Annotated in this window: 54 protein-coding genes and 2 tRNA genes (1 of these 56 cut by a window edge); 16 read left to right on the top strand and 40 right to left on the bottom strand. The window is 70.7% G+C overall.

Going from position 1 to position 56,299, the window contains the following annotated elements; all coding sequences use genetic code 11:
• Positions 1–631, bottom strand: the 5' portion of a protein-coding gene (locus AB0H84_RS48490; RefSeq protein ID WP_357620327.1) for an ABC transporter substrate-binding protein. 344 nt of this gene lie to the left of the window's left edge; only the first 631 of its 975 coding nucleotides appear in the window; the start codon lies at positions 629–631; its stop codon lies off the left edge, out of view.
• Between the two features lie 307 nt (positions 632–938).
• Positions 939–1,688, bottom strand: a complete 750-nt coding sequence (locus AB0H84_RS48485) for a metallophosphoesterase (RefSeq protein WP_357620325.1) — start codon at positions 1,686–1,688, stop codon at positions 939–941.
• 75 nt (positions 1,689–1,763) lie between these two features.
• Between AB0H84_RS48485 and AB0H84_RS48480 the strand changes: the two genes are divergently transcribed.
• Positions 1,764–3,170, top strand: a complete 1,407-nt coding sequence (locus tag AB0H84_RS48480) for a PLP-dependent aminotransferase family protein (RefSeq protein ID WP_357620323.1) — start codon at positions 1,764–1,766, stop codon at positions 3,168–3,170.
• Between the two features lie 13 nt (positions 3,171–3,183).
• Positions 3,184–3,384 (top strand): DUF4236 domain-containing protein, encoded by a 201-nt coding sequence (locus AB0H84_RS48475; protein ID WP_357620321.1) that lies wholly within the window; start codon positions 3,184–3,186, stop codon positions 3,382–3,384.
• A 4-nt stretch (positions 3,385–3,388) separates the two neighbouring features.
• Here the strand turns inward: AB0H84_RS48475 and AB0H84_RS48470 are convergent, their stop codons facing one another.
• Positions 3,389–4,333 carry a WYL domain-containing protein gene (locus tag AB0H84_RS48470; RefSeq protein ID WP_357620319.1) on the bottom strand — a complete coding sequence of 315 codons (945 nt, stop codon included), beginning with the start codon at positions 4,331–4,333 and terminating at the stop codon, positions 3,389–3,391.
• Positions 4,334–4,422: 89 nt separating this feature from the next.
• Here AB0H84_RS48470 and AB0H84_RS48465 point away from each other — a divergent pair, with 89 nt between their 5' ends.
• A complete protein-coding gene (locus AB0H84_RS48465; RefSeq protein ID WP_357620317.1) occupies positions 4,423–4,812 on the top strand; it encodes a VOC family protein in 390 nt (129 codons plus the stop codon).
• Between the two features lie 6 nt (positions 4,813–4,818).
• On the opposite strand, the gene AB0H84_RS48460 is transcribed toward AB0H84_RS48465, so the two are convergent.
• Both AB0H84_RS48460 and AB0H84_RS48455 read right to left on the bottom strand, forming a co-directional pair.
• A complete protein-coding gene (locus AB0H84_RS48460; RefSeq protein ID WP_357620315.1) occupies positions 4,819–5,250 on the bottom strand; it encodes a GNAT family N-acetyltransferase in 432 nt (143 codons plus the stop codon).
• A gap of 117 nt (positions 5,251–5,367) precedes the next feature.
• Positions 5,368–5,440 (bottom strand) — tRNA-Ala (locus tag AB0H84_RS48455).
• A gap of 75 nt (positions 5,441–5,515) precedes the next feature.
• Here AB0H84_RS48455 and AB0H84_RS48450 point away from each other — a divergent pair.
• Positions 5,516–6,406 (top strand): RNA polymerase sigma-70 factor, encoded by an 891-nt coding sequence (locus tag AB0H84_RS48450; RefSeq protein WP_357620313.1) that lies wholly within the window; start codon positions 5,516–5,518, stop codon positions 6,404–6,406.
• Between the two features lie 63 nt (positions 6,407–6,469).
• Here the strand turns inward: AB0H84_RS48450 and AB0H84_RS48445 are convergent, their stop codons facing one another.
• The 7 genes from AB0H84_RS48445 to AB0H84_RS48415 all read right to left on the bottom strand — a co-directional run bounded on the left by AB0H84_RS48445 (position 6,470) and on the right by AB0H84_RS48415 (position 11,758).
• Positions 6,470–7,003 carry a Clp protease N-terminal domain-containing protein gene (locus AB0H84_RS48445; RefSeq protein ID WP_357620311.1) on the bottom strand — a complete coding sequence of 178 codons (534 nt, stop codon included), beginning with the start codon at positions 7,001–7,003 and terminating at the stop codon, positions 6,470–6,472.
• 4 nt (positions 7,004–7,007) lie between these two features.
• On the bottom strand, positions 7,008–7,223 hold the full coding sequence (locus AB0H84_RS48440) for a helix-turn-helix domain-containing protein (RefSeq protein ID WP_357620309.1): 216 nt from the start codon (positions 7,221–7,223) through the stop codon (positions 7,008–7,010).
• Between the two features lie 96 nt (positions 7,224–7,319).
• Complete coding sequence (locus AB0H84_RS48435; RefSeq protein WP_357620307.1) at positions 7,320–8,150, bottom strand: metal-dependent hydrolase; 831 nt, start codon at positions 8,148–8,150, stop codon at positions 7,320–7,322.
• Positions 8,147–9,379, bottom strand: coding sequence for an MFS transporter (locus AB0H84_RS48430; protein ID WP_357620305.1), 1,233 nt, complete (start codon positions 9,377–9,379; stop codon positions 8,147–8,149). Before AB0H84_RS48430 ends, AB0H84_RS48435 begins: the two co-directional genes overlap by 4 nt.
• An 807-nt stretch (positions 9,380–10,186) precedes the next feature.
• Positions 10,187–10,825: an SRPBCC family protein gene (locus AB0H84_RS48425; RefSeq protein WP_357620304.1), complete on the bottom strand. Its 639-nt coding sequence runs from the start codon at positions 10,823–10,825 to the stop codon at positions 10,187–10,189.
• Between the two features lie 31 nt (positions 10,826–10,856).
• Positions 10,857–11,237 carry a hypothetical protein gene (locus tag AB0H84_RS48420; protein ID WP_357620302.1) on the bottom strand — a complete coding sequence of 127 codons (381 nt, stop codon included), beginning with the start codon at positions 11,235–11,237 and terminating at the stop codon, positions 10,857–10,859.
• Entirely contained in the window at positions 11,234–11,758 is a 525-nt protein-coding gene (locus AB0H84_RS48415; RefSeq protein ID WP_357620300.1) for a hypothetical protein, read from the bottom strand. Before AB0H84_RS48415 ends, AB0H84_RS48420 begins: the two co-directional genes overlap by 4 nt.
• A gap of 12 nt (positions 11,759–11,770) precedes the next feature.
• Here AB0H84_RS48415 and AB0H84_RS48410 point away from each other — a divergent pair, with 12 nt between their 5' ends.
• Positions 11,771–12,265 (top strand): DUF523 domain-containing protein, encoded by a 495-nt coding sequence (locus tag AB0H84_RS48410; protein ID WP_357620298.1) that lies wholly within the window; start codon positions 11,771–11,773, stop codon positions 12,263–12,265.
• On the opposite strand, the gene AB0H84_RS48405 is transcribed toward AB0H84_RS48410, so the two are convergent.
• The gene (locus tag AB0H84_RS48405) at positions 12,241–12,621 is read right to left on the bottom strand and encodes a hypothetical protein (RefSeq protein WP_357620296.1); all 381 of its coding nucleotides are present in this window, start codon (positions 12,619–12,621) and stop codon (positions 12,241–12,243) included. The two genes, AB0H84_RS48410 and AB0H84_RS48405, sit on opposite strands and share 25 nt — an antisense overlap.
• A gap of 234 nt (positions 12,622–12,855) precedes the next feature.
• On the opposite strand from AB0H84_RS48405, the gene AB0H84_RS48400 reads away from it, so the two are divergent.
• Positions 12,856–14,229 carry a Dyp-type peroxidase gene (locus AB0H84_RS48400; RefSeq protein ID WP_357620294.1) on the top strand — a complete coding sequence of 458 codons (1,374 nt, stop codon included), beginning with the start codon at positions 12,856–12,858 and terminating at the stop codon, positions 14,227–14,229.
• Positions 14,230–14,286: 57 nt separating this feature from the next.
• Here the strand turns inward: AB0H84_RS48400 and AB0H84_RS48395 are convergent, their stop codons facing one another.
• Positions 14,287–14,640 (bottom strand): SPW repeat protein, encoded by a 354-nt coding sequence (locus tag AB0H84_RS48395; protein ID WP_344989508.1) that lies wholly within the window; start codon positions 14,638–14,640, stop codon positions 14,287–14,289.
• 181 nt (positions 14,641–14,821) lie between these two features.
• Between AB0H84_RS48395 and AB0H84_RS48390 the strand changes: the two genes are divergently transcribed.
• The 4 genes from AB0H84_RS48390 (at position 14,822) to AB0H84_RS48375 (ending at position 18,269) form a co-directional block, all read left to right on the top strand.
• Entirely contained in the window at positions 14,822–15,514 is a 693-nt protein-coding gene (locus AB0H84_RS48390; protein ID WP_357620292.1) for a GAP family protein, read from the top strand.
• A gap of 41 nt (positions 15,515–15,555) precedes the next feature.
• On the top strand, positions 15,556–17,355 hold the full coding sequence (nhaA, locus tag AB0H84_RS48385) for a Na+/H+ antiporter NhaA (protein WP_357620290.1): 1,800 nt from the start codon (positions 15,556–15,558) through the stop codon (positions 17,353–17,355).
• A 61-nt stretch (positions 17,356–17,416) separates the two neighbouring features.
• Positions 17,417–17,845 carry a hypothetical protein gene (locus AB0H84_RS48380; protein WP_357620288.1) on the top strand — a complete coding sequence of 143 codons (429 nt, stop codon included), beginning with the start codon at positions 17,417–17,419 and terminating at the stop codon, positions 17,843–17,845.
• A gap of 85 nt (positions 17,846–17,930) precedes the next feature.
• Positions 17,931–18,269: a hypothetical protein gene (locus tag AB0H84_RS48375; protein ID WP_357620286.1), complete on the top strand. Its 339-nt coding sequence runs from the start codon at positions 17,931–17,933 to the stop codon at positions 18,267–18,269.
• Here AB0H84_RS48375 and AB0H84_RS48370 read toward each other — a convergent pair.
• The gene (locus AB0H84_RS48370) at positions 18,256–18,708 is read right to left on the bottom strand and encodes a hypothetical protein (RefSeq protein WP_357620284.1); all 453 of its coding nucleotides are present in this window, start codon (positions 18,706–18,708) and stop codon (positions 18,256–18,258) included. The two genes, AB0H84_RS48375 and AB0H84_RS48370, sit on opposite strands and share 14 nt — an antisense overlap.
• A 46-nt stretch (positions 18,709–18,754) precedes the next feature.
• Between AB0H84_RS48370 and AB0H84_RS48365 the strand changes: the two genes are divergently transcribed.
• Positions 18,755–19,732: a YafY family protein gene (locus tag AB0H84_RS48365; RefSeq protein WP_357620282.1), complete on the top strand. Its 978-nt coding sequence runs from the start codon at positions 18,755–18,757 to the stop codon at positions 19,730–19,732.
• On the opposite strand, the gene AB0H84_RS48360 is transcribed toward AB0H84_RS48365, so the two are convergent.
• Complete coding sequence (locus AB0H84_RS48360; protein WP_357620370.1) at positions 19,717–19,893, bottom strand: hypothetical protein; 177 nt, start codon at positions 19,891–19,893, stop codon at positions 19,717–19,719. The genes AB0H84_RS48365 and AB0H84_RS48360 overlap by 16 nt on opposite strands.
• A gap of 120 nt (positions 19,894–20,013) precedes the next feature.
• On the bottom strand, positions 20,014–20,949 hold the full coding sequence (locus AB0H84_RS48355) for a GNAT family N-acetyltransferase (RefSeq protein WP_357620280.1): 936 nt from the start codon (positions 20,947–20,949) through the stop codon (positions 20,014–20,016).
• Between the two features lie 271 nt (positions 20,950–21,220).
• Between AB0H84_RS48355 and AB0H84_RS48350 the strand changes: the two genes are divergently transcribed.
• From AB0H84_RS48350 to AB0H84_RS48340, 3 genes are all read left to right on the top strand, one after another.
• The gene (locus AB0H84_RS48350; protein WP_357620278.1) at positions 21,221–22,588 is read left to right on the top strand and encodes a PHB depolymerase family esterase; all 1,368 of its coding nucleotides are present in this window, start codon (positions 21,221–21,223) and stop codon (positions 22,586–22,588) included.
• 199 nt (positions 22,589–22,787) lie between these two features.
• Positions 22,788–26,516 (top strand): S8 family serine peptidase, encoded by a 3,729-nt coding sequence (locus tag AB0H84_RS48345; RefSeq protein WP_357620276.1) that lies wholly within the window; start codon positions 22,788–22,790, stop codon positions 26,514–26,516.
• Positions 26,517–26,969: 453 nt separating this feature from the next.
• Complete coding sequence (locus tag AB0H84_RS48340) at positions 26,970–28,025, top strand: glycosyltransferase family 2 protein (protein ID WP_357620274.1); 1,056 nt, start codon at positions 26,970–26,972, stop codon at positions 28,023–28,025.
• Positions 28,026–28,099: 74 nt separating this feature from the next.
• Here the strand turns inward: AB0H84_RS48340 and AB0H84_RS48335 are convergent.
• The 4 genes from AB0H84_RS48335 to nadD form a co-directional block, all read right to left on the bottom strand.
• A tRNA-Ala gene (locus tag AB0H84_RS48335) sits at positions 28,100–28,172 on the bottom strand.
• Positions 28,173–28,336: 164 nt separating this feature from the next.
• A complete protein-coding gene (locus tag AB0H84_RS48330; RefSeq protein WP_357620272.1) occupies positions 28,337–28,966 on the bottom strand; it encodes a histidine phosphatase family protein in 630 nt (209 codons plus the stop codon).
• A gap of 51 nt (positions 28,967–29,017) precedes the next feature.
• A complete protein-coding gene (gene rsfS / locus AB0H84_RS48325) occupies positions 29,018–29,413 on the bottom strand; it encodes a ribosome silencing factor (protein ID WP_357620270.1) in 396 nt (131 codons plus the stop codon).
• Positions 29,414–29,503: 90 nt separating this feature from the next.
• Complete coding sequence (nadD, locus tag AB0H84_RS48320) at positions 29,504–30,121, bottom strand: nicotinate-nucleotide adenylyltransferase (protein ID WP_344989558.1); 618 nt, start codon at positions 30,119–30,121, stop codon at positions 29,504–29,506.
• Between the two features lie 96 nt (positions 30,122–30,217).
• Between nadD and AB0H84_RS48315 the strand changes: the two genes are divergently transcribed.
• Positions 30,218–31,240, top strand: coding sequence for a M48 family metallopeptidase (locus tag AB0H84_RS48315; protein WP_357620268.1), 1,023 nt, complete (start codon positions 30,218–30,220; stop codon positions 31,238–31,240).
• Positions 31,241–31,405: 165 nt separating this feature from the next.
• Here AB0H84_RS48315 and AB0H84_RS48310 read toward each other — a convergent pair whose 3' ends face one another.
• The 19 genes from AB0H84_RS48310 to AB0H84_RS48220 form a co-directional block, all read right to left on the bottom strand.
• On the bottom strand, positions 31,406–33,142 hold the full coding sequence (locus AB0H84_RS48310; RefSeq protein ID WP_357620266.1) for a protein kinase: 1,737 nt from the start codon (positions 33,140–33,142) through the stop codon (positions 31,406–31,408).
• 81 nt (positions 33,143–33,223) lie between these two features.
• Positions 33,224–33,400 (bottom strand): hypothetical protein, encoded by a 177-nt coding sequence (locus AB0H84_RS48305; protein ID WP_357620264.1) that lies wholly within the window; start codon positions 33,398–33,400, stop codon positions 33,224–33,226.
• A 50-nt stretch (positions 33,401–33,450) separates the two neighbouring features.
• Positions 33,451–34,725 carry a glutamate-5-semialdehyde dehydrogenase gene (locus AB0H84_RS48300; protein WP_357620263.1) on the bottom strand — a complete coding sequence of 425 codons (1,275 nt, stop codon included), beginning with the start codon at positions 34,723–34,725 and terminating at the stop codon, positions 33,451–33,453.
• 42 nt (positions 34,726–34,767) lie between these two features.
• Positions 34,768–35,895 carry a glutamate 5-kinase gene (gene proB, locus AB0H84_RS48295; protein WP_357620368.1) on the bottom strand — a complete coding sequence of 376 codons (1,128 nt, stop codon included), beginning with the start codon at positions 35,893–35,895 and terminating at the stop codon, positions 34,768–34,770.
• Between the two features lie 223 nt (positions 35,896–36,118).
• The gene (gene obgE, locus AB0H84_RS48290) at positions 36,119–37,471 is read right to left on the bottom strand and encodes a GTPase ObgE (RefSeq protein ID WP_357620261.1); all 1,353 of its coding nucleotides are present in this window, start codon (positions 37,469–37,471) and stop codon (positions 36,119–36,121) included.
• A gap of 131 nt (positions 37,472–37,602) precedes the next feature.
• Positions 37,603–37,860 (bottom strand): 50S ribosomal protein L27, encoded by a 258-nt coding sequence (gene rpmA, locus AB0H84_RS48285; RefSeq protein WP_012893687.1) that lies wholly within the window; start codon positions 37,858–37,860, stop codon positions 37,603–37,605.
• Between the two features lie 15 nt (positions 37,861–37,875).
• Positions 37,876–38,178 (bottom strand): 50S ribosomal protein L21, encoded by a 303-nt coding sequence (gene rplU, locus AB0H84_RS48280; RefSeq protein ID WP_049575732.1) that lies wholly within the window; start codon positions 38,176–38,178, stop codon positions 37,876–37,878.
• 215 nt (positions 38,179–38,393) lie between these two features.
• Entirely contained in the window at positions 38,394–41,582 is a 3,189-nt protein-coding gene (locus AB0H84_RS48275; RefSeq protein ID WP_357620259.1) for an Rne/Rng family ribonuclease, read from the bottom strand.
• A 144-nt stretch (positions 41,583–41,726) separates the two neighbouring features.
• Positions 41,727–42,479 (bottom strand): TIGR03936 family radical SAM-associated protein, encoded by a 753-nt coding sequence (locus AB0H84_RS48270; protein WP_357620257.1) that lies wholly within the window; start codon positions 42,477–42,479, stop codon positions 41,727–41,729.
• A 153-nt stretch (positions 42,480–42,632) separates the two neighbouring features.
• A complete protein-coding gene (locus tag AB0H84_RS48265) occupies positions 42,633–44,543 on the bottom strand; it encodes a TIGR03960 family B12-binding radical SAM protein (RefSeq protein WP_357620255.1) in 1,911 nt (636 codons plus the stop codon).
• A 68-nt stretch (positions 44,544–44,611) separates the two neighbouring features.
• Positions 44,612–45,778, bottom strand: a complete 1,167-nt coding sequence (rodA, locus tag AB0H84_RS48260) for a rod shape-determining protein RodA (RefSeq protein WP_357620253.1) — start codon at positions 45,776–45,778, stop codon at positions 44,612–44,614.
• A gap of 430 nt (positions 45,779–46,208) precedes the next feature.
• The gene (gene mrdA / locus AB0H84_RS48255; protein ID WP_357620251.1) at positions 46,209–48,254 is read right to left on the bottom strand and encodes a penicillin-binding protein 2; all 2,046 of its coding nucleotides are present in this window, start codon (positions 48,252–48,254) and stop codon (positions 46,209–46,211) included.
• Positions 48,251–48,715 carry a rod shape-determining protein MreD gene (gene mreD / locus AB0H84_RS48250; protein ID WP_357620249.1) on the bottom strand — a complete coding sequence of 155 codons (465 nt, stop codon included), beginning with the start codon at positions 48,713–48,715 and terminating at the stop codon, positions 48,251–48,253. Before mreD ends, mrdA begins: the two co-directional genes overlap by 4 nt.
• A gap of 247 nt (positions 48,716–48,962) precedes the next feature.
• Positions 48,963–49,841, bottom strand: coding sequence for a rod shape-determining protein MreC (gene mreC, locus AB0H84_RS48245; protein WP_357620247.1), 879 nt, complete (start codon positions 49,839–49,841; stop codon positions 48,963–48,965).
• A complete protein-coding gene (locus AB0H84_RS48240) occupies positions 49,841–50,872 on the bottom strand; it encodes a rod shape-determining protein (RefSeq protein ID WP_357620245.1) in 1,032 nt (343 codons plus the stop codon). Before AB0H84_RS48240 ends, mreC begins: the two co-directional genes overlap by 1 nt.
• Before the next feature lie 394 nt (positions 50,873–51,266).
• Entirely contained in the window at positions 51,267–51,677 is a 411-nt protein-coding gene (gene ndk / locus AB0H84_RS48235) for a nucleoside-diphosphate kinase (protein ID WP_357620243.1), read from the bottom strand.
• A gap of 188 nt (positions 51,678–51,865) precedes the next feature.
• Positions 51,866–53,425 (bottom strand): hypothetical protein, encoded by a 1,560-nt coding sequence (locus tag AB0H84_RS48230; protein ID WP_357620241.1) that lies wholly within the window; start codon positions 53,423–53,425, stop codon positions 51,866–51,868.
• A gap of 9 nt (positions 53,426–53,434) precedes the next feature.
• Positions 53,435–53,776 (bottom strand): DUF4233 domain-containing protein, encoded by a 342-nt coding sequence (locus AB0H84_RS48225; RefSeq protein WP_357620239.1) that lies wholly within the window; start codon positions 53,774–53,776, stop codon positions 53,435–53,437.
• Positions 53,773–55,068, bottom strand: coding sequence for a folylpolyglutamate synthase/dihydrofolate synthase family protein (locus AB0H84_RS48220; RefSeq protein ID WP_357620366.1), 1,296 nt, complete (start codon positions 55,066–55,068; stop codon positions 53,773–53,775). The genes AB0H84_RS48225 and AB0H84_RS48220 overlap by 4 nt, the downstream gene beginning before the upstream one ends.
• A 124-nt stretch (positions 55,069–55,192) precedes the next feature.
• Between AB0H84_RS48220 and AB0H84_RS48215 the strand changes: the two genes are divergently transcribed.
• Positions 55,193–56,200, top strand: a complete 1,008-nt coding sequence (locus AB0H84_RS48215; protein ID WP_357620237.1) for a hypothetical protein — start codon at positions 55,193–55,195, stop codon at positions 56,198–56,200.
• Positions 56,201–56,299 lie beyond the last annotated feature (99 nt).

The raw sequence follows: 56,299 nt of genomic DNA, 5'->3' as shown, positions 1-56,299 counted from the left end.
CCTTGCCCTTGGCCCTGGTGAAGTCGCCGGTCTGCGAGGCGATGACCCTGAACTTCGGATCGGCCTTGATGACGTCCTGGAACCCGGCCTTGCGGTCGTTGGCCGGCGCCGAGCCCGTCGTGCCCTGCAGCTCGACGATGTTCACCGGGTCCTTGCTGTCCTTGTACTCGTTGACCAGCCACTGCCCGGCCTTCTTGCCCTCCTCCACGAAGTCGGAGCCGAGGAAGGTCTTGTACAGGGAGGTGTCCTTGGAGTCGACGGCGCGGTCGGTCAGGATGACCGGGATCTTCGCGTCCTTGGCCTCCTTGAGCACCGTGTCCCAGCCCGACTCCACCACCGGCGAGAAGGCGATGACGTCCACCTTCTGCTGGATGTAGGAGCGGATGGCCTTGATCTGGTTCTCCTGCTTCTGCTGGGCGTCGGAGAACTTGAGCGTGATGCCCGCGTTCTTGGCGGAGTCCTGGACCGACTTGGTGTTCGCGGTCCGCCACCCGCTCTCCGCGCCCACCTGGGAGAAGCCCATGGTGATCGAGCCGCCACCGCCACCACTGCCGCCACCACTGCTCCCGCACGAGGTCACCGTCATCGCGGTGAGCCCGGCGAGCACCAGCGCCGAGATCCTCTTAAACACGTTGGGGGGTTCCCTTCTCATGTGAGCGCTAACATGCCAACTGGCACGCCGGCGCTCTCTTTCCTTCCTGTACGCCCCGCACCCCGGCCGGACCGGGCCGCCTGGTGTCGAAGCTGATCACTCCTGGAGTACGCGCACGACGAGGTGACGACGGTTGCCGCGCCTGCCGATCGCTTCGGGACCCCGAGTGAAGGGGTCGCTCTGCCGACTGTGAACGCTAACAACACACCAGTCAAGAGTCCCCGACATTACGGTCGGGTCACACGGGTCCGGGCCGACGGTGCAGGCCCGGACCATCCCCGGTTTCTCATCGGACGACGCGGTAGTGTGTGGTCACCCGGCCCTGGTCGTCGAGGACGTGGAAGGCGACCGACGGCGGAAGATCGAAGTCCACGCAGTTCTCGAACGACGTGCCGCCCTCCCACGGCAGCTTCAGCGTGGAGACGACACCCGGAGCCGCCAGCAGCGGACGCCCGGCGAAGGTCGTGGCGGCGGCCGTGTGGGCGTGGCCGACCAGCACGGCGGGCACGTTGGGGTGCCGCCCGAGCAGCTCGGCCAGCGGCTCGTGCGCGTGCAGCCGGATGCCGTCCACGGGCGGGCTGTGCAGGACGGCCGGCGGGTGGTGGAAAGCCACGAAGACCGGCAGATCGGCGCCGCCGGCCACGTCCTCCAGCCAGGCGATCGTCTCGTCGTCCAGGTGGCCGGCGTCCTCGCCGGGGATGGAGGAGTCGCACATGGCGTAAACGGCCCGGGAGGTGCGGAGCACCTGGTTGATCGGCCCACCGTCCGGCTGCCGCTCGCCGAGCAGGACGCGCCGGAACTGCTCCCGCACGTCGTGGTTGCCCGGGCCGACCAGGACCGGGTGGCGTGAGGTGAGCAGCTTGCGCGCCTCCTCGTACTCCTCGGGGAGCCCGTGGTCGGCGATGTCGCCGGTGACCAGCACGGCGTCGAGGTCGTAGGGGAGCGCGTCGAGGTAACGCATGACGGAGGCGGCACGGCCGACGCTCTGGGGCGTCGCGCCGATGTGGATGTCGCTCAGGTGAGCGGTCACGATCATGATGCGGTCCTTCCGGATATGGCCAGCTCACCCACGGTAGACCGTGATACCGGACCATCCGTAAGATCCGGTTCTGTGCGGAAAAATTGGGCCGGTTTCGGGGTGGACCTGCATCTGGAGATCTCCACCGCCGGCGGGCGGCGGCGCGGACTGGAGGAGGCGCTGCGGCAGGCGGTCAGGGACGGGCGGCTGCCGCGCGGCACGCGGCTGCCCTCGACGCGCGCGCTGGCGGCCGAGCTGGGGCTCTCGCGCGGCACGGTGAGCGCCGCGTACGACCAGCTCGTCGCCGAGGGCTACCTGGCCGCCCGCCCCGGCTCCGCCACCGAGGTCGCCGGCGTGACCCGGACCGCGCCACCTCTTCCGGAGTCTGGCGGGCCCGCGCCGGCGCCGCCGCACGATCTGCGGCCCGGCCGGCCCGACGTGTCGGCCTTCCCCACGCGTGCCTGGTCGCGGGCCACCCGGCACGTGCTCTCCACCGCGCCCGCCGAGGTCTTCGGCGCGTGTGACCCGCGCGGCCGGATCGAGCTGCGGGCGGCCCTGGCCGGCTATCTCGGCAGGACCCGTGGAGTGATCACCACGCCGGACCTGATCGTGGTGACGGCGGGGTTCGTCCAGGCGCTCAACCTGCTCGCCCGCGTGATCGACGGGCCCTTCGCCATGGAGGAGCCGGGGCACGACTTCTACCGCGAGGTGCTGCGCCGGGCCGGGCGCGACACCGTACCGCTGCCCGTGGACGAGCGCGGCGCGCAGGTGGACCTGCTCTCCCCGGCCACCGCGGCGGCGGTGGTCACGCCCGCTCACCAGTACCCGATGGGCGTCCCGCTGCACCCGGCCCGCCGCCGCGCGCTGCGCGAGTGGGGCGGGCTGGTCGTGGAGGACGACTACGACGGGGAGTTCCGCTACGATCGGCAGCCGGTCGGCGCCTTCCAGGGCACCACGCCCGAGCAGGTCGTGTACGTCGGCACCACCTCCGAGTCCCTCTCCCCCGCCCTCCGCCTGGCCTGGATGGCGGTGCCGCCCTCGCTGATCGGCCCGGTGACCGAGGCCAAGCTGTACGCCGACGCCCACACCGAGGTGCTCGGCCAGCTCGTCCTGGCCAGGATGATCGAGACCCACGACTACGAGCGCCACATCCGCGCCGCCCGCCTCCGCTACCGCCGCCGCCGCGAACTCCTGCTCGCCCGGCTCGGCCCAGGGCCGGACCAGCCGCTCCCCGGCGCCATCCTGCCCGGGGTGGCCGCGGGACTGCGCGCCCTCCTCCTGCTCCCCGAGACCGGCCCCACGGAGCCGGAGCTCCTCGCCGCCTGCGAGCGGCGGGGCATCGCCCTGCGCGGCGCCTCCCCCCTCTGGCGGGGCACCGGCCGCGAAGGCCTGCTCATCGGGTACGCCGCCCCGTCGGAACGCGCCTACCCGCACGCCCTCGAAGCCCTGGCTCAGGTGCTCGCCGGAACCCGCCGGACGCGCCGGTCGTTGTCAGGGTGAGAGAAGGAGGGACATGGGCTGGCACTACCGAAAGACCATCAAAGTAGGACCGTTCCGGATCAACCTGTCTCGACATGGCGTGGGCCACAGCTTCGGCAACCGGCGCTTCCACGTCACCACCACTCCAGACGGCCGCCGTCACGTCTCCGTACGGCTGCCCGGCGGCTTCCACGTCGGCAAGTCGTTCGGCGGCCACCGCCACCGGCGGTATTAGGCGGTCAGTCGCGGTAACGCTCGACGAGCTCGGACCCGATCCTGGCCAGCTGCGCCCGGACGTCGTCCGGCTCCACGACCTCCACCCGCGAGCCCCACCCGGCCAGCTGCTCGGCGATCGTCAACGCCATCGGCGCCGCCACGCGCACCCTGACCCGTCCGTCGTCCTCGGCCCCCACGACCTCGCAGTGGCGTCCGAAGTGGGAGCGCAGCACCGGCAGGAGCCGCTCGGCGATGAGCACGGTCGCCGAGAGCAGCGAGCGCCGCCGCTCCATCTCGTCCACGACCTTCCCCCACGCCTGCGACAGCTCGAACCCCTCAGGCCGCTCGAAGGTCAGGTCCGTCACGGCGGCCCCGACGATCCGGTCCACCCGGAACGTGCGCTGCCCCGCCTCCGTGCCGGCCACGAGATACCAGACGTCGTCCTTGTCCACCAGGCCCCAGGGATCGACCAGGCGGTGGGTCTGCTCGCGGGAGCGGCCCTCGTACACGAGCCTGACCTTGCGGCGCCGTACGGTGGCGCTCTGGAGGACCTCCACCAGCTCTGGACGCTCGCGGTCGCCCTCGCCCCAGGGGGCGGGGTCGACCACCACGGCGTCGGCCGCCGCCTCGGCGTCGGCCCTGAACGTCTGGGGCAGCGCCCGCAGCAGCTTGCGCAGGGCGGACTTGACCTCGGGCGCCGCGGACGCGGCCGGCCCCGCCAGCAGGAAGAGCGCCTGGGCCTCGTTCGCGGTGAGCCCGGACAGGTCGGTCCTGGCGCCGCCCAGCAGCGACCAGCCGCCCCCGCGCCCGGCCTGCGGATAGACGGGGATGCCCGCCGCGGACAGCGCTTCGAGGTCGCGCCGCGCGGTGGCCACGGAGACCTCCAGCTCCACGGCCAGCTCGGCCGCGGTCACCCGGCCGCGGGCCTGCATGAGCAGCAGGGCGGCGACAAGTCGATCGGCTCGCATGGTCGGAATTCTCCCCTGAAAAGTGCTCATTCGGTGAGCACTTTGCCCGGAAGAATGGTGCTCATCACAGGGAAGAAAGGACCAGACACATGCTCCGCGGATTCGCCACCCTCAACTTCTACGCAGCCGACCTCGAGGCGGCCAGGGCCTGGTACACCGAGCTGCTCGGGATGGAGCCGTACTACCAGGTCCCCGGCTACATCGAGTGGCGCGTCGGCGACTACCAGCACGAGCTCGGCATCATCGACAGCCGCTACGCCCCGGCGGGCGCGGCCGACCGGCCCGGGGGCGCGATCATGCACTGGCACGTGGACGACGTGCAGGCGGTCTTCGACCGGCTGCTCACCCTGGGCGCCGCGGAGTACGAGCCGATCACGAAGCGCGGGGACGGGTTCGTCACCGCGTCCGTGACCGATCCGTTCGGCAACGTCCTCGGCATCATGTACAACCAGCACTACCTGGACGTGCTCGCGAGGTGACTGCCCCTAGGAGCTCCGCACCCGCAGCCCGAAGGCGGACAGCCCCTGCTCGTGATGCTCGATCAGGCCCATCCGCCGGTAGAAGGCGTGATTGGCGACCCCTTCGGGGGTGGATTCGTGGTCGGTGGTCAGCACGAAGTACCGGCAGTGCGCGTACCGCTCTACCAGGTGCTCCATCAGCCGCCGCCCGATCCCCTGACCGTGATGCCTCTCGTCGACCAGCACTTCCTGCACGTAACAGATGATCTCGTCATCGGACACCGTGCGCGCCAGGCCGAGCAACTGCCCTGCCTCGTCCCTGGCGGTGATGACGAGGTGGGAGTTCGTCAGGCCCCGGCGCACCTTGCCGATGTCCTGCGTCCAGGGCTGCCAGCCCACCGAGTCGTACAGCCGGTAGAGCTCGGCCTCGTCGAACGTGGTCTCCTGAGAGATGATCACCAATTACGGGACTCCTTATTGGGTCGGGGATTCGTGGGCACCGCGCGTCCGCAGGGCCGGGACATGCGAAACGGCGACGCCCTGAGGGGCGCCGCCGTCGAGTGACACTGCTTCGGGTGGAGCTATGGGGATTCGAACCCCAGACCTCCTCCATGCCATGGAGGCGCGCTACCAACTGCGCTATAGCCCCTTGCGATCACCAAGTGTATCGGAGTTCCGGAGCCCCTGTGTCACACCGCGGGCCCTGTGGTAGCTCTAAGGGTTTATGCCGAGCTTTGAGGATCAGCGGCCCCTGCTGATCGGCGTCGCGTACCGGATCCTGGGCAGTGTCGCCGACGCCGAGGACGTCGTGCAGGAGGCGTGGCTGCGCTGGTCGGGCGTGGACGAGGCGACCGTTGACGATCCGAAGGCGTACCTGATCAGGGTGACCTCGCGGCTGGCCATCGACCGGCTGCAGTGGGCGAAGTCGCGGCGGGAGTCGTACGTGGGGCCGTGGCTGCCCGAGCCGATCGCCACCGAGCCTGACGTGGCCGAGCACGCCGAGCTGGCCGAGTCCGTGGAGCTGGCGCTGCTCCTGGTGCTGGAGACGCTGTCGCCGCTCGAACGGGCCGTGTTCGTGCTGCGGGAGGCCTTCGACCTGCCGTTCTCCGAGATCGCGGAGATCATCGGGCGGGCCGAGCCGGCGACCAGGCAGCTCGCGCGGCGGGCGCGGGAGCACGTGCGGGAGAGGCGGCCGCGGTTCGACGTGGACAGGGAGGAGCGGAGGCGGATCACCGAGCGGTTCGTCAACGCCTCCGTCAACGGCGACATCGACGGGCTGATCGAGCTGTTCGCGAGCGAGGTCACCATGGTCAGCGACGGCGGCGGCAAGGCCCGGGCCGCGCTGCGGGCGATCACCGGCGCCGGCAACGTCAGCCGCTGGCTGGTGTCGGTCACCACTCCCGCCGGCATGGCGAGCTTCATGGCATCGATCGGCATGGCGGGGATCGCCGACCTGTCCTTGGGGATGACGACCCTGAACAACGCCCCGGCGATGGTCGTCTCGGCGGGTGGGCGGGTGATCACTGTCGTCTCGCTGCTGGTCTCGGACGGCAAGATCGACACGATCTACCTCATCGCGAACCCGGAGAAGATCGCCCACTTGGAGCCCGCCTGAGGCCCGGGGGCGCGTCCCGGCCCCGTCGTCCCGTACGCGGGCGAAGGGGCCGGGGTACGGGCGTCAGGCGGTTCGCCTGACAGGGGAGCGAGCTTCGCGTACCAGCGCGGGGAGATCCACCCCGGCGTCCCTGAGGATCGCGGCGGCGCCGTTCGCGTGGTCGGCGAGCAGGCCCCACAGCAGGCCCTCCCCCGTGACCGGCCCGGGACGCCACCACATGGCCACCTCGATCACCTTTCTGGCGTGCATGGCCAGCGGGATCTCACCCAGCGGCCCGTACAGGGTCACCCGCAAGGGCCGCACCCGTGACCGCCGCAGGTGCCACAGCCCGGGCGCGTCCAGGCCCGCCCTGGTGCGGCGGTGCACGGCGTCGAGGTCGATCCCGAACGTGGCCAGCAGCGACCGCGCGTCACCCACGTCGACCCGCGCCCGCACGTCGGCCGCGGAGGCGGTGAACGACGACAGCGAGAACGGCCGCACTTCGGCCACCCCCAGCAGCATCAGATCGGCGTCGAGCGCGGACCGCCCCGCGTCGAGCGCGGCTATCCCCGCCTTGACCACGGCCCTACGGGCCCCTTCGGTGAACCTGGCGAACACGCGGCTACCTCCCCGTCCTGCGAGCATGCTTGCGATGAGCCGACTGCCGCCGAACCCCGAGCGCGTCGGCGATCTGCTCCCATGACCAGCCCTGGGCTCGGGCGTTGGACACGTGCGTCGCCTCCAGCTCTTCCAGCAGGGCCCTGAGGGCGGCCACGGCCGCCAGCCCCACTCCTGGGTCATGATCGGCGGCCGCCTCGGCCAGCTCGGTGACTTCCATGGTGTCAGCATGTGCTGACAAGCGGGTGCTTGTCAACATATGCTGACGGACATGATCCAGAGCCGTTCGGTGCCGCCCTGCGCTCGCGGCCGGCCGCTAGGCCGGCAGGCCGCAGGTGGTGCGCATGGTCAGGGTCGCCTCCTCGAGCGTGAGCTCGACCTCGACCCGGCCCAGCTCGGCCGTGCTCTTGACGTGGGTGCCGCCGCAGGCCATGGAAGCCTCGCCGTCCGGCAGCGAGCAGTGCCACGTGCGGCGGTCCGTCAGCGCCGGCCCCGGGATGTCCAGCCAGACCGGCGCGTCGGCGGCCACCCAGGCCGCGAACTGCTCGTTGGCCCGCTGGGCGACCTTCTCGAAGTCGACCCCCTCGGCGGAGAACCCCTTCTTGCGCAGCGACTTGCCCAGGCGATAGACGTCCACGCTCCCGTGCGGGACGATCCGCGACGAGACGATCGCCGCGTGGTCGAAGTCGGGGCTGCCGAGCGCGTCGGGCGCCGTCTCCTTGCGCCAGCGGTCGGCCAGGGCGGAGTTCAGGGCGAGGGCAGCCAGGTGGCAGACGGTGTGACCGGCCGAGACCGCCGCCCGGAAGCCGGCGTCCGCCTCGAGCTCCACCTCAGCCCCCACGGGCAGCGGCTCCTCGGTGACGTGGACGACCAGCCACTCCCAGCCCTCGGTGCCGCGCCGCACCGGGATGGAGTCGCCGACGAGGACCTCGCCGGTGCTCGACTGGGCCCCTGTCACGCAGTCGAGGACCGGCAGGCCCCCGATCGTGCCCCGGTCCGCGGGCTGGTCCGGCCAGGCATGGTTGAGGGGGTGGAACGGCGTCTCGGTGACGACGAGACCGTGCCGGTCCCCCACCGGCACGGCCCCGACGATCTGGGAACGGCCGCTGGTCCGGCCGTCGGGGAAGGTGACGAGGGTTGTCTTCACCCGGCCATCTTCGCAGGTGCCGCGTACTCGTCCTCCAGGTAGCGGTTGCGGCCGGCGTACAGGCCGGTGAGGAGCTGCACGAGGAGCACCACGAGGAGCAGCGTGAACGGCAGCGCCCAACCGCCGGTCACCTCGTGCAGCACGCCGACGAGAAGGGGACCGGCGCCGGCGATGAGGTATCCCGCGCTCTGCCCGAACGCCGACAGCGCGGCCGTGGCCTCGGGCGTACGCGTGCGCAGGGCCAGCATCGTCAGCGCCAGCGGGAACGACCCCATGCCCACGGCGATGAGCACCACCCAGACCAGCGCCAGGTCGGCGGGCCCGAGCCAGAGCCCGAGGAAGCCGGCCGCGTAGAACGCGACCAGCCCGACCACGACCGGACGCTGGTCACGGAAGCGGGAGGCGACCATCGGGACGAGGATCGAGACGGGGATGTTCAGCGCGGTGAACACGCCGAGGATCACTCCCGCCTGCGAGGTGCTGAACCCGCCGTCGGTCAGGATGGTGGCGAGCCAGCCGAACATCACGTACGCGATCATCGACTGGGTGCCGAAGTAGATCGCGACCATCCACGCCAGCCTGCTCCTGAGGAGGCTGCGGATGCCCGCGTCCCGACGGCCGGTGTCCCGCTCCGGCTCGCTGCGCAGGAGCGCAAGCCACGGAATGGCGGCGACGGCGGCCAGGGCCGCCCACACGCCGAGCGCGATGTGCCAGTCGCCTGACGCGCGCTCGATGGGCACGGTCGCGGCGGCGGCCAGCATGGTGCCCGCCGCCAGGGCTGTGGTGTAGACGGTGGTCATGATTCCGGTACGGGCCGGGAAGTGACGCTTGATCAGCGTGGGGATGAGCACGTTGCCGACCGCGCCACCGGAGAGCGCGACGGCGCTGCTCACGAGGAACACCGGGGCCGACCCCACCAGCGACCTGACCAGCATGCCGACGCCCAGGGTGACGAGGGCGAGCAGCAGCAGGCGGTGCTCGCCGACGCGCCTGGCGAGGGTGGGCGTGATCGCGCCCACGCTCGCGAACGCGAGCACGGGGAGGGTGGTGAGCAGTCCGGTGCCGACGCTGGTCATGCCCAGCGCGCCCGCCAGCTGGTCGAGAAGCGGACCTACGCTGGTCACGGCGGTGCGGAGATTGAGGGCGGCGAGGACGATCCCCAGCACGAGGAGCCAGGCGAGGGGTCCGGTGGTGCTGGTGCGGCGGGCTTCCGGGGCGAGCACGCTCATGCGGGGCGAGTCCTCCACTCATCAAGTCATGGGACGAATCGCCATGTTAACAGGACCGAAACCTCCCTTTATTCCTGACCGTCTCGCCTCATGGGATACCGCCGCGCCGGACCGGTCGTGAGGATGGGTTGAGCACCGCGGGGATGGCTGACGTGCACGGCGGTCATCTCGACCGGAGTCCGGCCGCCGGCGCTGTGCACGGTGCCGGGCACACCGGGCGAAGGCGACACGCAGCAGCAGGGGGCGCGTCGCGGAGTCGCGCGGCGCAGGGCCACGCTACGCGGACACGCGCGACGCAGAGACACGCGCCACAGGAGCAGGTCGCGAAGTCATGCGGCGCTGGCGCAAGCGGCGCGGGCAGCGCGGCACACCCGGGCATACCGGACGGCGGGGCGCAGGTGACGCACATGACGCGCAGCGCGAGCGGCGCGGGCCGCCCGCCTGGGAAGGTGGCGCCTCAGAGGGCGCGCGACGGGGCGGCAAGGCGCGACCGGGCCGGCGTCGCCGTGCGGGAAAGACACGGCGTCACCGCGTGGCGCGGCCCGCATCGGAGGGGCACAGGCGCCGTAGCGAGACGTCGGAAGGGCAGGAAGCCGTAACGAGCATGTCCGCGCGGCAGAGACACGGCCCCGTAGCCTGCATGTCCATGCGGCAGAGACACGGCATCGTAGCGAGCATGCCGGCGCGGGAAATACCCGACACCGTCACGTGCGTGGCCGTGTGGGTAAGGCGTGGGGCGGACGGGGGGTCGGGTGGGGTGGCGCGGCCGGGCGGCGGGGTGCCGGCCCGGCCGGCTGTCGGCTCAGGTCACAGGACCGGGTCGGGACCCCCCGGGGGCGCGGGGCGGGGCGGGACCGGGCCGGGAGGCGGGAGGGTGCCGCCGGGCCGGGTGTCCCCGCCGCCCACGGTGCCGGGCGGTACGAGCGGGTCCCCGCCCACCGGTTCGGGTGGCGTCGGCTGGGTCGAGTCGTCGTACGTCGAGCCGTGCTGGTGAGGCCCCGGCACGTCACCGCGCCAGCCGCCGGTCTCACTGCCGCGCGACTCGATGAACGCCTTGAAGCGATCCAGGTCGTTGACCACGCGCAGGCGGACGAGCTGCAGCCAGTCCCCTGCCGTCTCCACGAAGCCCTCCGGGTCGTACTCCATCTGGAGCGTGACCCGGGTCCTCGAGTCGTCGAGCCGATGGAAGGTCACCACGCCCGCGTGGCGCGGCTTGTCGAGGGAGCGCCATGCGACGCGCTCATCGGGATGCTGTTCGGTGATCTCGGCCTCGAACTCGCGCTTGACCCCGGCGATCTCCGCCACCCAGGCCGTACGCGTGTCGCCGATCTGCTTGACCGACTCCACGCCCTCCATGAATTCGGGGAAGCTCTCGAACTGCGTCCACTGGTTGTAGGCCACCCTGACGGGGACCTCTACGTCCACTGAGTGTTCGATCGTGCTCATGGCATGTTGCACTGCCCGAACACCCCCCGAGTTAACGCCTGCGCCGCAGAACCCAGAACAGACCGATCACGGGCAGCACGAGCGGGATGAAGACGTAGCCCTTGCCGTACACCGACCAGACGGTCTCGTCGGGGAAGGCGGCCGGGTCGAGGAGGCTCAGCGTGCCGATGATCAGCACGCCCGCCAGCTCGATGACCAGCCCCACCAGCGCGAAGGTGCGGGCCCCGCGCCAGAGCGCCACGGTCAGAGCGATGTAGACGACGGCCGCCAGGGCCGACAGCGAGTACGCCAGCGGCGCCTCGTCGAACTTGGTCAGGATCTGGACCGCCGCCCGGGACCCGGCGGCCAGCGAGAACAGCCCGTAGACCGCGATCAGGGCACGGCCGGGACCGGTGCTGATGGAGGTGGTCACGCGCCCCCCTGCCAGATCTGCAGCAGCCGGCCCGTCATCACCGCGATCGCGAACCCGGCCACGACCAGGATCGCCGACCCCCACCGGCTCCGCTCGGCCAGCGCCAGGAACACCCCGGCGGGCGGGATCACCACCTGCCCGGCGACGTAGCCGAACAGCGTGACCTTCTCGTCCGGCCCCTCGCCCCCGGCCACCGCCGCGATCACGAAGCCCGCCTGAACGAGGATCGCCACCTCGAGCACGGCGAACCCGACCAGCAGGACCATGCCCATCGGCCGGTTGCGGATCGCGACGATCAGGCTCGCCAGCATGAGCAGCAGCGAGGCGACGATGACGATCGTGGAGACGACGGTGTTCATCGGGGCCAAGGCTATCCCCAGGGGCGGGCGGTCTACCTTCCGGGGAGCGCCCGCTCGATGCCGTCGAGGCCGGCACGTCAGCCGGTCGAGCGCGCGGTCGCGTACGGCGTACGGCGTCGCGATGGCGCCGGCCGCCGTCTCGCTGGCGCCGATCGCGCTCATAGGATCGAAGGCATGGAGAAAGTCCTCGTCAGCGCCTGCCTGATGGGCCGCCGGGTGCGCTACGACGGCCGCGCCAAGACCAGCGCGGACGCCCGGCTGGCGGCCTGGCGTGAGGAGGGCCGGCTGGTGCCCCACTGCCCGGAGGTCGCGGGCGGGCTGCCCGTCCCGCGCCCGGCCGCCGAGATCGAGGGCGGCGCGAGCGGCGCGGCCGTCCTGGCCGGCGCCGCCCGCGTGCTGGCGAGCGACGGGTCCGACGTCACGGCCGAGTTCCTCGCGGGCGCCCGGTCGGCGCTCGCGGCGGCGCGGGCGTCCGGCGTCCGGGTGGCGGTGCTGAAGGAGGGCAGCCCGTCCTGCGGCTCGCTGTCGATCTACGACGGCACGTTCACGGGCCGCCGCGCACCGGGGCAGGGCGTCACGACGGCGCTGCTGGAGCGGAACGGCATCCGCGTCTTCGGCGAGGACCAGATCGACGAGGCCGCCGCCTACCTGCGCACCCTGGAGACGTAGAAGGATCCGGCGAGCCCGGCGGCGAGCGCGACCGCCATCACGCTGTGATACCAGCCGAGCGGCGCGCTCGCCGGCCCCGGCCCGAGCGCCAGCGACAGGATCCCCAGCAGCACCCCGGCCAGCGCGGCCGCGTGACTGTAGATCAGCCCGTCCCAGGCCCAGGCCCGCTTGCCCAGCACGCCGTACGACCCGGCGAGCATGGCCCCGGCGCAGAGCGTCTCCACGATCGCGGCCGGCACGATCACGGGCTCGCCCACCGGCCCGAACGCGATCCCCGCGTGCATCAGCGCGAAAAACAGGAAGATCAGCGCGTAGAGCAGCGACAACCGGCCCAGAGCCGTGCGGAGTGCGTCCATGGCTTCACGTTCGCAGCCGGCGGCGACCGCGTAATCGTCCCTGGGGAGGCGGCGCGGATACCACGTGAGCGGTAGGCCGCCGAATCGGGAAATCCAACCGGCCGTATTCAGGGAAACTTTCTCGCACTCTGGGGAGTCGTACGAATTGGGGCGCGTCGGGGGATTCGTGAAGAACGTTCCTCGTGCGGCGCGCAGGGGGCCCGATTTCATCGAAACGGGGAAAGGGACTCGGCAATGCCTGTCGACCTGAACAACGCACAACCCCTGGCCTGGGACTCGGCCACGCTCGACGCGGACACCAAGGCGATGCTCGACAATCTCCAGCCGAACATCCTGCGCGCGCACGTGCGCGAGCACCTGTCCGTGCTGTTCGTCAGGTTCAACGACGTCAAGGAAGGGAGGGCGTTCCTGCGGCACGTCGCGACCACCAAGATGAAGTCGGCGCGCAAGCACCTGGAGGAGGTGCGCGACTTCACCACCAAGGGCCGTCGCGGCACGCCGTACGTGGGCATCGGCATCAGCAAGGCCGGATACCGCGACCTCGGCCACTCGGTCGAGGACCTGCGCAAGTTCGGGGACAAGGTGTTCCGCGACGGCATGAAGCGGCGCATCGCGGAGGTCAACGACCCGCCGGTGGAGATGTGGGAGCGCACGTACCAGCGGGAGATCCACGCCGTCATCCTGATCGGCGACGCGGAGCCGGAGCGGGTGGCGGCGCTGCGCGAGGAGATCCTCGGAGAGCTGCCGGAGAGCGCGCGACTGCTCGGCGAGGAGACCGGGCAGGGCATGCGCAACCCCGCCGGCGACGGCATCGAGCACTTCGGGTACGTGGACGGCCGCAGCCAGCCGCTGTTCGTGAAGGACGAGGTGGACAAGGAGCCGAAGAAGCACTGGAACCCGGCGTTCCCGCTGAGCAACGTCCTCGTGCCCGACCCCTTCGCGCCGAACCCCGTCCGGCACCACGGCAGCTACCTGGTGTTCAGGAAGCTCGAGCAGAACGTGCGGGCGTTCAAGGAGATCGAGCGGGACCTGGCCGACAACCTCGGCCTGGCCGACGGCGACCGCGACCGGGCGGGCGCCATGATCGTCGGAAGGTTCAAGGACGGCACTCCCCTGACCAGCAAGGCGAAGGCGGGCGGCGGCCCGGTGAGCAACGACTTCACCTTCGACGACGATGGCGAGGGCACCAAGTGCCCGTTCAGCGGGCACATCAGGAAGACCAACCCGCGCTCGTTCGGGCGCGAGGTACTCATGGCCCGGCGCGGGCAGACGTACGGGGAGCGCACCGACCAGCCGTGGGACGACTCGCCGCCGGAGACGCGGCCGAGCGGCGAGGTGGGGCTGCTCTTCATGGCGTTCAACGGGAGCCTGGTGAGCCAGTTCGAGTTCACGCAGCAGTCGTGGGCGAACAATCCCGACTTCCTCAACCCGGCCACCGGCCACGATCCGGTCATCGGGCAGGGCGATCGGGACATCAAGGTGACCTTCCCCAAGGTCTGGGGGAAGCCGGAGATGTCCACCCCGCAGGCTCAGGTGGCTCAGACGGTGACGATGAGGGGCGGCGAGTACTTCTTCGCGCCGTCGCTGGCGTACCTGCGCAATCTGTGACACCGCCCACGTAAAAGGCCGGGCCTCGCGCGGGGGTCCGGCCTTTCCGGTGAGTGCCTAGTGCTGGATGACGTGGCGGTGTGCCGCCCGGCTGACCGGCACCGCGGTCAGGCTGAGCACCACCGTGACGACCCCCACGACCCAGGACGTCCAGGACGCGCCGCGCTCCTGGGTGTAGGTCATGACCCAGGGGGCGACGAACAGGAGCACGCCCCAGAGCGTGTTCAGCCACTCGGTCGCGACCAGGCCCGGCCTGGCGAGCGACGCGAGAGAGGTGAGCGCGATGAGGATACCCAGCACGATCAGGGACGGCGCGGCGCCCGAGGCGCTCGCGACCCAGATCGGGGAGAGCAGCGCGTAGATGCCGGCGATCAGGGTCACCCAGTCCTGCCAGCGCGACCATGCCTTCATGAGAACCTCCGCCAACGGCGTTTGCGAGGCTGGCCTGTTCGGTCAGTCGATCTTCTTGTATAACCCCGAATGACCTGCGGAGATTCCCGTGCTCCCGGCATCCGGGTGCGCAGAAGTGTGTACGCCGGGTTCAGCCCGCCGGAGGAGGCGGGGCTCCGGCCCGCGGCGGCATGATCCTGGCATGACGATCGGACTGCTGCTCACCCTCGCCGCCCTCGCGCTCGTCGACAGCACCAGCTTCGGCACCCTCGGCATCCCCGTCTACCTGCTGCTGGCCCCCACAGCGGGCACGGGACGGCCGCGCCTGTCGATCTACCTGGCCACGCTGGCGGCGTTCTACTTCCTGGTGGGGGTCGCGCTCATGCTGGGGATGTCCACGGTGATGGAGCGCTTCGGCGACGTGCTGCGCAGCGGACCGGCGTACTGGGTGCAGCTCGTGCTCGGCGTCGGGCTGTTCGCGCTGAGCTTCCGGTTCGATCCCAAGCGGCGCGCGAAGCTGGGCAAGCCAGAGCGGCGCTTCGAGCCCCGGGTGGGCGGTCCCCGCGTGATGGTGCTGCTGGGGCTGAGCGCCGGAGCCCTGGAGCTGGCCACGATGATGCCCTACCTCGCCGCGATCGGCATCATGACCACGTCGGAGCTGCCGGCCGGGCAGTGGGTGCCCGTGCTGGCCGCGTACGTGCTCGTCATGTTCCTGCCGCCGCTGGCGCTCATGGCGCTGCGCGGCCTGGCGGGAGCCTGGCTGGAGCCGAAGCTGGAGCGCCTGCGAGCCTGGATGAGCAGGAACGCGGCGTCGCTCGTGGGCTGGGGGCTGGCCATCGTCGGTTTCCTGCTTGCCCGGGATGCGGCGTTTTATCTGTTCTTCCGGAGCCCATAGGATCGGTTCCTCCGCTGGAGGTCTTCGGGGGGAGATCTGAGATGTTGCGGGCCTTCCTGAGGACCGAGGCAGGCAGCACGAGCGTGCTGCTCGTCGCCACGGCGCTCGCCCTGCTCTGGGCCAACTCGCCGTGGGGCGGCACCTATGACGCGTTCTGGCACACGCGGATGGGCATCTCCTTCGGGGACGCCGCGTTCTCGCTGGACCTGCGGCACTGGGTCAACGACGGGCTCATGACCGTCTTCTTCTTCCTCATCGGGCTCGAGGTCTCGTACGAGGTACGGCTGGGGCAGCTCAGGGACCGGCGGCTGGTCGCCGTGCCCGCGGTCGCGGCGTTCGGCGGGATGCTGGTCCCGGCCGGCGTCTACCTCCTGCTCAACGCCGGCGGCCCCGGCGCGGGCGGGTGGGGCGTGCCGATCGCCACCGACACCGCGTTCGTGCTGGGCGTGCTGGCCGTCGTCGGCGCCCGGTGCCCCGATCCGCTCCGGGCGTTCCTGCTGACGCTGGCCATCGTGGACGACGTGCTGGCCATCATGATCATCGCGGTCTTCTACACCGCCGCCATCGACGTCCCCGCGCTCATCGCCGCCGCCCTGCTGCTGGCGGCCATCGTGACCCTGCGGTGGCTGCGGATCTGGCGGGCGCCCGCCTACATCGTGCTGGGGTTCGCGCTCTGGGTGGCCACGCTCGAGAGCGGGATCCACCCGACCCTGGTCGGCATCGCCCTCGGCATCCTGGTCTTCGTCTACGCGCCCACCGATCACAAGCTGCTGCTCGCGGGCGAGGCCGTGCAGGAGTTCACCAGCGAGCCGAGCGCGCAGGCGGCCAGGGAGGCCACGCGGCGGGTCCAGCGTGCCGTCTCGGTGAACGAGCGGCTGCAGCTGCGGCTGCACCCGTGGAGCAGCTATGTGATCGTGCCGGTCTTCGCCCTGGCCAACGCGGGGGTGCCGCTCGACGGCGAGAGCCTGCGGGCCGCCCTCACCTCGCCCGTCTCCATCGGTGTCGCGCTCGGCCTGGTGCTGGGCAAGTTCGCCGGGATCTCACTCGGCACGTGGCTGCCGCTGCGGTTCAAGTGGGGGATCCTGCCGGGGAACCTGGTGTGGGGGCAGTTGCTGGGCGGAGCGGCCGTCTCCGGGATCGGGTTCACGGTGGCGCTGTTCATCGTGGACCTGGCCTTCGCCGACGATCCGGCCATCCACACCCAGGCGAAGATCGGCATCCTGGCGGGCTCGCTGCTCTCCGCCGCGATGGGATGGGTGATCTTCCGGCTGGCGTGGGACCGGGGCGGGGTGTGCGCGCCGCCCGAGGCCGAGCCCACCGAGGAGCTGCCCGACAGGCTCACCGTGCCGGTGGGGCCCAGCGACCATGTGCGGGGACCGGAGAACGCCGCGGTGACGATCGTGGAGTACGGGGACTTCGAGTGCCCGTACTGTGGGCGGCTCCACCCGATTCTGGATGAACTTCTCAACAAAAATCCCGATATACGGCTGGTCTTCCGGCATTTCCCGCTGCCGACGCTGCACCCGCGGGCCACGGCCGCCGCGATCGTCTCCGAGGCGGCTGCCGACCGGGGGCGGTTCTGGGAGATGCACGACATCCTCTTCGACAACCAGCGCTTCCTCACCGACAGCGACCTGGAGCACTACGCCGCCGAACTGGACGTCGACCCCTGGGCCGACGTGCCGGGCCATGCCGCGCGGATCACCCTGCACGAGGAGTCGGGCCGGGACAGCGGCGTGCGCGGCACCCCCACGCTCTTCCTGAACGGCGTGCGCTACCAGGGTCCTCTCACCCTGAACTCGATCAGCCAGGCGGTGGAAGACCTCCGCGAATCCCCGTAACGTCGTCGAGTCCGGTTTCTCATCCTCGATCGGCAGTCCCCTTATGGAGGTTGGGTCCACGATGACCGCATCCACTGTCACCTCTGTCATCAGCGTTGTCGTGATGGGCATCGTGCTGCTCATCGGCGTCGTCCTGACCGCGAGAGCGCGGCGTGACCACGGCTCCGCCGCCATGATCGGCCTGGCGGGCTGCATCGTGCTCCTGCTCGGAGTGCTGTTCAACATCCTCCGCTCCTGGATCCTGATCCCGATGATGGCCGATTCGCTCGGCATGAGCATTGACGCGGTGTTCGGCATCACGACCCCGATCTCCATGATCTTCGACGCGGGCGGCACTGGCCTGCTGATCTGGGCCGTGGTCGCCCGCCGCAAGCCGCAGCAGCCCGTCCAGCCGCCTTACGGGCCGCAGGGCCCCGGCTGGCAGCAGCCCCCCGCACCTCCCGCGAACTGGCAGCAGCCGCAGCCGCCCTACGGCGGAAATCAGGGCTGACGAGTGACGGGACGGGTCCGCTGGGCAAGTGTGACAATGACCCGGTACATCACCGCAACTCCGGCAGCGACTCCCTGGGGTGATCATGACCCGAGAGCAGCCTGACCCCGAGGGGCAGGATCCCCTCGAAACGATCAGGCACCGCTACCCCCGTCCGAACCCGTCTCCCCGCCACGACACTCCTCCGCGTCAAAGCCAGGAGCCGCCGGCCACGGTGCGGCTCCCGTACACGCCCGACATGCTTCCCGACGTGCCGCTCTACGAGGCCAAGCCGCCCAGGTCCGCCTGGTGGTGGGTGATCGTGGCCGGCACGCTCGTCCTGCTGATCGCGGCCGTCGCGGTGGCGGCGGTCCTGTGGGGGCGGGCCAGCGCCGACGCCGCCCCGCGCGCGCTCCAGGCGGGGGTCGAGCTCACACCCGGCTGAAGTCCATCGTCCAGTTCGTCTCCCACGTCTGCCCGTCGTCCGCTGAGAACGCCTGCTCCCATCGGGCCGCGTCCGGGCCGTGCACCGTCCAGATGAACCGGCACCGCACGGGCCGGCCCTCATGGGTCTCCTCACCGTAGAACTCGCCCCGGTCCCCCTCGAACGTGCCCACCATCGGCCTGGTGTCGAGCACGCCCGTCCTGCTGTTGGCCCAGTAGATCGACCACTGCCGCGTCTCCTGATTGAACACGCGCAGGGTCATCCCGATGAAGCCCTTGGTCGGGAAGGTGATCTCGTCGAAGCTGGCTCCCCCGTCGAAGTGCCGGGTGGCCACCGAGTGACCGGGGAACTCCTCCCAGACGTCGCTGCCGGCGAGCACCTTCACGAGCTTGCGGTTGGCGACGTTCCAGCGGCCGGCGAGGAAATCGAAATCGTTCATGCCGCCGAACCTAAGGCGGGGCCACTGACAGGTAGTGTCAGTGAATGTGCGTGCTTCCCGCCTGGTGTCGATCCTGCTGCTCCTGCAGACGCGCGGCCGGATGACCGCGCAGGAGCTGGCCGACCGGCTGGAGGTCTCCGTACGCACCATCTACCGCGACGTCGACTCGCTCCACGCCGCCGGCATCCCCCTCTACGGCGACGCCGGCCCGAAGGGCGGCTACCAGCTGCTCGACGGCTACCGCACCAGACTCACCGGGCTGACGGCCGACGAGGCCGAGTCCCTGTTCCTGGCCGGCCTGCCGGGGCCGGCGGCCGAGCTGGGGCTGGGCGCGGTGGTGACGGCCGCGCAGCTCAAGTTGAAGGCCGCGCTGCCCGTCGAGCTCCGCGACCGCGCGGGCCGCATCCAGGAGCGCTTCCACCTGGACGCGCCCACCTGGTACCGCGACCAGGAGCCGGTGACCTACCTGTCCGCGGTGGCCGACGCCGTCTGGAACGAGCGCCGCATCCAGGTGCGGTACCGGCGCTGGAAGGCGCCCCAGGAGGTGGAGCGGCGGCTCGACCCGTACGGGCTGGTCGTCAAGGCCGGGCGGTGGTACCTCGTCGCGCGGGCGGGCGAGGACGTGCGTACGTACCGCGTCTCGCAGATCCTCGACCTGCACCCGCTCCCGGAGGGCTTCACCCGGCCCGACGACTTCGACCTCGCGGCCTACTGGCAGGCGTACCTGGCCGAGTTCGAGGCCCGGCTGCGGTGGGGGGAGGCGGTGGTGCGGCTGTCGCCGCGCGGCCTGGAGCGCCTGCCCGACCTGATGACCCCCGGCGTGGTGGCGGCGGCCCGCGAGACCGCCGGGCCGCCCGACGAGGAGGGATGGACGCGGGTCGCGGTGCCGATCGAGTCGATCGAGCACGCGCTCGGCGAGCTCCTCAGACTCGGAACGGACGTCGAGGTGCTGGCCCCCGCCGAGCTGCGCGACCGCATGGGGGCCACCGCCGCCGAGCTCGCCGCCCGCTACCGTCCCGCCTGAGCGACCTCCGCGGCGGCCGGCTCGCCGTGCCGTGTGGCCTCAGGGGGCGTCACTCTGTCCGGGTCGGGCGCCGACTCCAGGAGCAGCCGCGTGTACGGATGCCGGGCCGACCGCGTGAGCTCCTCGCTGGGCCCGCTCTCGATCAGCCGCCCGGCGTACATCACCGTGCTGTCCTGCGCGAATGGGACAGGATGACGTCCGGCCGCAGTTCCCGCTCCGATCCGGCCGGCCCGCCGTCAGGTCGAGGTCGCCCGCATGGGCGCCGATGGCGAGCACGTGGGTCATACCGACCGCCTCATCACCTGGAACCTCCTGGTGATCTCGTATCCGGCCGTGGTGTAGAGGCGGCCGGCCGGGCCGGCCTCGCCGGTCCAGAGGAACCACGACGAGTGGAGCCCTTCGGCGCGCATCATGGTCATGGTGAGATGGAGGAGGATCTTGCCGAGGCCGGTGCCGCGCTGCTCCGGGTCGACGCCGAAGGGGCCGAAACGCTCCGGGATGCCGCGGTAGGCCGCGTACAGGGCGAATCCCACTATCTGATCTTTTTTGGCGATGACGATGCGTTTGGGGTCGCGGTGGGCGCGGATCGCCTCGCCCCAGTCGGGGTTGAAGACGTCGGCCGCGAAGCGGATCAGCTCGGGCAGCTCGCCGTCGGCCGGGCTGCGGAAGGCGTATCCCTCCTGCTCCCGCTTGGCGCGCAGGTCGTGCACCTCGTCAGGCGTCACGTAGCCGACGAGCGTCCGGTCCATGGCGACCGGCGAGTAGAGGGTCCGGAAGCCGAGCCCGGTCAGCAGCCGGTGGCCGTCCGGGTAGAGCTCGGCGTCCGCTCCCGGGAGCACGTAGTTCGGGGTGTACGACGAGAAGTCCACCTTCGTCCGCCCGTTCTCCTCCAGGAAGGCCAGCGCCTCGCGGACGAGCCGCCTGCCGAGCCCGCCGCCGCGATGCTCGGGGACGACGAAGAAGAACGGGATCCAGCCGGTCTCCGGCTCCAGGTCCGTCCCAGGGGCCAGGGGCGTCAGCCTGCGGACGGCGTACGCGCAGCCGACCACCCGCCCGTCCAGGGCGGCCACGCGCAAGCCTCCGGGATCGAAGTTCGGATCGAGCAGCACGCAGTCGCGGAACCAGGCGGGGGTGGTGGGGTCGCCTGGCATGCTGCGGTTCCAGGCCTCGACCAGAGAGGCCTCGTCACCGGACGCGAAGGCGCGGACTGTGACCATGAGGGTCCTTTCACCTTTGGCTCTGCTGCCACAGCTTTCCCAGCGACAACGGCCACGGTCAAGATGAAGCGGGAATTATTTTTCGCGCTAGCCGCCCGGCTGAAAAATTCTTTTGAGAGTCGGCGCGCGGAAACTTTCATGGAGCTCGCCCGCTCGCGCGCGCTTATTCGCAGGTCATCCGTACCCGGCCAGAGCCAGCCACCAGCCACGATTGCGTCACTGAAAGTTTCGCTTCAAACTCGCAATGTTTCAGGCGAACGAGAGGAGCCCGATGAACGCCAGAGCTCGGATAGCGGGCGCCCTGATCGCCGCCGTGACACTCGTCGTCGCGGCCCTGATCACGGCGCCCCCGGCGGCCTCGGCCCAGCTGACAGAGGTGACCGGCTTCGGCACAAACCCGACCAACCTCCGCATGCACCTGTACGTACCGGACAACGTCGGGTCCCGCCCGGCCCTTCTGGTGGCCGTGCACTACTGCACGGGATCGGGCCCGGCCTTCTACTCCGGCACGGAGTTCGCCTCGCTGGCCGACCGGTACAAGTTCATCGTGATCTACCCCTCCGCCACCAGGAGCGGCTCCTGCTTCGACGTCTCCTCGCCGCAGGCGCTGCGGCACGACGGCGGCAGCGACCCGGTGGGCATCATCTCCATGGTCAGGTACGTCCAGCAGCGGTACGGCACCGACCCCGACCGCACCTTCGTGACCGGCGCCTCGTCCGGCGCCATGATGACGAACGTCCTGCTGGGTGACTACCCCGACGTCTTCAAGGCCGGGGCCGCGTTCGCGGGCGTGCCGTTCGCCTGCTTCGCCACCACGGACGGGTCGATGTGGAACAGCGCCTGCGCCAACGGCCAGGTCGTCAAGACGCCGCAGCAGTGGGGCGACCTGGTACGCGGCGCGTACCCCGGCTACACCGGTCCCCGGCCGCGCATGCAGGTGTGGCACGGCACGGCGGACACCACGCTGCGCTACCCGAACTTCCAGGAGGAGATCAAGCAGTGGACGAACGTCCACGGCCTGAGCCAGACGCCGAGCAGCACCGACCAGCCCCAGTCCGGCTGGACCAGGACCAGGTACGGCGGCACCGGCACGATGTCCCCGGTCGAGGCCATCAGCCTGCAGGGCGTCGGCCACAGCCTCCCGATGAGCGGGATGGCCGCCGCCGCGATCGCCTTCTTCGGCCTTGACAAGCCCGGCGGCGGGACCCCGACACCCACCCCGACGCCCACTCCCACCCCGACACCCACCCCCACTCCCACCCCGACACCCACGCCCACTCCCACCCCGACACCCACGCCCACGCCCACGCCCACGCCCACGCCCGGCGGAGCATGCGGCGTCACGTACACGATGAACGCATGGAACACCGGCTTCACGGCCGCCGTCACGATCACCAACACGAGCACCACCCCGCTCTCCTCCTGGGCGCTCGCCTTCGCCCTCCCCTCGGGCCAGACGATCACCTCGGCGTGGAACGCCACGATCTCGCCCGCGAGCGGCCAGGTGACGGCCAGGAACGTGAGTTACAACGGCACGATCGCGCCGGGCGCGTCCGCCTCGTTCGGCTTCCAGGCCACCCACAACGGGAACACCTCCAAGCCGTCCGCCTTCACCCTCAACGGCGCCGCCTGCACGTGACGGGCCCTTCTTTCACCGGGCTCGGAATCGCCGAGCCCGGTGATCGTCCGTTTCGCGATGCGGTCGTGATCATGTGATGGATACTGGCCCTCTCGGATAGTTGGGAGCGCTCCCGAAAGCGCTCCGGTTATGACCGAAAGGGCGCGTCTTGTCCAAATTTCACACGCGGTTATCGGCGGCGTTATCGGGCTCAGCGCTCGTGCTCACCGCCGTTGTCGTGCCGCCCCACCAGGCGGCATCCGCGGCCACCGGGCCCGCTGAGACCCAGCCGGCACGTGTCACCCTCACCCTCATCACCGGCGACGTCGTCGAGTACGCGCCGTCGCAGGGGAGCATCCCCTCCATAGCCATCAAGCCGGCGCCCAGGCCCGACGGCGCCGGCGTCACGTTCGCCACGCTGCCCGGCAAGGACGGCGGCTACCTCGTCCTGCCCTCCGACGCGGCCTCCATGGTCGCCGCGGGGACCCTCGACGAGGAGCTGTTCGACGTCGAGACCCTGGCACGGGAGCAGCGCGTCGAGGCGATCCCGCTGCTCGTCACCTACCAGGGCGATCCGGCTCCATCCGCGCTGGCGAGCGCGGCCAGGGCCCTGCCGGCCGGCGAGAACGTGCGGGTGCTCGACAGCGTCAACGGCGCGGCGATCACGGTACGCGCCGAGCGGGCGGACGACTTCTGGGCCGGGCTCCGTACCGGCAACAAGCTGAGCGGCGGCGGGATCGCCAAGATCTGGCTGGACCGCAAGACGAAGGCGTCACTCGACAAGAGCGTGCCCCTCATCGGCGCGCCCGCCGCATGGCAGCGCGGGTTCGACGGCAAGGGGGTCAAGGTCGCCGTTCTCGACACCGGGATCGACGCCGCCCACCCGGACTTCGCCGGACGGATCATCGCCAGCGAGAACTTCTCCGACTCGGCGAGCACCGCCGACAGGATCGGGCACGGCACGCATGTCGCCTCGACGATCGCGGGCGCGGGTCCGACGTACAAGGGGGTGGCGCCGGCCGCGTCCCTGATGGTCGGCAAGGTGCTCGCGGACAACGGCCTCGGCGACTGGTCGTGGGCCATCGCCGGCATGGAGTGGGCCGCCTCGCAGGGCGCCGACGTGGTGAACATGAGCCTGGGCTCCTGCTGCGGCAACGGCACCGACCCGATGAGCCAGGCGCTGAACGAGCTCACGAAGAAGTACGGGACGCTGTTCGTGACGGCGGCGGGCAACGAGTCGGACCCGCTCACCGTGAGCGTGCCCGCGGCGGCCGACGAGGCGCTGGCCGTGGGCGCGGTGGACAAGGAGACGGGCACGACGCTGGCCGGCTTCTCCAGCAAGGGCCCCCGGCTGGACGACGCCGCGGTCAAGCCGAACATCGTCGCTCCCGGCGTGGACATCGTCGCCGCCCGCTCGGCGGACTCCTCGCTGCCCGGCATTCCCGGCAACGACCGGTACACGGCGTTCAGCGGCACTTCGATGGCGACCCCGCACGTGGCGGGAGCGGCGGCCATCCTGGCCCAGCAGCACCCCGGCTGGCAGGCCGGCGAGCTCCGCGACGCGCTGACCTCGACGGCGCGGCGCAACGACGGGCACAACTGGTTCGAGCAGGGCAGCGGCCTGGTGGACGTGGCCCGCGCGACCGCCCAGAGCGTGTTCGCCACCTCTGTGGTCGACTTCCGGCTCCTCGGCAAGCCCGCCACGAGGCAGGTCACCTACCGGAACATCGGTGCGGAACCGGTCACGCTGGACGTCTCGCTCGTCACCCGCGGCTGGAGCGGCAAGCCCGCCCCGGACAAGGCGATCAAGCTGGGCGCGCGGAGCGTGACCGTGCCCGCGAACGGCACCGCCACCGTCGCACTCACCGTCGACCCGTCGGCCGGGCCGATCGGCGCGTACGGCGGCTGGGTGACGGCGGCCTCCGGCTCCTCTGACGTGCGACTGGTGACGCCGTTCAGCTACTACACCGGTCCCGCGACGCACCGGCTCGGGGTGTCGCTGGTCAACTCGTACGGGACCAAGGAGTTCTTCCCCGGATACCAGGCCGAGCCGCTCGTGTACGCGGTTCCGCTCAAGCGGGCGAACAGCGCGGAAGACCCGTTCAACCCGTACGGGTACTACTACCTGCACACCGACTATTCGGGCAACGGCGAGTTCTACCTCCCCGCAGGCGAGTACGAGGTGATCGGCGTCGCCAACGAGAGCCGGATCAGCAACCGGACGAGCTGGGTGATCGAGAACGTCCGGCTCGACGGGGACAAGACGGTCACCCTGGACGCGCGCAAGACGGCGCCGATCCGGCCGGACACGCCGAAGGCGCTGGACGGGGGCGGCAGCGCCTACTACGTGCGTACGTTCACCGACCGCGCCCAGCCGGTCTCGCTGTACGGCGCGGTCCTGGGCGGGCAGCAGCTGTACGTCACGCCGGTGCCGTCGGCCAAGGCGGGCAAGGTGCGGCTGTCGCACCAGTGGAACCTGGAGCCTCCGGTGCTCACCTCGGTGACCGCGGGGTCGTTGACCTTGCATCCGGCGTACGACATGGACGCCATGCGCCGGCTGACCTCCGCCGCAACTTATCCCGTTATTTCAGTTGGAAGAGGGAGACCTGAGGATTTTTCGGGCGTGGACGTGTCCGGGAAGGTCGTCCTCGTCGGGATCCCCGTCGAGAACGGCTACGTCAACGCGGGCGTCGCGATGGACGACGCCGGCCGTGAGGCCTCCCTGCGGGGCGCGGCGGGCGTCATCGGCTTCCTCGACGTCGACGGCGGGCGGGCGCGGGTGCCGCTGGGCTGGGCCATGCGGCTGGGGCTGAGCGCCGCCGAGGGGCGCGCTGTGCGCTCCGCACTCGCCGCTGGGCCGGTGTCGCTGCGCCTGGAGCCGTACGCGGGGCCGGCCTCGGTCTACCACCTCCGCTTCGACTCGCGCGGGCGCGTGCCTTCCCGGCCCGCGCGGGTCGACATGAAGGACCTGGTACGGATCAACGCCGCGTACCATGCCGACAATCCGGACACCAGCGGCTGGGAGTACGGCGAGTCGACGGCCGGCGAGGAGCCGGGGCGCCTGACGTACGGCGGGTCACTGCCGATGCCGGTGACCCGTACCGAGTACTTCGGGCCCGTATCCGACGATGTGGTGTGGTCGCGCACGATCACGAACTCCGGGCTGATCCTGCACTCCGACGACCGGTTCGCCGGGGATGACCGGCGGGTCTCCGAGCAGTGGTTCAAGGCGCCGCTGGTGCCCGCGGCCGCCGACGTGCCCTCGGGATACCCGGTGCCGGTGCCCTGCGCGCTCTGCCGGGACTCGGATCGTTTCGTGCCCCTGGAGCAGTGGGCGGACTCCGATCCCCGGCACTACACCGACCTGAGCCATGTCACCTCCAAGCCGCGGCTGTCCGTGGGCGGTCAGGAGGTGGCCGCGCAAGGGTGGCGGCCTCGGTACTTCCCGGTGCCCGCGCCGGGCGGGGCGTACCGGTTGGAGGCCGTGGACACCCCGGACCGTGCCCTGTCCCGGACGGTCAGCACGACCTCGCAGTTCACCTCTTCCGCGCCGCCCTCCTCCGGGGCGCCTCGGGGGTATTCGTGCTCGTTCGGGGCCGGATGCGCGTTCCAGCCGGCCATCCAGCTCCGGTACGACCTGCCGCTCGACGTGCTGAACCGCGCTCCGGCCGGTCAGTCGTTCGCCTTCGACCTGCGGGCGGGGGCGCACTCGGCCGTGCGGCGGGCGCCTGTCGTGAATCGGGTACGGGTGGAGTACTCGGTCGACGACGGGGTGACCTGGCATGACGCGACGCGGGTCAAGAAGCGGGGCGACGGGCGCTTCCGGGTCGAGGTGGCGCATCCCGCGCTGGCGCAGACCAGCGGGTTCGTGTCGTTGCGGGTCACGGCGTCGGACACGGCGGGCGGCTCGACCACCCAGACCATCGACCGGGCGTACGCCCTGAGATAACCCAGACATCGACCGGGCGTACGCCCTGAGATAACACCGACGGCGGCCAGGGAGCCGGGTCCTCCCTGGTCGCCGTCGTCTCCGGAGGGAGGCTCGCCCGCCGACAGGCCGGGCGGCGGAAGCATCCTGGCCGCCGCCTTCGGGCAGAGGCATCCCAGCCTCCCTCCTCACCTTCCGCCTCCGCGCGGCGCAGGAGACCGGCCGCCGGCGCCGCGAGCACGCGTTGTCCACAGGCGGAGCCGGCCCCGCCACCCTCATCCCCAGAACCCGATTCGGAACCTCCCCGCTCCCACTCCGCCAGGCATCCTCGTTCCCACATCACCCGATCCACTCCACCCGCTCAGAAGGGAACCGCAGGATGCCCGGAGGCCCGCCCACACTCGGATTCAGCCTGATCATCTACGCCATGGTCGGCCTGGTGACCCTGGTCGCGCTCAAGCTCGGGAGGCGCAGGTGAGCCAGCAGACCCTCACGGTCATCGTTCCCGCGCACAACGAGGAGGCCGGGCTCCCCGCCACGCTCCGCTCCATCCAGGCCCAGACGACCCCACCCGAGAAGATCATCGTGGTGGACGACGGCTCCACCGACCGCACCGGCGAGGTGGCCGCGGCCTACGGCGTCACCGTCCTGCGCCCTCCCCGCAATCTCGGCAGCAAGGCCAGAGCCCAGAACCACGCGCTCCCCCACTGCGACACGGACCTGGTCCTGGCCGTCGACGCCGACACGGTGCTGGCCCCCGACTACATCGAGCGCGTCAAGCCCGTCTTCGACGACCCCGCCGTAGGCGTGGCCGCCGGCAACGTGCAGACCCGCTTCACCCGCACCCCATGGGAGCGTGGCAGGTCGACCGAATACCTCTTCGGCTTCCACTGGCACCGCCCGATCCAGCAACTCGCCAACAGCCCCATGGTCTGCTCGGGCTGCTGTTCGGTGTTCCGGCGCACGACTCTGACCGCGTTCGGCGGCTTCCCCGAACGCACGATGGTCGAAGACATGGACTTCACCTGGAGCCAGCAGCTCGAAGGCCGCAAGGCGGTCTACGTGTCCGACGCCATGGCCTGGGCCGCCGACCCCGAGACCCTCACCTACCTCCGCAAACAGGTGTGGCGCTGGATGGCGGGCTTCATGCAGAACGTCCGCCTCCACCTCCCCCGCCTGCTCACCCGCAAGCCCATGCTGGCGACGTGGGTCATCGTGGCCCTCCTGGAGATCCTCCTGGCCCCGCTGTGGTGGATCACCCCGCTGATCCTCACGCTGGGCCTGCGGGAGCCGGTGACCGGCACGATGGCGTGGTGGGCGGGCGGCGAGCTCCTCCTGACCATCCCGGCACTCCTGTACGCGGCCAGACGCCGCCGCCTCCCTGTCCACCAGGTGCTTATCAACCTCCCGTTCGTCTATCTGAACAAGGCGGTCAACCTCTACTACGCCTGGAAGGCCCTGGTGGTCGAGCTCATCATGGTCCCGCTGCACCTGTCACGGGGCCTCCTCGTGTACGAAAAGGGCCACTAGGAGACCGTACGGCCGACTGTCCTGGAACGCAGAACGGCGGCGCCCCGAAGGACACCGCCGCCAGCTGTTTGGGGTGGAGCTATGGGGATTCGAACCCCAGACCTCCTCCATGCCATGGAGGCGCGCTACCAACTGCGCTATAGCCCCTGGTCACCGCTCCGAGTCCACCCGTTGCGGCGCTCCGAGAGCATATAGCCATCCACGCCGATTCGCATAATCGCGCCGTGCGCCCCGGCCAAGAGCGAGCACGGCGGCCCGCCGTACGGCCGCACGCCGGCCCGCCGTACGGCCCCCGAGCCGTACGGACTCGCCTATACCTCGGCGTCCGGCCGGTCGTCGCTGTGGACGGGCTCCGGCAGCGTCCCGGCGTTGTGCTCGAGCAGCCGCCACCCCTTGCGCCCCTCCTGCAGCACGGACCAGGAGCAGTTGCCCAGACCGCCCAGCGCCGGCCACAACGGCTCGGGCAGCCCGAGCAGCTCGCAGATCCCGAGCCGGAGCGCGGCCCCGTGGGAGGCCACGACCAGCAGCCCGTCGTCGTCGAGCTTGGCCGCCCAGCGCCGCATGGCGCCGGCCACCCTGGTGGCCACGTCGGTGACGGGCTCCCCGTCCGGCGCCTCCCAGGCCGCGTACTCCTCGGGCCAGCGCGCGGCGATCTCGTCGCGCGTCAGCCCCTCCCATTGACCGCCGCCACGCTCGCGGAAGTCCTTGTCCACCGCCACGTCGAGCCCCACGACGCGCGCGAGCGCCAGCGCGGTGTCGTTGGCGCGTTGCAGGTCGGAGGAGACGATCAGGGTGGGCCGGAGCGAGGCGAGCAGGGAGGCGGCCCTGGCGGCCTGCGCCACGCCGGTCTCGTCGAGGGGGATGTCGGAATGCCCCTGGAATCGCTGCTCGACGTTCCACAGTGTCTGCCCGTGCCGCAGACAGACGATCCGCCTACTCATGCGGAGTCCTCACGGGCGATCTGGGAACCGAGATGAGAGATACCGGTGCGATCACGCGCGCGCCCGCTGGAGGTTGGCCTGCAGGACGCTCTCCGGCAGCGAGATGGCCGGGCAGTCCTTCCACAGGCGCTCAAGCGCGTAGAACGTACGGTCTTCCTCGTGCTGGACGTGCACGACGATGTCGATGTAGTCGAGCAGCACCCAGCGGCCTTCGCGCTCGCCCTCCCGGCGCACGGGCTTGGCGTCCGCCTCGGCACGCAGCCGCTCCTCGATCTCGTCGACGATGGCGCGGACCTGGCGGTCGTTGGTGGCGGAGCAGAGCAGGAAGGCGTCGGTGATGACGAGCTGTTCGCTCACGTCGTAGGCGAGGATGTCATCGGCCAGCTTGTCGGCCGCGGCCTCCGCGGCGATGCGCACGAGCTGGGCGGCTCTGTCAGATGCGGTCACGATGCGGGTCTGTCCTCCTGTGTCGGCAGCATGCCCTTATGTTGAGGGTACCCTTCCGGGCCGAAACCCCTCACCTACGGCACGAGTCCTTCATCCCTCGCCGTGATACAGCCCGCGCTTGTTGATGTACTGGACGATGCCGTCGGGCACCAGATACCAGATCGGCTCCCCCTTGGCCACGCGCTGCCGGCACTCGGAGGACGAGATGGCCAGCGCGGGGATTTCCAGCAACGTCACCCGTCCCGCGGGCAGCCCGGGATCGTGCAGCGTGTGCCCCGGCCGCGTACAGCCGACGAAGTGCGCCAGCTCGAAGAGCTCGTCCGCGTTCTGCCAGCCCAGGATGGCGCCGAGGGCGTCGGCGCCGGTGATGAAGAACAGGTCAACCTGCGGACCGTAAATTTCCGAAATATCGCGCAAAGTGTCGATAGTGAAGGTCGGCCCTGGCCGATCCACGTCCACGCGACTCACCGAGAAACGCGGATTGGACGCGGTCGCGATGACCGTCATCAGGTAGCGGTCCTCCGGTGCCGACACCTCGCGCTCCGACTTCTGGTACGGCCGGCCGGTCGGCACGAAGACGACTTCGTCCAGGTCGAAGTGGTGGGCCACCTCGCTGGCAGCCACAAGGTGGCCGTGGTGGATGGGATCGAACGTCCCACCCATCACCCCAACTCGCCGCTTCCCCTGCACACCAGGCGCATTCATCATGAAACGGACCTTACGTGGACGTCGTACCCCAACATGATGGCACCCCCCTTGGTGATGGCCGCGCATCGCTTCCGTTGCGGACGTAGCATGCCGGGCATGACGACCACCCCGGACCGCAACCGCGTCCAACTGCCCGGCATCTCGTCCCGAGCCTACGAACACCCCGCAGACCGGTCCGCCCTGGTCGCTCTGCGTAAGTTGAGTGGGTTCGACACGGTTCTCAAGCAGATGTCCGGCCTCATCAGCGAGCGGCGGCTGCGCCTGATGTACCTGGCGTCGGCCGTGCGCGTGAGCGAGACCCAGTTCCGCTCCATCTACGACATGGGCCGCGACGCCGCCTACACCCTCGACCTGCACCGGATCCCGGAGATCTACATCCAGCAGGATCCGGCGGTCCAGGCCAAGGCCATCGGCTTCGACGACCCGTTCATCGTCGTCACCACCGGTCTGCTCAACCTCATGAACGAGGAGGAGCAGCGCTTCGTCATCGGCCACGAGACCTCGCACATCCTGTCGGGGCACGCGGTCTACCGGACGATGCTCGACATCCTGACCCGCCTCGCCACCCGCGTCGCCTGGATCCCGCTCGGCTACATCGGCCTGCGGGCGATCGTCGCGGGCCTGGAGGAGTGGTACCGCAAGTCCGAGCTCTCGTCCGACCGCGGCGGCCTGCTCACGGGGCAGAACCCCGAGGCGGCCAAGCGCGCGCTGATGAAGCTGGCCGGCGGCGACTACACCCACGAGATGAACATCGAGGCATTCCTGGAGCAGTACCAGGAGTACGACACCGCGGGCGACCTTCGCGACGGCTTCCTCAAGGTGCTCAACCTGCTCGGCACCACCCACCCGTTCGCGGTGGTACGCGTGGCCGAGCTGGACAAGTGGCAGCGCAGCGGCGAGTACGACCGCATCCTGGGCGGCGACTACCCGCGCAGGGAGGACGACGCCAACGCACGAGTGACCGACGAGATCAAGGCGGCGGCCGAGTCCTACCGCGCGTCCTGGTCGCAGTCGCAGGACCCGTTCATCGGCGTTCTGCGCGACGTGGCCGAGGGCGCCGTGAACGCGGGCGAGCGCATCTTCAACCGCTTCTCGCGCCGCGACGGCGGCCAGGGCTGACCGGCCGCACCGCCGTACGCGGCCGATCAGCTTGATCGGCCGCGAGAACCCGCCGCGATCGGCGACGAGCGGTGGGCCGAAACCACGACCCACCATGGAGAGCAGGCCGAACACCTCAGAGAGGCGACGGGCCGCGACCACGACCCACCTCGAAGAGCCGGCGGGTCAGAGCAAGAGAGCGATGGCGCGCACGGCGGCCGCGCACAGGGCGACGAACCCGCCCAGCACGGCCAGTGCGCGCAGTCCTTCCCTACGCAGGTCAGGCAGCCGATGCCCGATCCGCTCGATCTCGCGCCCGGCGAAACCGCCGCACAGCATCCCGAACACCACGCCCGCCACCGTCACGGGCGCGGGCTGCTGCCACCAGTCGGAGTCGATCACTCCTCCGCCGGTCACCCAGAGCGCGCCACCCGCGGCCAGCGCGACGGGCACACCCGGCCACACGGCGGCGGTCGAGCCCGCTCCCACCAGGGCGAACGGGAAGAGCAGCACGCGCAGCGCCACCCGCGTACGCCGCGAGCTGCGCTTCCTGACCATCCAGTGACTCATCCAGAGCGTCCGGGTCAGCACCACGAACACCGTGGTGATGGCGATGGAGGCGATCGGCCAGATCACCGAGGTCACCACGCACGGCACGGCCAGCACGGCGAGCAGCAGCAGCGCGCCGTTGCCCGCGGGCAGCGTGGTGGCCGACTCGGCCCTGAGCCCGGTCCTGCCGCGCACCTGCGGCCTGCTCCTGACGGCCGCCGCCGTGCGCTGGCGTGCCGCGGGCATCTTGGACCGCGTGACAGCGGCCTTCCCGTCCGCGCTCGTCCGGCCGCGCGGCGGCGGCACCTCCGCCCGGCTCCGGACCGCCGCACCCTTCCCATCGGTCCCGGTACGGCTCCGAGCCGCCGCCCCGTCCGCCCCCGTACGGCTCCGCCCTCCGGTGGCCTTGCCGTCCGTGCCCGGTGTGCGAGCCGCCGCGCCCTTCCCGTCGGCGTTCGGCCGGGAACGCGGCGCGGGAACCTTGCCGTCGGTGTTCGCCCGGCTGCGCGCGGACTTGGTCTCCTCAGTGGCGGCACGGCCCGCCTTGCCCTCGTCGGGGGCGGGCTCAGGATCGCCCGCGCTGGTGGCTCTGGCCAGCCGGGAGAGCCGGTCGGCCAGCAGCGCCGCCGTGGGGCGCTTGGCGGGCTCCCGGTTGAGCGCGGCGCGCACCAGCGGCAGCAGCTGGACGGGCACGCCCTTGAGGTCGGCCTGCCCGTTCAGCACCGCGTACATCTGCGCCTCGGCGGTACCCCGCCCGAACGTCGGCCGTCCCGTCGCCGCGAACGCCACCGTCGCCGCCCAGGCGTGCACGTCGGCGGGCGAGTCGACCTGCTCGTCGGCGAAGATCTCCGGCGCGGTGTAGCCGGGCGTGCCGAGGAACGTGCCCGTCATGGTGAGCCGGGTGGCGTCGAGCACCTGCGCGATGCCGAAGTCGATGAGCACCGGCCCCTGCGTGCCCATGATGATGTTGCCGGGCTTGAGGTCCCGGTGCACGACCCCGGCCGCGTGGATGATCGCGAGCGCCGCGGCGATGCCCTGCGCCATGTCCACGAGCTCGGACACGTCGAGGGGGCCGCTCTGGCGTACGCGGTCGAGCAGCGTGACGCCCTCGATGTGCTCCATGACCAGGTAGGGGCGGGCGCCGTCGAGGTCGGCGTCGAGCACCTTGGCCACGTACGGGCTCTCGACCCTGCGTAGCGCGCGGACCTCCCGCTCCAGCCTGATGCGCGAGGTCTGGTCTTCGGCCAGGTCATGCAGGACCTTGAGCGCGACGCGCTCGCCGCGGCGGTTGTGGGCGAGGTAGACCTCACCCATGCCACCCCGGCCGAGCCGCTCGACCAGGGTGTACGGCCCGACCTTGCCGAGCTTAGTCACCGTCCCTCCCGCCCGGCGCGCTCATAAGGGACACAACCCTAGCGCTGGGACGCGATTCGCCGCTTGCGGCACGCCGAAGGATTATCGGCGAGTGTGGTCGGAGAGCATGCTGTCGAGCCGGGCCGTGGGCTCCTCCGACAGCTGCCTGCGCCCCTTTCTGCGCCAGTTGACGTGACCCCGGCCCTCCAGCCAGAGCAGCAGCCGGTCGGCGCCGAACAGCACCGCGGCCGAGAAGACGAGGGCGACGACAATCTCCATGCCTCTCAGTCAACCCGCGCTCCCCGGCGTCGGTCAGGCCGACACGCCGGTCAACCGGCTACCACCGTGCCCTCTGACGTGCGCAAATGCCCCTCACCGGTATAGACCCACTTGGTGGAGGTGAGCTCGGGGAGCCCCATCGGGCCGCGCGCGTGCAGTTTCTGCGTGGAGATGCCGATCTCGGCCCCGAACCCGAACTCCCCGCCGTCGGTGAACCTGGTCGAGGCGTTGACCGCCACGGCCGCCGAGTCGACGAGCGCGACGAACCTGCGCGCCGCCCGCTGCGACCGGGTGACGATCGCCTCGGTGTGGGCGGAGCCGTACTTCCTGATGTGGGCCACCGCCTCCTCCAGCGAGCCGACGACGGCGGCGGCGATGTCGAGCGAGAGATATTCGGCGTAGAAGTCGTCCTCGGTGGCGGGCACGACACCGGGGCCGTGGCCGGCGACGCGCTCGTCACCGTGCACGGTCACGCCCGCCTCCGCGAGCGCCGACAGGGCTCGCGGCAGGAACGCGTCTGCGATCTCCTCGTGCACGAGGAACGTCTCGGCCGCGTTGCACACCGACGGCCGCTGCGCCTTGGCGTTGAGCAGGATCTGCACGGCCAGGTCGATGTCGGCCTCGGCGTCGACGTAGACGTGGCAGTTTCCGACGCCGGTCTCGATGACCGGCACCGTCGACTCCTCGACCACCGAGTTGATCAGCGACGCGCCGCCGCGCGGGATCAGGACGTCCACCAGGCCGCGCGCCCGCATGAGCTCCTTGACGGAGTCGCGGGTCTGCCCCGGCACGAGCTGGACTGCTCCCGCGGGCACCTCGGTGCCTTCCAGGGCGTCCTGCATGACCCGCACCAGGGCCGTGTTGGAGGAGTAGGCGCTGGAGGAGCCCCTGAGCAGCACCGCGTTGCCGCTCTTGAGGCAGAGCGCGGCGGCGTCGACGGTCACGTTGGGCCGGCCCTCGTAGATGATGCCGATGACGCCGAGCGGCACCCTGAGCTGGCGCAGCTCGAGCCCGTTGGGCAGGGTGGCGCCGCGTACGACCTCGCCGATCGGGTCGGGCAGGTCGGCCACCTGGCGCACGGCCTCGGCGATCTTCCCGACCCTGGCCTCGTCCAGCCGCAGCCGGTCGATCATCGCCTCCGACGTGCCCTGCGCCCTGGCCTGCTCGACGTCCTTGGCGTTGGCCTCGACGATCTTCGCCGCATGCGCGACCAGGGCGTCGGCGACAGCACGCAGCGCCTCGTCCTTGGGCGCCCGCGGCAGCGGGGCCAGCTCGGCGGCGGCCTCTCGTGCCGCGTGGGCGACCTTGAGGAACTCTGTGCTCATGGCTGCGCTCCGATGCTCTTGCCTGGGGACGTCCTGGCAGGACTAGCTGTGCGTTTCCAGTATGACGATGTCGTCACGGTGGATCAGCTCGCGTTCATATTCCGGACCGAGTGCGCTCGCCAGCTCCCTGGTGGAGCGGCCGAGCAGGCCGGGGATCTCGGTGGCGTCGAAGTTGACCAGGCCGCGGGCGACCACGAGCCCCTGAGGCCCGCACAGGTCCACCGGATCGCCCGCCGCGAACTCACCCTCCACCGACGTCACCCCGGCCGGCAGCAGCGACTTGCGCCGCGTCACGATGGCCTCCACCGCGCCCTGGTCGAGATGGAGGCGGCCGCGTCCGGTGGTGGCGTGCGCGAGCCAGAGCAGACGCGTGCCGGGGTGCCGGCCGCCGGGGTGGAAGTAGGTGCCGACATCGGCTCCGCCGAGCGCCTGGGCCGCGTGAGCGGCCGCGGTGAGCACCACGGGGACCCCCGCCCCCGTGGCGATCCTGGCGGCCTGGACCTTGGTCACCATGCCGCCGGTGCCGACCGCCGCGCCGTTCTTGCCCAGCTCGACGCCGACCAGGTCCTCGGGCCCGCGGATCTCCGCCAGGCGCCGGGCGCCGCTGCGGCTCGGCGGGCCGTCGTAGAGCGCGTCCACGTCCGACAGCAGCACGAGCGCGTCCGCGTGGATCAGATGGGACACCAGGGCCGCGAGCCGGTCGTTGTCGCCGAAGCGGATCTCGTCGGTGGCCACGGTGTCGTTCTCGTTGACGATGGGCACGATGCCCAGCTCCAGCAGCCGGTTGAGCGTGCGCTGCGCGTTGGCGTGGTGGGCGCGCCGCATCATGTCGTCGGCGGTCAGCAGCACCTGCCCCACGCGCAGGGAGTAGCGGGCGAAGGAGGAGGTGTAGCGCGCGACGAGCACGCCCTGCCCGACGGACGCGGCCGCCTGCTGGGTGGCCAGGTCGCGCGGTCGCGTGGTCAGCCCGAGCGGGCCGAGGCCCGCCGCGATCGCCCCGGAGGAGACCAGGACGATCTGCGTCCCGGTACGGCGCCGCGCCGCCAGCACGTCCACAAGGGCGTCGACACGGTCGACGTCGATCATGCCCTGGGGGGTGGTGAGCGAGGAGGAGCCGACCTTGACAACGACCTTCGACGCTGAGCTGATCTGTTCCCGCACGTCTCGCAGCCTATCCGAGGCCGAAGGGCCTCTCGGCCGCCCGGCGCCGCGCTGCGCAGGGCCGCCGCGGCGCGGCGCGCATGCCCCGATCGAGGTCACGGCCCTCGCCATCGCCGGGCAGTCACGTCATCGCCGGGCAGGAACGGCGGAACAGCGCCCCGACGACGCGCGGCCGGGCAGGCACGGCGGAACAACGCCCCGACAACACCCCGCCCGCAGCCCGCGAAGGACCTCAGCCGAGGCGGTTGTCGCTCCCTCTCGGACCCTGTCGCACGGACTCGGCGTGGAGCGTGGGCTGCCAGTCGAAGACGTAGCCGCCCTCCATCGGCCCGATGACCACCTCGGCGCCCGCGGTGGCCCCGGCCTTGGCCAGTTCCGCCTCCACGCCGAGCCGTTCGAGCCGATCGGCGAGGTAGCCCACGGCCTCGTCGTTGCTGAAGTCGGTCTGCCTGATCCACCGCTCCGGCTTCTCGCCGGTGATCTGGAACAGGTTCTCGTTGACCCGCCGCACCCGGAACCCGGCGTCGCCGAGCTGCTTGGGCCTGATGACCAGCCGGGTGGGCTCCTCGACGGGCTTGTTGGCCCGGGCCGCCGCGACCCACTCGCCCATCGCGTACGTGAACTCCCGGAGCCCCGCGTGCGTGGCGGCCGAGATCGTGAACACCCGCATCCCCCGGGCCTCGAACTCGGGCGTGACCAGTTCGGCCAGCTCCCGGGCGTCGGGCACGTCCGCCTTGTTCAGCACGACCAGCCGCGGCCGGTCCTCGAGCTTGCCGTACGCCCGCAGCTCGGCCTCGATCACCTCGTAGTCGGTGATCGGGTCCCGGCCCGGCTCCATCGTGGCGCAGTCGATGACGTGCACGAGCATGTCGCACCGCTCGACGTGCCGCAGGAACTCGTGCCCGAGGCCCTTGCCCTGGGAGGCCCCGGGAATCAGCCCGGGCACGTCGGCGACGGTGAACACGGTCTCCCCGGCGGTCACCACCCCCAGGTTGGGGATCAGAGTGGTGAACGGGTAATCCGCGATCTTGGGCTTGGCCGCGCTCAACGCGGCGATCAGCGAGGACTTGCCGGCGCTCGGGAACCCGACCAGCGCCACGTCCGCCACGCTCTTGAGCTCCAGCATGACGTCCAGCGCGTCCCCGGGCTCGCCCAGCAGCGCGAACCCGGGCGCCTTGCGCTTGGTCGTGGCCAGGGCGGCGTTGCCGAGCCCGCCGTGGCCGCCCTGGGCGATCACGTACCGCGTGCCGGCGCCGACGAGATCGACCAGCACCTCACCCGTGGCGGCGTCCTTCACCACGGTGCCGTTGGGCACGGGCAGGATCACGTCCTGCCCGTTGGCCCCGTCCCGGTTCGAGCCCTGCCCCTGCTTGCCGTTCTCGGCCTTGCGATGCGGCCGGCGATGGTAGTCGAGCAGCGTCGCCGTGTTGGGGTCGACCTCGAGAACGACGTCACCGCCCCGCCCGCCGTTCCCGCCGTCGGGCCCGCCGAGCGGCTTGAACTTCTCCCGGTGGATGGAGGCGCACCCGTTCCCTCCGTCACCGGCACTGATATGAAGGACCACCTGGTCCACAAAGTCCGGCATCCCGCACCCCTCCATCCCCCTCGCGGGGGCCTCTCATCCCAATACGTACGGCGTCCAGCCAAAAGCAAAGGGGTGGATCGACATCGCGATCCACCCCTGAAGCAACAGACCCAAGGTCAGCGGAGAGAAACTTACTCCGCGACGGGAACGATGCTCACGGCCCGACGGCCGCGCTTGACACCGAACTGCACGTGCCCGGCCGCCAGCGCGAACAGCGTGTCGTCGCCGCCACGCCCCACGTTGTCGCCAGGGTGGAAGTGGGTGCCACGCTGCCGGACGATGATCTCGCCCGCGTTGACCAGCTGGCCGCCGAAGCGCTTGACGCCCAGGCGCTGGGCGTTGGAGTCACGGCCGTTCCGGGTGGACGACGCGCCCTTCTTGTGTGCCATCTCTCAAACTCCCGATCAGGCCTGGTCGATACCGGTGATCTTCACCTGGGTGTACCGCTGGCGGTGACCCTGGCGCTTCTTGTAACCGGTCTTGTTCTTGTACTTGAGAATGCGGATCTTCGGGCCCTTGGTCTCGCCGAGAATCTCGGCGCTGACCGTGAACTTACCCGCCTCGGTGGTCACGTCGCCATCGTTGACGACGAGCACCGTCGGCAGCGAAACCGAAGAGCCGACCTCGCCGGCGACCTTGTCCACCTCGAGGACGTCACCGACGGAGACCTTCTGCTGCCTGCCGCCGCAACGAACGATCGCGTACACCGCGGAACCCTTCTACTGACTCACTGTTGTCTCGTACATCGGCCGCCTCACGGAGAGGCGGCCGCCGAATGCTGCGCCTGTCATTCGGCCTGTCTCAAACCGACGAACCGAGTAAGCGCGCCAACAGGGCACGTCACCTGACGCACCGATTGTCTAGGGTACCGGATCAGTGGCCCCTAGGCGAACCGGACGGAACGTCGGCAGCCTGCCGAGGGCTACTCGGCAGACTTGGCTCGGCGTGAGCGTCGCCGCCCTCTGCCGGAAGTCTGGCTGGCCTGGTCGTCCTCGGCCGGGACGTCTTCAAGCGCACCGGTCACGGTATCACGGCCGGAGGTGTCCTTGGCCGCGGACACCTTGTCGGAGACCGCCTTCTCGACCGCCATCTTCCCCTGCGTGCCGCGCGGCTCCGGCTTGGCCTCCACCGGCTCCGTGGAGATGAGCAGGCCACGGCCGTTGCAGCACTCGCACGGCGTCGAGAACGCCTCCAGCAGCCCCTGTCCGACCCGCTTACGCGTCATCTGGACCAGGCCCAGCGAGGTAACCTCGGCCACCTGGTGCTTGGTCCTGTCGCGGGCCAGGCACTCCAGCAGCCGCCGCAGCACGAGGTCGCGGTTGGACTCCAGCACCATGTCGATGAAGTCGATGACGATGATGCCGCCGATGTCACGCAGCCTGAGCTGGCGCACGATCTCCTCGGCCGCCTCCAGGTTGTTCCTGGTGACGGTCTCCTCGAGGTTGCCGCCCTGGCCGGTGAACTTGCCGGTGTTGACGTCGACGACGGTCATGGCCTCCGTACGGTCGATCACCAGCGAGCCGCCGCTGGGCAGCCACACCTTGCGATCGAGCGCCTTGCCGAGCTGCTCGTCGATCCGGTACGACTCGAACACGTCGCCCTGGCCGCCGTCCCACTTCGACAGGCGCTCGGCCAGATGCGGCGCGACGTACTTGACGTACTCGTCCACCGTGTCCCAGGCGTCGTCGCCCTGCACGACCAGCGAGGTGAAGTCCTCGTTGAAGACGTCACGCACGACCCTGATCGTCAGGTCGGGCTCGGCGGACAGCAGCTCGGGCGGGCTCGCCGACTTGGCCTTCTTCTGGATGTTCTCCCACTGGGCGGACAGCCGGGCCACGTCACGGGCCAGCTCGTCCTCCGAGGCGCCCTCGGCGGCGGTACGCACGATCACACCGGCGTTCTCCGGCATGACCTTCTTCAGGATGCTCTTGAGGCGCGTGCGCTCCTTGTCGGGCAGCTTGCGGCTGATCCCGGTCATCGACCCGTCGGGGACGTACACCAGGTAACGCCCCGGCAGGCTGATCTGCGACGTGAGGCGGGCGCCCTTGTGGCCGATCGGGTCCTTCGTGACCTGCACGAGCACCGACTGGCCCGACTTCAGCGCCGACTCGATGCGCTTGGGCTGGCCCTCGAGCCCGGCGGTGTCGAAGTTCACCTCGCCGGCGTACAGGACGGCGTTCCTGCCCTTGCCGATGTCCACGAACGCCGCCTCCATCGAGGGCAGCACGTTCTGGACCTTGCCGAGGTAGACGTTGCCGACGTAGGACTGGCTGGCCTCGCGGTTGACGTAGTGCTCGACGAGCACGCCATCCTCGAGGACCGCGATCTGCGTACGGTCGCCATGGCGGCGCACCACCATCATCCGGTCGACGGACTCGCGGCGGGCCAGGAACTCCGACTCCGTGATGATCGGCGGGCGCCGGCGCCCGAGCTCGCGTCCCTCGCGGCGGCGCTGCTTCTTGGCCTCCAGCCGGGTGGAGCCGCGCACGCTCTGCACGCCGTCGGTGGCGGTGTCGAGCGTGGCCGTACGGCCGGCGCGCGGCGCGCGGATGCGGACCACCGTGTTCGGCGGGTCGTCGCTGGCCGGCTCGGTGTCCGCGTCCGAACCCCGGCGGCGACGGCGACGGCGGCGGCGCGAGGAGGAGCCCTCATCCTCGTCCTGGGCGGCGCTCTCCTCGGCCGACTCCTCCTCGGAGTCCTCTTCCTGCTCGTCGCCCTCGTCGGCCTCGTCACGCTCACGCGACTTGCCGCGGCCCCGGCCACCGCGCCTGCGCCTGCGGCGCCGGCCCGTGCCTTCCTCCTCCTCCTGCTCGTCGGAGACGTCGGCGTCGGCCTCGTCCACGGTCGCCGACTCGTCGACGACTTCCTCGATCTCCTCGGGCTCGGGAGCGGGCTGCGGCTCGGGCCGCCGCGAGGCGGCGGGCTTGGCCTGGCTGGGATCGGGCGCCTGGAACAGCGGCGCGAAGATGGCCGCCGGACGCTGGAACATGGTGCCGGGCTCGTCCTGCCTGCGGGCGGTCAGCCCGAACGGGTCGGCGAGCAGGCTCGGGCGCACGGGATCCTCATCGAGGTCCTCGCCCGCGGGCTCGTCGTCGAGCGGCTCGTCCTCGGGCAGGATCTCCAGGATGTCGTCGTCATCCTGGCCACCGGACTCAGCCTTAGCGCCACCGGACTCAGCCTCTGCGCCGCCGGACTCGGCCTTCACACCACCGACGCGCGCCGCCTCGGGCTCGGCCTCACCGGCGCCAACCTCGGCACCATCCTGCGCGGCGGCCCCCTTGCCGGCCCGCGCTCGGGCAGCGCCCTTGCGGGCACCCGGCGCTCCGGCAGCGCCCTCACCGGCACCCTCGCCGTCGGTCACGGCTCCGGCGGCACCCTGGCCGCCTCCGGCCGCCGCCCCAACGGCGCTCTCGCCGCCACCGGCACCGGCCGCCGCCTCCGCGGCGCCGGACTCGTCGGCCACCGCCGCGGTCGTCACGGCTTCTTCCGCCTCCGCCTTCTTACGGGTCCTGCGCCGCTTCACCGGCTCGGCGGGCTCAGCGGGCGTCTCCCCCTCAGGGAGGGCTTCCGCGGCCTCCGCCTCGGCCTTCTTCGTCGTGGTACGGCGCCGCGTCGTCGTGGCGGTGGACCGGGTCCGCGTGGCTCTCTTGGGCTTCTCGGCCACCTCGTCGGCGGCCGCCTCCGCCACGGCCGCCTCGACCGGGCTCTCGGGCGCGGCAGGCACACCGGCATCCACCGCACCGGCAACGGCCCCGCCATCAGCCTGCGCGGCACCGTCAGGCGCCGTACCAGCAGAAGCAGCACCGGCGGAAGCGGCACCAGCGGGAACCGCGGCGGCTTCCTCGGCAGCCGCGGCGGCGGCCAGGATCTCGGGTGTCGGCTCGCCGGCCGCACGCTGCGCGGCGTTCGTCTGCACCGCCTGCACATTCGCCACGGAAGGCGCGGCCTGCGCGGCGGCAACGGTGACCGGAACGGAGGCCGGCTCGTCGGGCAGCTCCGGCGGCGGACCCGCGGGGCGGCTGGCGGAGCGGCGACGTGGGGTCACCTCGGGCTGTTCAATTGTCTCCCCGTCAGGGCCAATGGCCCCGGCGTTGGGCTCGTTCTCGAGCATGCGGGCGCTCTCCCGTCAGCTCCCGGGCGCGTCGCCGCGCCGCGCAGGAGCCCTCGTGTCTCGTTGTCCGCCGGCACCCCCGATGAGGAGGCACCGGCGCCAAGTCCTGTCAGCGGTCGTGCCCCACTCGCGCAGGGCGCTTCCTTAACCGGCGACGTGCTCACCCGCCGGTCCCGCCTCGCCGCCGCGCGTGGTATCGCGGTCCAGGTCGAGCGGGTCGGCAAGCGCACCGGTGCTGACGTCGAGCGGCCCCTGCGCCAGCCTGGTCACCTCGGGGGGAACCGGCGGCGCGAAGTCGGCCACAAGGCGCAGCCCTGTGAGCACATCGTCGGGTCGAACGGCAGGAGTCATGTGCCGAACAACCATGCGCAGTATGACACACGGTCCTCCAAGCACCTGAGCTGCGGTTCTGTCTGCTCCCTCGGACACCGTCAGCGCCAGGACGGCCTCGCGCGCGTCGAAGCGGCGGGGACCCTTCTTGGTGAGGCGCTCGACCTCCACGGCACCTTCCGCGAGGAACTTCTCCGCCGCCACCTCGGCGAGCTCGCGATCGGCACCGGGCAGCCGCACCTCCCACTCGGAGACCTCCAAGCGGTCGGCCAACGCCCCAGGACCCGCCTCCACAACGTCGAGCACATCGAGCCCAGGCGGCAGAGACCCGTCAAGGCCCCGCTTGATCTGCTCGGGGTCGCACGGCTTGGTGACACCGAGCTCGAGGTATTCGGCTTCGCTGGCGACACCGGTCGGCGCCGCGCCCGCGTAGGAGATCTTCGGGTGGGGCGAGAAGCCCGCGCTGTAGGCCACCGGAATGCCGGCACGGCGGACCGCTCTCTCAACGGCCCGCGAGATGTCGCGGTGGCTTGTGAAGCGCAGGCGGCCGCGCTTGGCGTAACGCACGCGAAGGCGCTGCACCGTGGGCGCGGGCGGAGGCCCTTCGGGAACAGGTTTCAGAGCTTGTCGTCCTTCCCTTGTAAGAGTTCCTTCGTCTCAGGATAAGCCGCCCTGACGCGTGTACGTGTACGCCGAGGCACGGGCTGCCCACTGAGCGCGCTAGACCACCGTAAGAGGAAGGAGTTTCCGCCCCGTGGGGCCGATCTGAATTTCCGTGCCCATCGTCGGGCAGACGCCGCAGTCGTAGCAAGGCGTCCAGCGGCAGTCTTCGACCTCACCGCCGGCGACGGCCTCCTGCCAGTCCTGCCAGAGCCATTCGCGGTCGAGCCCGGCGTCGAGGTGGTCCCACGGCAGGACCTCGTTCTCCTCACGCTCTCGCGTGGTGTACCAGTCGACGTCGACGCCGGCCTTCTCGGCCGCCGCCATCCAGCGCTCGTAGGAGAAGTGCTCGCTCCAGCCGTCGAACCTGCCGCCGTCCTCCCAGACGGCGCGGATCACGGCGCCCACCCGGCGGTCGCCGCGCGAGAGCAGGCCCTCCACGATCGAGGGCTTGCCGTCGTGGTAGCGGTAGCCGATGGCCCTGCCGTACTCCTTGTCGCCTCTGAGCGCCTCACGCAGCGCCTTGAGCCGCCGGTCGACGGTCTCGTGGTCGGCCTGACCCGCCCACTGGAACGGCGTGTGCGGCTTGGGCACGAAGCCGCCGATGGAGACCGTGCAGCGGATGTCGCGGCTGCCGGTCGCCTCACGGCCCGCCTTGATGACCTTCTTGGCCAGGTCGGCGATGCCGAGCACGTCCTCGTCCATCTCGGTGGGCAGCCCGCACATGAAGTAGAGCTTGACCTGGCGCCACCCCTGCGAATAGGCCGTGGTGACGGTGCGGATCAGATCTTCCTCGGTGACCATCTTGTTGATCACCTTGCGCATGCGCTCGGAGCCGCCCTCGGGCGCGAACGTCAGGCCCGAGCGCCTGCCGTTCCTGGAGAACTCGTTGGCCAGGTCGATGTTGAACGCGTCGACCCTGGTCGAGGGGAGCGACAGTGAGGTGTTGGTGCCCTCGTAGCGGTCGGCCAGGCCCTTGGCGACGTCGCCGATCTCGGAGTGGTCGGCCGACGACAGCGACAGCAGACCGACCTCGTTGAAGCCGGACTCCTTGATGCCGTTCTCGACCATGGCCCCGATCGTGGTGATCGAGCGCTCCCGCACCGGACGCGTGATCATGCCGGCCTGGCAGAAGCGGCAGCCGCGGGTGCAGCCGCGGAAGATCTCCACGCTGAACCGCTCGTGCACCGTCTCGGCCAGCGGGACCAGAGGCTTCTTCGGGTACGGCCACTCGTCGAGGTCCATCACGGTGTGCTTGTGCACCCGCCACGGCACGTCGGGCCTGTTGGGCGCGACGCGCTTGATGCGACCGTCCGGGTGGTAGTCGACGTCGTAGAACTTCGGGACATAGACCCCGCCGGACTCGGCGAGCCGCATCAGCAGCTCGTCGCGGCCGCCCGGCCTGCCCTCGGCCTTCCACTCGCGAATGACCTCGCTGATCGCGATGGAGATCTGCTCGCCGTCGCCGAGCACGGCCGCGTCCAGGAAGTCGGCGATCGGCTCGGGGTTGAAGGCCGCGTGGCCGCCGGCGAGCACGATCGGGTCGTCCTCACCCCGCTCCACGGCGAGCAGCGGGATGCCCGCCAGGTCGAGGGCGGTCAGCATGTTGGTGTAGCCGAGCTCGGTCGAGAACGACAGCCCGAGCACGTCGAAGGCACGCACCGGCCGGTGCGCGTCGACGGTGAACTGCGGTACGCCCTCGGCCCGCATGAGCGCCTCGAGGTCCGGCCAGACCGCGTACGTGCGCTCGGCCAGCGTGCGGGGCAGCTCGTTGAGGATCTCGTAGAGGATCGCCACGCCCTGGTTGGGCAGCCCGACCTCATAGGCGTCCGGGTACATCAGCGCCCACCGCACGTCGGCGGAGTCCCAGTCCTTGACGGTCGAGTTGAGCTCACCTCCGACGTACTGGATGGGCTTCTGCACCTTGGGCAGCAGCGCTTCCAGGCGGGGGAAAATCGACTCGACAGGCATACCGTCCAGCGTAGCGGCGGTCAGACGGTGGCCGGTCCGGGGATGTCGATGTCGTTGCCGCCGAGCACTCAATTGAACGACTGTCTTCGCACCCTGATGGCCTGAAGAAGCCCGATCGCGATGAGATTCGCGAACGTGGCGGTGCCGCCGTACGAGACGAACGGGAGCGGCAGCCCCGTGATGGGCATGATCCCGATCGTCATCCCCACATTGACGAACGTCTGGAACGCGAACCAGCACACGATCATCCCCGCGACCAGCGTCCCGAACCTGTCGTCGCACTGCCTGGCGATCTTCAGCCCGCGTATCAGCACCACCCCGAGCAGCAGCACGACCGTCACGGACCCGAGGAACCCGAACTCCTCCCCCGCCACCGTGAAGATGAAGTCGGTGTGCTGCTCGGGCACGAACCTGCCGGTGGTCTGCCCGCCGCCCAGCAGGCCCTTGCCGAGCAGCTGGCCGGAGCCGATGGCGATGATCGACTGCGTGCTGTTGTAGCCGACACCGCGCGGATCGACGCTCGGATCGACGAATGCCGTGAACCGCGCCACCTGGTACGGCTCGAGCAGCTGGAAGTAGAACACCGAGCACACCCCCGCCACCCCCAGCATCCCCAGCGCCACGATCCACCGCTTGCGCACCCCCGCGACGATGAGCCCGGCGGCCGTGATCACCGCCAGCACCAGCGCCGTCCCGAGGTCGGGCTGGAGCATCACCAGCCCCATCGTGACCAGCGCGGCGATGAGGGCCAGCCACACGTCGAGCCCGCGCGGCCGATCGCTGCCCTCTCCGGGCTGGGCCAGCAGCATCGCGATGATCAGCAGCAGCCCGACCTTGGCGAACTCGGACGGCTGCACCGCGAACCCCCCGCCGAGCAGGATCCACGAGTGCGACCCGTTGATGGTCGCGCCCAACGGCGTGATCACCAGGCCCAGCCCTATGAGCGAGACCACGTACACCACGGGCGCGTACGCCCGCATCGCGCGATGATCGACCATCGCCACGACGGCGCACAGCATCACGCCGATGACCTCGTTGAACACGTGCTTCTTGACCAGGCCCGTGGATCCCGGCGCCCAGGTCCTGGTGGAGGACCACACGAGCAGCGTCCCGATCACGCACAGCCCGGCCACCGCGACCAGCATCAGCCCGTCGAGCCTGCGCACCGTCGAGTTCTCGGCGGTCACCCGCCGCAGCAGCGAGGGCCGCCGGATGGCCGCCGCACGGTCGATCATCTCCGGCCCCCCGTCTCACCGGCCGCACGGCCGACCAGCCAGCCGACCGCGCACCCGACCACCCACCCGACGGCACAACCGACCACCCACCGCACGACCCCGCGCCCGGCCAACCGCCGCACGACCCGGCGACCGCCTGTCCACCGGCCACCGCCACGCCCACCGGCACCCGGGCCCCCACCACGGCCCGCCGCCACAGAGCCACCCTCATCCACGCTGCCCCCTGGCCCCCCGCCGGGCAGCCCGGTCTCCAGGGCGAAAGCGCTCACCCCCGGAGCACTCGTCCCCCGGGCGCCCACCCCCTGGCCACTCGTCTCCTGACCGTTCATCCCCTGGCTACTCGTCCCCAGGCCGCCCAGCCCCTGGCCACTCAGCCCCTGACCACTCATCCCTTGAGCGCCGAGCTCCTGGCCACTCATCCTCCGGGCGCTCATCCCCCGGCCACCGTTCCGTCAGGTGAGAACCGTGGCAGTCTCGTCGTGAGCTTCCCCCCGGGCACAGCCGGCGGCCGCTTGATGCCGTAAATCCCCTCGTAGATCTCGCGCACCGCGGGCGCCGCCGTCTCCGCGCCCATCCCGCCCTGCGAGACCATGACCACGACCACGTACTGCGGGTTGTTGGTCGGCGCGAACGACGCGAACCACGAGGTGTCCTTCTTGCCCCACACCTCCGCGGTACCGGTCTTGCCACCGATGCGCACCTTGTTCATGGGGAAGCCGGCAAAGGCCCCCGCGGCGGTGCCGTCGGAGGGAACGTCGCTCAGCGCGTTCTTGATGTACATGCGCTCCTTGTCGGAGATCGGCAGCTTGCCCACCACCGGCACGGGGATGGTCTTGACCACCGTGCCGTCGGGCCGCACCTGCGCCCACCCGATGCGCGGGCTGCGCAGCTTCCCGTCGCTCACCAGCGCCATGTACGCCCGCGCGAGCTGCATCGGCGTCACCAGCACGTCGCCCTGGCCGATGGCGAAGTTGGCCGAGTCACCCGGCCGGAGCAGGAACCCCTCGGTGCAGTTCTCCAGCGCCAGCCGCTTGAGGAACTCGGCCCGCGCCCGGTCCTTGACCTCCGGATACCCCTTGCGGGACCGCTCGCAGGTCACGGCGTTGGTCCGGTTCCAGAGGTCCTTCTTCCACGCCCGGTCGGGGATCCGCCCCGAGGACTCGCCAGGTAGGTCCACCCCGGTCGGGCTGCCGAACCCGAAGGCCCTGGCGGTGTTGGCGAAGATCTCCTTCGTGTCCTTCTTCGGGTTGCGCCCGCCGTCCTTGAGGTACTGCTCGTACGCGGCCCGGTAGAAGATCGTGTCGCACGACTTGACCAGCGCGGTGTGCAGGTTCATCGAGCCCAGCCCGATGCCGTGGAAGTTGTTGAAGGCGCGGTCGCCCACCATGTAGGAGCCGGGGCAGTCGTAGGTGCCGTTCAGCGGGTATCCGGAGCGCAGCATCGCCGCCACCGACGAGATCTTGAACGTCGAGCCGGGCGCGAACTGGCCGTTGATCGCCCTCGACACCAGCGGGTTGCCGGACTTGTCCGACAGCAGCCACTGGTAGCCGCGCGTAGAGATCCCGCCCGCCCAGATCGCCGGGTCGTACCCGGGCGCGCTGGCCAGCGCCACCACCCGTCCGGTACGCGCGTCGAGCACGACCCCCGCGCCTCCGTCGGCCCCTGGCGCGGACTTCATCGCCCTGGCCAGCGCCTTCTCCACCACGCCCTGCACCCGCGAGTCGATGCTGGTCACCAGATGGTCGCCGGGGACCGGCGTGATCTGCTCCTCGACCCCGAGCGCCTTGCCCATCCGGTCGACCTGGACCCTGCGCAGCCCCGACTTGCCACGCAGCGCGTCGTCGTAGACGTACTCGAGCCCGTCCCGCCCGGCCAGGTCCACCCCGGAGAAGCTGGCCTTCAGGCCCTCCCGCTTCTCCAGCTCCGCCTCGGTGACCGGCTGCAGGTAGCCGAGCATCTGCGCCCCGGCCCGCCCGCCGGGGTACTGCCGGACGGAGTGGATCTCCGCCGTCACCCCGGGAAACTCCTCCTGCCTCTCGAGGATCTGCAGCGCCTCCCGGGTGTCCACCTTCTCGTCCAGCGGGACCGGTTGGTACGGCGACCCCGTCCAGCACGGCTTGGACACCCCGGGCCCGCACGGCGTGATGCGCTGCTGCAGGTCCGTGACCGGCTTGCCGAGCACTCCCGACAACTTGCGCAGCACCGACAGACCGCCGTCGGGCATCCTGGTCAGCCTGGTCCTGTCCACGGAGACGACCAGCGCGGTCCTGTTGCGTACCAGCGGCCGCCCATGTGAGTCGAGGATCTGTCCGCGTACCGCAGGCACGATCACGGCCCGCGTCCTGGTCTCCGTCGCCCGGGTCACGAACTCCCGCCCGCGTACGACCTGCACCTGCCACAGCCGCACGGCCAGCACGACGAGCATCATCACCACGAGCACGTGCAACACCAGCAGCCTGGCCCGCATCCTGATCATGTCGAGAACCTCGCCTCCCTGCCGCGCGTGGTCAGCCAGATCACCAGGGGAGAGACGAGCAGCGTGTAGACGACGGTGACAGGCACCTGGTCGGTCAGCATCGACAGTGTCATCCGGGGATCGGAGAGAAGCTCGACCACGAACGCCGCCAGCAGGGGCGCCATCAGCACGCACAGCACCACCGTCGTCACCGGCCCGCCCGCGCCGCGCCCGGCGACATAGCCGACGACCGCCAGCACGAACGCGTACTGCCCCAGGAGATGAGCGGTGGGCGGCATGACGTCGGCGAGCAGCCCGGCACAGAACCCGAGCACCGCCCCGTAGGGCGCGCCCCGCCCCATGGCCGCGCCGATCACCGCCAGCAGCACGAGATCGGGAGCGCCCCCGCCCGGCAGGGACACCCGGTTGACCAGCATGACCTGCGCAAGCAAGGCCAGCAACACGGACAACCCGCCGATCACCGCGCCCCCTCCCGGGAACTCCTCACCATCCGGCCCCTGACCACCCGCACCGACATCCGCCTGGCACCGGGCGCAGCCGTAGAGCCCGCACCAGACGCCGCCACAGCCCCTCTCACGCACGCGTCATACGCGGACTGGATGGAACGCTCCACATGCCCCCTACAGGCGCCCACACGGCCGCCACAGCCCCAGCAGGCTCCATCCCATCCCTTCGGCGGCAAGAGCCGGGAGCCGGACCGCCTCCCGATCATCGCGATCCCTCCTTGGTCGGCTGCACCACGTCACGGGGGCTCCGCTGGGGTGCCGCCACCACCACACCCACCACGTCGAGCGCCGTCAGGTCCGCGTACGGCCGGGCGTACGCGATGCGCGTCAGCTCCCCTGGCGTCAGCTCCACCCGCTCGATCACCCCGATCGGCACGCCGGGCATGTACGGGCTGCCGTTCTGCGAGCCGAAGCTGACGATCCGCGCCCCCCGGGTCAACGGCGCCGTGGAGTCGAGAAGCCGGAACTGGACGAGCCGCCCGTGCTCCCCCACCCCGTGCACCACCCCGATCTCCCTGCCGCCCTCCAGCCGCGCCCCGGCGGCCGAGGCGGGGTCGCTGAGCAGCACGACCGTCGAGGTGTGCGGGGACGTGCGGATGACCCGCCCGACCAGCCCGTCGCCGTTGAGCACGGTCATCTCGGACCGGATCCCGTCGCTCGCGCCCGCGTCGATCTGTACGGCGTCCTCGAAGCCCGGCAGGCCGCGCCTGGCGACCACGTTGGCCGGCACCACCTTGAACCCAGCCGTCCCCGACAGCCCGAGCAGCTGTTTGAGCTCCTTGGAGCGGGTGGCGTCGAGCTTGCCTGCCACCAGTTCGTTGCGCAAGCGGGCGTTCTCCGCCTTGAGCGCGTCGATGCGCTCCTGGGCGCTCGGCGCGCTCACGACCGCGCTCACGAACCCTCCGACGGGCCGCACCAGCCCGCCACCGAACTGCTCCGCCGTGCCGAACACGTAGGCCGCCGCCGACCGCAGCGGCCTCAGCGGCGAGCTTCCCCCGGCACGGTGGTCGATGGTCAGGATGATCAGGGCCGCCATCAGCAGCCCTCCGAGGATCAGCCGGGCACGGCGCGAGTCCCTCATCAGTGTCGCGACTCCGGCACCAAGACCTGCTGGAGCGCCTCGAACTCCTCCGCGCACTTGCCGGAACCGATGGCCACCGAGTCGAGGGCGTTCTCGACGAGGTGCACGGGCATGCCCGTCTCGGCCTTGACCCGTTCGTCCAGCCCCTTGAGCAGGGCGCCCCCGCCGGTGAGCGCGATGCCGCGGTCCATGATGTCGCCGGACAGCTCGGGCGGGCACTTGTCGAGCGTGGTCTTGACGGCGTCGACGATCGCGTTGACCGGCTCCTCGATGGCCTTCCTGATCTCCCCGCTCGACACGACGATGGTCTTGGGCAACCCGCTGACCAGGTCACGCCCGCGGATCTCCGCGTGCGACTCCTCACCGTCCGGGGAGGCCGAGCCGATGGCTATCTTGATCTCCTCGGCGGTGCGCTCGCCGAGCATCAGGGAGAACTCCTTCTTGGCGAACGAGATCACCGCCTGGTCGAGCTCGTCGCCACCGATCCGGATCGACTGGCTGGTGACCACGCCGCCCATCGAGATGATCGCCACCTCGGTGGTGCCCCCGCCGATGTCGACCACCATGTTTCCGGTCGGCTCGTGCACCGGCAGACCGGCTCCGATGGCGGCCGCCATGGGCTCCTCGACGATGTAGACCTTCCTGGCGCCCGCCTGGTACCCGGCCTCCTTGACCGCGCGCTGCTCGACGCTGGTGATCCCGCTGGGCACGGCGATGATGATGCGCGGCTTGGCGAGGTGCCGGCGTCGGTGCACCCGTTGAATGAAATATCGCAGCATTCGCTCGGTGACGTCGAAGTCGGCGATCACGCCGTCCTTGAGCGGCCGGACGGCGACGATGTTGCCGGGCGTACGACCGATCATCCGCTTGGCCTCGATGCCAACGGCGACGATCTTGCCGGTGGCGGTGTTGATCGCTACGACTGACGGCTCGTTGAGGACGATGCCCCGGCCGCGCACGTAGACCAACGTGTTGGCGGTGCCCAGGTCGACCGCCATGTCACGGCCGAGAAACGCGAGCTTGCTGGCCATGGGGAACGGAGCCCTCCGTAACGTCGTTCGCGAATGACTACGGATCGAATTCGAATCGTAACGTGACGTACCCACCGAGGGGCGCAATGAGCCGTCGCGCCCCACAAAAATCTCCAGCCGCTACCTCAACCGCAATTTTGCCCGGATTGCACCACAACACCCGATCAGCTGCTGGAACGATCCAAAACGCCCACGCCCACGCTCATCTTCTTCCCACTTCACGTGCTGACTCTGCCAACCCTAGGGAGAACGGCCGACAAAACCGTGACACAACTTTCTCCACGAATCGGCGCCCGCACGCCAAGACCCCGCCAACCTACGGCAGGCCACCGACAAAAACACGCGCCCACGCAGCGGGAAGCTGCGCGGGCGCGACAGTGCGAACCGGGATCGCTCAGAAGCGGTCGGGGAAGAAGATCTTGATCTCCCTGGCGGCCGACTCCGGCGAGTCGGAGCCGTGCACGACGTTCTCGCCGATCTCGAGCGCGTGGTCGCCGCGGATCGTGCCGGGCGCCGACTTGACCGGGTCGGTGGCGCCGGCCAGCGCGCGGAAGGCCTCGACGGCGCGCGGGCCCTCGAGCACCAGGGCGACGAGCGGCCCGGAGGTGATGAACTCGACGAGCTCGCCGAAGAACGGCCGCTCGGAGTGCTCGGCGTAGTGCGCCTTGGCGGTGTCGGCGTCGAGGGTGCGCAGGTCCATCGCCACGACCTTGAGGCCCTTGCGCTCCACGCGCGAGATCACGTCACCGATGAGGCCGCGCTTAACCCCGTCAGGCTTGATCAGGACAAGAGTGCGCTCGGACACTTGGAGTTCTCCTTCGAACAGAGTGAGGGTCACGGCCACGGGCTCCCGGCCCGGCCGCGGATGCTTCGCGAGGACGGGCCCACGCGTCGCCGTGGCTCGGGGCCAGCTTACCGTCCCGCGCAGCCCACCCTGTTGCGCCGAAGGGCTTGCGGGGAGGCTGCACAGCGCGGCGAACGGCCCCAAGGCAGCTAAGAGGCGGCGGTGTCCTCCGGCGAATGGCCCTGGGGCGGCACGGCGGGCAGCGGACCGTCCTCACCATCGCCCTGCGGCGCCGGCTCGCCGAAGGCACCCGCGGGCGGCACGGAGGCCGGCGGCTCAGCGGGCGGATCGTCGTCATCGCTCTCCGCGACGACCGGCGTACCAGGACCGGCGCACGGAACGTGAGGCACGTTCCGCGCACTCCGCCGAGCCGTCACCGCGGCCAGCACGATGACCACGACCACGAGGAAACCGCCGACCAGCGCCCAGGAATGCAGGGCGCCGACAAAGCTGTCGACCAGCTCCTGGGCCGAGGAGACCCCGTTCAGCATGGCCATCTGCACGCCCGTACCGAGCAGGAAGCCCGCCAGCACGCCCGCGAGGCCGAGCGACAGCCCGAACACGGCGGCGCCGACACCCACTTCCTGCAGCGCCGACGTCAGCGCCACCGCCGCTCCCACGGCGAGCAGCGAGAACGGCACGACGAGCACCAGCCCGGCAGCGGACGGCACCATGAGCCGCACGGAGCACAGCCCGACGACCATGGCCAGCAGCCCCAGAGGCGCCAGCCACCGCGCGGACGCCCGGGCGAGCCGCCGCACCGCCACGGACGCGGCCACCGCGAGCAACCCTGCCACGCCGTAGGGAACCCAGAGCCCCTTGAGCCCGGGCCCGCCGAGCCCGCCCATCTCCACCATCGTCACCTGGGCCGCACTGGGCAGCAGCACGACGCCCACCGCCACCATGGAGTACGCCAGCGTGCGGCTCTCCGCCGTGCCGATCGAGGCCAGCGCCAGCAGCCCCGCGACCGCCAGCGCCGCCAGCAGCATCACCGGTACGGCCCGCCACTCCTCGGTCGCGGTGGCGATCCCCACGGCCGCGATGCCCGCCGCGGGCACGACGGCCAGCAGCAACCGGCTCCGCTCCCCGTCGTCGAACCCCGGCCCGTCGGGCCGCCCGAGCAGCATCCAGACGAGCACGTACGCGCCCGCCAGCGCCAGGGCGACCCCCGTCAGCATCGGGTACGGCTGCAGCGTGACCCTCCAGCTGCTCGCCTGGTCGAGCGGCCAGAGCGCCAGCGCCTGGGCCGCGAGCAGGCTCAAGCTGAACACACCCACCCACAGCGCCCGCAGCACCGGTCCGCGGCCCCAGACCGCGGCCAGCGTGGCCGGGACGACCATTCCCGAACCCACGCCGCGCAGCACTCGCACCGCTCCCACCATGAGCTCCGAGCCCGCGAAGCCACCGGCGGCATCCGACAGGGCCACCAGCAGGAGCCCGCCGAGCAGCACGTGGAGCACGGGCACCCGCCGCAGCACCACGGCCGCCAGCGGCACGGTCAGCATCAGCGCGGGCAGGGCGAGCCCGTGCGTGCGCATCAGGCCGACCTGGTCGATGCCGCCCGGCAGCAGCTTGGCGACGACGGAGAGCGTGTTGGGGATGGTGACGATGGCCAACGGCAGCGCGGCCACCACGAGCAGCCCGAGTGTCACGTCGAGCAGCCATGGCGACCTGAGGCCGGCCGACCGCTGGATCGGGGGGACGGTCATGCGCCGACTTTAGCGGGAAGTAGCGCCCTCGACACGGCGAGCGACGATAATCGCCGTAATCCACAGCGCCGTGAAGATCGCGCCGAGGAAGAACATGGTCGGGACGAGGAATCCCGTGCAGATCGCCAGCACCTGTACGACGCTGCCCAGAACGTAGCCGAAGGGCCTCTTGAGCAGGCCCGCCGCGACCACGCAGAGCACGGCGAGACCGATGCCGGCGGTCACGGCCAGCCCCGGCGCGACGCCGCCCACGGTGATCGCCACGGGCGTGGTCAGCCCCGCCACGATGGCCTCCATGCCGAGCACGCTCGCGCCCAATCGGCGCATGCCCGGAGTGACCTGAAAGTTCATCGCGAACCATCCGCTTTCAGCAGCTGCCGCGCGTCGCCCGCCGTGACGACGGACCCGGTGATCAACACACCCGTGCCGCTGAACTCCCCTTCGGCGTCGGCGATGCCGATCGCCTTGTCGATGGCGTCGTCGAGCCGGTCCACGATCTGTACGCGCTCCTCGCCGAACAGCGGCTCGGCCAGCGACGCCAGCTCCTCGGGCGACATCGACCTGGGCGAGGAGTTACGGGTGACGACGATCTCGTCGAGAATGGGCTCGAGCAGCTCGAGCAGCGCGTCGACGTCCTTGTCGCGCATGACGGCGACCACCCCGATGACCTTGGCGAAGTCGAACGCCTCGTGCAGCCCTTCCAGGGTCGCCTGCATGCCGCCCGGGTTGTGCGCCGCGTCGATCACGACCGTCGGCGTGCGCCGCACGACCTCCATACGCCCGGGCGAGGAGGCCTGCGCGAACGCCTGACGTACGAGATCGACGTCGAGCGGGTCGTCACCGCCGGTCAGCGCCTCGACGGCGGCCAGCGCGCAGGCGGCGTTGCTCGCCTGATGCGCGCCGTAGAGCGGCAGGTAGACCTCGTCGTAGACGCCCTTGAGCCCCCGCAGCGTGAGCAGCTGCCCGCCGATCGCCACCTCACGGCTGAGCACGCCGAACTCGAGGCCCTCACGGGCCACGACGGCCCCGACGTCCGCGGCCCGCCGCATCAGCACCTCCGCCGCGGCCAGCTCCTGCTGCGCGAGCACGGTGGTCGTGCCGGGCTTGATAATCCCGGCCTTCTCGGAGGCGATGCTGGGGATGTCGGGCCCGAGCCGGTCCATGTGGTCCAGCGAGATGGGCGTGATCACGGACACGGTCCCGTCGGCCACGTTCGTCGCGTCCCAGGACCCGCCCATGCCCGCCTCGATCACAGCGACGTCGACGGGCGTGTCGGCATACGCGGCGAACGCCATGGCGGTCAGCAGCTCGAAGAACTGGATGCGCCGGTGCCCCTGGCTGTCGGTCAGCTCGACGTAGGGCATGATCTCTTCGAAGACCTCTGCGAACCGCTCCTCGCTCAGCGGCTCCCCGTCCACGGTGATCCGCTCGCGCATCGATACGAGATGAGGGCTGGTGAATCGCCCCACCCTCAGATTGCGCTCCCTGAGCAGCACCTCGGTGAGCCGCGCCGTGCTCGTCTTGCCGTTGGTGCCGGCGATGTGTATGACCGGGTACGCCCGCTGCGGCGAGCCGAGCAGGTCAAGAAGGGCCGCGATCCTGTCGAGCGTCGGCTCGAAATCCCACTCGACGCCGCGCTCCATGATTGCGCGTTCGACCGCACGATAATCCACCCCTCAACCCTACTGACTGCCCGAAGCGCTCCCGCCCCGGGCGCCCGCGAACATCGCCGGTCTCCGTCGCATCCAACTCTCCAGGGAGGATGACATGAAGAGACCGATGGCGATCGCCGTCGTGGCGACGGGGGCCGTCACGATGCTGCTGACCGCCCTGATCCCGAGAGACCCGGCCGCCACAGCGCACTCCGCCGGCCCCGATCGCCCCCTTCAAGGACCGGCCGCGTACGCGTACCTCTGCCAGAGCGCCGCCACCGAAGGCCCGCAGGAGGAGTGCGCCGACTGGCGGATCGTGACCCGCGAGGGAAGGACCTGGGAGCTTACGGACGCCGATGGCGGCAACCCCGTCGATCTGAGCGCCGACGGCCGCCTCATCGCGTACGAAAGGGAAAGTGACCACCGCATCGTCGTCCGCGATCTCGTCAACGGCACGGTCCGCCCCATTCTCGAGAACGTGCCCGCGCAGACCATGCGGGAACTCACCGTCTCACCGAGGCTGCTGGACAACGGGCGGTGGCTGAGCGTCGAGTTCGAGGCCGACGACGGAGACGACGGCTCCCTACCGGCCGCCTTCATCACGCGGGTGGCCGACGGGCGGACGATCTGGCGATTGCCGCCGCACGCGACCTTGCTCCGCCTCGACATGTCAGGCAAGCGATTGATGGTCGAGGACGAGAATTCGCTCTCCGTGACGGACCCGTCAGGAACCACCACGGTCCCCTTGCCTCGCCGGCTACGTGTCGCCCAGGCTTCCGGCGCCCTGACTCCCGACGGGAAGCACCAGGCCGCGCAGGTCGTTGCCAGGAACTTCCCCGCCGGCGGCGCCGACATCCGCCCGGCCCGGCTGGTCACCATCGACACCGTGGCCGGCAAGGTCCTCCACGACATACGTCTCTCCCTGCCGCTGCCGGACAAGGCCGACCACTGCCACCCGAGCCAATGGCTGAGCGCCTCCGAAGTGCTCCTGAATTGCGGTACGGGCGAGCCGCACCACGAGATCATGTTCCGCGTCGACACGCGCACGGGGGCTCACACAAAGCTTCGGGAGGTGAAGCCACCGAAGGCTGGGCTCTTCGAACTCGTATGGGCTGAGGACTGACCGGGAACGCAAAAAGGGCCACCCTTCCGGATGGCCCTCTTCGACAAATATTGTGCGGCGGTGACCTACTCTCCCACACCCTCCCGAGTGCAGTACCAT

Source organism: Nonomuraea sp. NPDC050786, from assembly GCF_040654115.1.
Taxonomy (GTDB): Bacteria; Actinomycetota; Actinomycetes; order Streptosporangiales; family Streptosporangiaceae; genus Nonomuraea.
Note: the sequence above shows the minus strand (reverse complement) of the source record. Positions and strands in the feature narration are given on the sequence as shown.

Bases quoted from the DNA above. Each gene is read 5' to 3' on its own strand.
- AB0H84_RS48300 (WP_357620263.1), bottom strand. From the start codon at position 34,725: ATGAGCACAGAGTTCCTCAAGGTCGCCCACGCGGCACGAGAGGCCGCC.
- rodA (WP_357620253.1), bottom strand. From the start codon at position 45,778: ATGATCGACCGTGCGGCGGCCATCCGGCGGCCCTCGCTGCTGCGGCGG.
- AB0H84_RS48215 (WP_357620237.1), top strand. From the start codon at position 55,193: ATGAAGAGACCGATGGCGATCGCCGTCGTGGCGACGGGGGCCGTCACG.
- AB0H84_RS48370 (WP_357620284.1), bottom strand. From the start codon at position 18,708: ATGAACGATTTCGATTTCCTCGCCGGCCGCTGGAACGTCGCCAACCGC.
- AB0H84_RS48275 (WP_357620259.1), bottom strand. From the start codon at position 41,582: ATGCTCGAGAACGAGCCCAACGCCGGGGCCATTGGCCCTGACGGGGAG.
- rpmA (WP_012893687.1), bottom strand. From the start codon at position 37,860: ATGGCACACAAGAAGGGCGCGTCGTCCACCCGGAACGGCCGTGACTCC.
- AB0H84_RS48415 (WP_357620300.1), bottom strand. From the start codon at position 11,758: ATGAGCGCGATCGGCGCCAGCGAGACGGCGGCCGGCGCCATCGCGACG.
- AB0H84_RS48265 (WP_357620255.1), bottom strand. From the start codon at position 44,543: ATGCCTGTCGAGTCGATTTTCCCCCGCCTGGAAGCGCTGCTGCCCAAG.
- nadD (WP_344989558.1), bottom strand. From the start codon at position 30,121: ATGATGAATGCGCCTGGTGTGCAGGGGAAGCGGCGAGTTGGGGTGATG.
- AB0H84_RS48430 (WP_357620305.1), bottom strand. From the start codon at position 9,379: ATGAGCGTGCTCGCCCCGGAAGCCCGCCGCACCAGCACCACCGGACCC.
- AB0H84_RS48225 (WP_357620239.1), bottom strand. From the start codon at position 53,776: ATGAACTTTCAGGTCACTCCGGGCATGCGCCGATTGGGCGCGAGCGTG.
- AB0H84_RS48485 (WP_357620325.1), bottom strand. From the start codon at position 1,688: ATGATCGTGACCGCTCACCTGAGCGACATCCACATCGGCGCGACGCCC.
- AB0H84_RS48470 (WP_357620319.1), bottom strand. From the start codon at position 4,333: ATGCGAGCCGATCGACTTGTCGCCGCCCTGCTGCTCATGCAGGCCCGC.
- nhaA (WP_357620290.1), top strand. From the start codon at position 15,556: ATGTTGCGGGCCTTCCTGAGGACCGAGGCAGGCAGCACGAGCGTGCTG.
- AB0H84_RS48360 (WP_357620370.1), bottom strand. From the start codon at position 19,893: ATGTACGCCGGGCGGCTGATCGAGAGCGGGCCCAGCGAGGAGCTCACG.
- AB0H84_RS48400 (WP_357620294.1), top strand. From the start codon at position 12,856: ATGCCTGTCGACCTGAACAACGCACAACCCCTGGCCTGGGACTCGGCC.
- AB0H84_RS48355 (WP_357620280.1), bottom strand. From the start codon at position 20,949: ATGGTCACAGTCCGCGCCTTCGCGTCCGGTGACGAGGCCTCTCTGGTC.
- AB0H84_RS48380 (WP_357620288.1), top strand. From the start codon at position 17,417: ATGACCGCATCCACTGTCACCTCTGTCATCAGCGTTGTCGTGATGGGC.
- AB0H84_RS48315 (WP_357620268.1), top strand. From the start codon at position 30,218: ATGACGACCACCCCGGACCGCAACCGCGTCCAACTGCCCGGCATCTCG.
- AB0H84_RS48425 (WP_357620304.1), bottom strand. From the start codon at position 10,825: ATGAGCACGATCGAACACTCAGTGGACGTAGAGGTCCCCGTCAGGGTG.
- AB0H84_RS48475 (WP_357620321.1), top strand. From the start codon at position 3,184: ATGGGCTGGCACTACCGAAAGACCATCAAAGTAGGACCGTTCCGGATC.
- mreC (WP_357620247.1), bottom strand. From the start codon at position 49,841: ATGAGGGACTCGCGCCGTGCCCGGCTGATCCTCGGAGGGCTGCTGATG.
- AB0H84_RS48220 (WP_357620366.1), bottom strand. From the start codon at position 55,068: ATGGAGCGCGGCGTCGAGTGGGATTTCGAGCCGACGCTCGACAGGATC.
- AB0H84_RS48350 (WP_357620278.1), top strand. From the start codon at position 21,221: ATGAACGCCAGAGCTCGGATAGCGGGCGCCCTGATCGCCGCCGTGACA.
- AB0H84_RS48390 (WP_357620292.1), top strand. From the start codon at position 14,822: ATGACGATCGGACTGCTGCTCACCCTCGCCGCCCTCGCGCTCGTCGAC.
- AB0H84_RS48305 (WP_357620264.1), bottom strand. From the start codon at position 33,400: ATGGAGATTGTCGTCGCCCTCGTCTTCTCGGCCGCGGTGCTGTTCGGC.
- AB0H84_RS48230 (WP_357620241.1), bottom strand. From the start codon at position 53,425: ATGACCGTCCCCCCGATCCAGCGGTCGGCCGGCCTCAGGTCGCCATGG.
- AB0H84_RS48240 (WP_357620245.1), bottom strand. From the start codon at position 50,872: ATGGCCAGCAAGCTCGCGTTTCTCGGCCGTGACATGGCGGTCGACCTG.
- AB0H84_RS48330 (WP_357620272.1), bottom strand. From the start codon at position 28,966: ATGAGTAGGCGGATCGTCTGTCTGCGGCACGGGCAGACACTGTGGAAC.
- mrdA (WP_357620251.1), bottom strand. From the start codon at position 48,254: ATGATCAGGATGCGGGCCAGGCTGCTGGTGTTGCACGTGCTCGTGGTG.
- AB0H84_RS48375 (WP_357620286.1), top strand. From the start codon at position 17,931: ATGACCCGAGAGCAGCCTGACCCCGAGGGGCAGGATCCCCTCGAAACG.
- AB0H84_RS48440 (WP_357620309.1), bottom strand. From the start codon at position 7,223: ATGGAAGTCACCGAGCTGGCCGAGGCGGCCGCCGATCATGACCCAGGA.
- AB0H84_RS48465 (WP_357620317.1), top strand. From the start codon at position 4,423: ATGCTCCGCGGATTCGCCACCCTCAACTTCTACGCAGCCGACCTCGAG.
- AB0H84_RS48405 (WP_357620296.1), bottom strand. From the start codon at position 12,621: ATGGACGCACTCCGCACGGCTCTGGGCCGGTTGTCGCTGCTCTACGCG.
- AB0H84_RS48450 (WP_357620313.1), top strand. From the start codon at position 5,516: ATGCCGAGCTTTGAGGATCAGCGGCCCCTGCTGATCGGCGTCGCGTAC.
- AB0H84_RS48410 (WP_357620298.1), top strand. From the start codon at position 11,771: ATGGAGAAAGTCCTCGTCAGCGCCTGCCTGATGGGCCGCCGGGTGCGC.
- obgE (WP_357620261.1), bottom strand. From the start codon at position 37,471: ATGCCGGACTTTGTGGACCAGGTGGTCCTTCATATCAGTGCCGGTGAC.
- AB0H84_RS48395 (WP_344989508.1), bottom strand. From the start codon at position 14,640: ATGAAGGCATGGTCGCGCTGGCAGGACTGGGTGACCCTGATCGCCGGC.